Source organism: Burkholderia sp. Bp8992 (assembly GCF_003853705.1).
Lineage (GTDB): Bacteria > Pseudomonadota > Gammaproteobacteria > Burkholderiales > Burkholderiaceae > Burkholderia.
This window is the reverse complement of record NZ_QTQI01000004.1, coordinates 56,180-111,451: the sequence shown is the minus strand read 5'-3', so window position 1 is coordinate 111,451 and position 55,272 is coordinate 56,180. Positions and strand designations below refer to the sequence as shown.

53 protein-coding genes, 5 tRNA genes and 2 pseudogenes (2 of these 60 only partly in view) are annotated in these 55,272 nt (G+C 66.4%); 27 read left to right on the top strand and 33 right to left on the bottom strand.

The window, feature by feature from the left end:
• Both hemL and DIE03_RS07680 read right to left on the bottom strand, forming a co-directional pair.
• On the bottom strand, window positions 1-934 hold the 5' portion of the coding sequence (gene hemL / locus DIE03_RS07685) for a glutamate-1-semialdehyde 2,1-aminomutase (protein WP_124449029.1). The gene continues 350 nt to the left of window position 1, outside the view; 934 of the gene's 1,284 nt are visible here — the first part of the coding sequence; its start codon is at window positions 932-934; its stop codon lies beyond the left edge, outside the window.
• A 194-nt stretch (window positions 935-1,128) separates the two neighbouring features.
• Window positions 1,129-1,581, bottom strand: coding sequence for a hypothetical protein (locus DIE03_RS07680; protein ID WP_124449027.1), 453 nt, complete (start codon window positions 1,579-1,581; stop codon window positions 1,129-1,131).
• A gap of 226 nt (window positions 1,582-1,807) precedes the next feature.
• Between DIE03_RS07680 and DIE03_RS07670 the strand changes: the two genes are divergently transcribed.
• Window positions 1,808-3,025 (top strand): Bcr/CflA family multidrug efflux MFS transporter, encoded by a 1,218-nt coding sequence (locus DIE03_RS07670; RefSeq protein WP_124449025.1) that lies wholly within the window; start codon window positions 1,808-1,810, stop codon window positions 3,023-3,025.
• Between the two features lie 147 nt (window positions 3,026-3,172).
• On the opposite strand, the gene DIE03_RS07665 is transcribed toward DIE03_RS07670, so the two are convergent.
• From DIE03_RS07665 to zwf, 5 genes are all read right to left on the bottom strand, one after another.
• Complete coding sequence (locus tag DIE03_RS07665; RefSeq protein ID WP_124449023.1) at window positions 3,173-3,634, bottom strand: type VI secretion system amidase immunity protein Tai4; 462 nt, start codon at window positions 3,632-3,634, stop codon at window positions 3,173-3,175.
• Window positions 3,631-4,134 carry a type VI secretion system amidase effector protein Tae4 gene (locus DIE03_RS07660; RefSeq protein WP_124449021.1) on the bottom strand — a complete coding sequence of 168 codons (504 nt, stop codon included), beginning with the start codon at window positions 4,132-4,134 and terminating at the stop codon, window positions 3,631-3,633. Before DIE03_RS07660 ends, DIE03_RS07665 begins: the two co-directional genes overlap by 4 nt.
• 330 nt (window positions 4,135-4,464) lie before the next feature.
• Window positions 4,465-6,393, bottom strand: coding sequence for a bifunctional transcriptional regulator/glucokinase (locus DIE03_RS07655; protein ID WP_124449019.1), 1,929 nt, complete (start codon window positions 6,391-6,393; stop codon window positions 4,465-4,467).
• Entirely contained in the window at window positions 6,371-7,051 is a 681-nt protein-coding gene (pgl, locus tag DIE03_RS07650; protein WP_124449017.1) for a 6-phosphogluconolactonase, read from the bottom strand. Before pgl ends, DIE03_RS07655 begins: the two co-directional genes overlap by 23 nt.
• Window positions 7,052-7,139: 88 nt before the next feature.
• A complete protein-coding gene (gene zwf, locus DIE03_RS07645; RefSeq protein WP_124449015.1) occupies window positions 7,140-8,609 on the bottom strand; it encodes a glucose-6-phosphate dehydrogenase in 1,470 nt (489 codons plus the stop codon).
• A gap of 431 nt (window positions 8,610-9,040) precedes the next feature.
• Here zwf and DIE03_RS07640 point away from each other — a divergent pair, with 431 nt between their 5' ends.
• The 4 genes from DIE03_RS07640 to DIE03_RS07625 all read left to right on the top strand — a co-directional run bounded on the left by DIE03_RS07640 (window position 9,041) and on the right by DIE03_RS07625 (window position 13,443).
• Window positions 9,041-10,288, top strand: coding sequence for an ABC transporter substrate-binding protein (locus DIE03_RS07640; RefSeq protein WP_124449013.1), 1,248 nt, complete (start codon window positions 9,041-9,043; stop codon window positions 10,286-10,288).
• A 138-nt stretch (window positions 10,289-10,426) separates the two neighbouring features.
• A complete protein-coding gene (locus DIE03_RS07635; protein WP_042977917.1) occupies window positions 10,427-11,365 on the top strand; it encodes a carbohydrate ABC transporter permease in 939 nt (312 codons plus the stop codon).
• The gene (locus DIE03_RS07630; protein WP_011544828.1) at window positions 11,355-12,212 is read left to right on the top strand and encodes a carbohydrate ABC transporter permease; all 858 of its coding nucleotides are present in this window, start codon (window positions 11,355-11,357) and stop codon (window positions 12,210-12,212) included. The genes DIE03_RS07635 and DIE03_RS07630 overlap by 11 nt, the downstream gene beginning before the upstream one ends.
• 112 nt (window positions 12,213-12,324) lie before the next feature.
• Entirely contained in the window at window positions 12,325-13,443 is a 1,119-nt protein-coding gene (locus tag DIE03_RS07625; protein WP_124449011.1) for an ABC transporter ATP-binding protein, read from the top strand.
• A 93-nt stretch (window positions 13,444-13,536) separates the two neighbouring features.
• Here the strand turns inward: DIE03_RS07625 and DIE03_RS07620 are convergent, their stop codons facing one another.
• From DIE03_RS07620 to trxB, 3 genes are all read right to left on the bottom strand, one after another.
• Entirely contained in the window at window positions 13,537-14,187 is a 651-nt protein-coding gene (locus DIE03_RS07620; RefSeq protein ID WP_124449010.1) for a trimeric intracellular cation channel family protein, read from the bottom strand.
• On the bottom strand, window positions 14,147-14,926 hold the full coding sequence (locus DIE03_RS07615) for a Smr/MutS family protein (protein WP_124449008.1): 780 nt from the start codon (window positions 14,924-14,926) through the stop codon (window positions 14,147-14,149). The genes DIE03_RS07620 and DIE03_RS07615 overlap by 41 nt, the downstream gene beginning before the upstream one ends.
• A 135-nt stretch (window positions 14,927-15,061) precedes the next feature.
• The gene (gene trxB / locus DIE03_RS07610) at window positions 15,062-16,024 is read right to left on the bottom strand and encodes a thioredoxin-disulfide reductase (RefSeq protein WP_124449006.1); all 963 of its coding nucleotides are present in this window, start codon (window positions 16,022-16,024) and stop codon (window positions 15,062-15,064) included.
• 439 nt (window positions 16,025-16,463) lie between these two features.
• On the opposite strand from trxB, the gene DIE03_RS07605 reads away from it, so the two are divergent.
• The 3 genes from DIE03_RS07605 to DIE03_RS07595 all read left to right on the top strand — a co-directional run bounded on the left by DIE03_RS07605 (window position 16,464) and on the right by DIE03_RS07595 (window position 20,996).
• A complete protein-coding gene (locus DIE03_RS07605; protein ID WP_124449004.1) occupies window positions 16,464-18,773 on the top strand; it encodes a DNA translocase FtsK in 2,310 nt (769 codons plus the stop codon).
• A 46-nt stretch (window positions 18,774-18,819) separates the two neighbouring features.
• Window positions 18,820-19,509, top strand: coding sequence for an outer membrane lipoprotein chaperone LolA (gene lolA, locus DIE03_RS07600; RefSeq protein WP_124449002.1), 690 nt, complete (start codon window positions 18,820-18,822; stop codon window positions 19,507-19,509).
• Window positions 19,510-19,685: 176 nt separating this feature from the next.
• Window positions 19,686-20,996, top strand: a complete 1,311-nt coding sequence (locus DIE03_RS07595; protein WP_124449000.1) for a replication-associated recombination protein A — start codon at window positions 19,686-19,688, stop codon at window positions 20,994-20,996.
• Between the two features lie 45 nt (window positions 20,997-21,041).
• Here DIE03_RS07595 and DIE03_RS07590 read toward each other — a convergent pair whose 3' ends face one another.
• Complete coding sequence (locus DIE03_RS07590) at window positions 21,042-21,311, bottom strand: DUF2164 domain-containing protein (protein WP_048243121.1); 270 nt, start codon at window positions 21,309-21,311, stop codon at window positions 21,042-21,044.
• A 250-nt stretch (window positions 21,312-21,561) separates the two neighbouring features.
• On the opposite strand from DIE03_RS07590, the gene serS reads away from it, so the two are divergent.
• The 3 genes from serS to DIE03_RS07575 all read left to right on the top strand — a co-directional run bounded on the left by serS (window position 21,562) and on the right by DIE03_RS07575 (window position 24,909).
• Complete coding sequence (gene serS, locus DIE03_RS07585; protein WP_124448998.1) at window positions 21,562-22,863, top strand: serine--tRNA ligase; 1,302 nt, start codon at window positions 21,562-21,564, stop codon at window positions 22,861-22,863.
• Between the two features lie 116 nt (window positions 22,864-22,979).
• A tRNA-Ser gene (locus tag DIE03_RS07580) sits at window positions 22,980-23,070 on the top strand.
• 303 nt (window positions 23,071-23,373) lie between these two features.
• Complete coding sequence (locus tag DIE03_RS07575; protein WP_124448996.1) at window positions 23,374-24,909, top strand: methyl-accepting chemotaxis protein; 1,536 nt, start codon at window positions 23,374-23,376, stop codon at window positions 24,907-24,909.
• Window positions 24,910-24,963: 54 nt separating this feature from the next.
• Here the strand turns inward: DIE03_RS07575 and DIE03_RS07570 are convergent, their stop codons facing one another.
• On the bottom strand, window positions 24,964-26,124 hold the full coding sequence (locus DIE03_RS07570; protein WP_124448994.1) for an alkane 1-monooxygenase: 1,161 nt from the start codon (window positions 26,122-26,124) through the stop codon (window positions 24,964-24,966).
• Window positions 26,125-26,791: 667 nt separating this feature from the next.
• Between DIE03_RS07570 and DIE03_RS07565 the strand changes: the two genes are divergently transcribed.
• The 5 genes from DIE03_RS07565 to DIE03_RS07545 all read left to right on the top strand — a co-directional run bounded on the left by DIE03_RS07565 (window position 26,792) and on the right by DIE03_RS07545 (window position 29,963).
• The gene (locus DIE03_RS07565) at window positions 26,792-27,304 is read left to right on the top strand and encodes a GNAT family N-acetyltransferase (protein ID WP_185658131.1); all 513 of its coding nucleotides are present in this window, start codon (window positions 26,792-26,794) and stop codon (window positions 27,302-27,304) included.
• A gap of 169 nt (window positions 27,305-27,473) precedes the next feature.
• Window positions 27,474-28,259: a septum site-determining protein MinC gene (gene minC / locus DIE03_RS07560; protein WP_124448992.1), complete on the top strand. Its 786-nt coding sequence runs from the start codon at window positions 27,474-27,476 to the stop codon at window positions 28,257-28,259.
• A 59-nt stretch (window positions 28,260-28,318) separates the two neighbouring features.
• Entirely contained in the window at window positions 28,319-29,134 is an 816-nt protein-coding gene (gene minD / locus DIE03_RS07555) for a septum site-determining protein MinD (protein ID WP_085039699.1), read from the top strand.
• A gap of 12 nt (window positions 29,135-29,146) precedes the next feature.
• A complete protein-coding gene (gene minE, locus DIE03_RS07550; protein WP_006486661.1) occupies window positions 29,147-29,401 on the top strand; it encodes a cell division topological specificity factor MinE in 255 nt (84 codons plus the stop codon).
• 160 nt (window positions 29,402-29,561) lie between these two features.
• A complete protein-coding gene (locus tag DIE03_RS07545; RefSeq protein ID WP_124448990.1) occupies window positions 29,562-29,963 on the top strand; it encodes a YXWGXW repeat-containing protein in 402 nt (133 codons plus the stop codon).
• A gap of 116 nt (window positions 29,964-30,079) precedes the next feature.
• On the opposite strand, the gene DIE03_RS07540 is transcribed toward DIE03_RS07545, so the two are convergent.
• Entirely contained in the window at window positions 30,080-31,633 is a 1,554-nt protein-coding gene (locus DIE03_RS07540; RefSeq protein WP_124448987.1) for a chloride channel protein, read from the bottom strand.
• Window positions 31,634-31,804: 171 nt separating this feature from the next.
• Here DIE03_RS07540 and waaC point away from each other — a divergent pair, with 171 nt between their 5' ends.
• Entirely contained in the window at window positions 31,805-32,803 is a 999-nt protein-coding gene (gene waaC / locus DIE03_RS07535) for a lipopolysaccharide heptosyltransferase I (protein WP_124448985.1), read from the top strand.
• A 19-nt stretch (window positions 32,804-32,822) separates the two neighbouring features.
• Here waaC and DIE03_RS07530 read toward each other — a convergent pair whose 3' ends face one another.
• The 9 genes from DIE03_RS07530 to rph form a co-directional block, all read right to left on the bottom strand.
• A complete protein-coding gene (locus DIE03_RS07530; protein ID WP_021164136.1) occupies window positions 32,823-33,002 on the bottom strand; it encodes a hypothetical protein in 180 nt (59 codons plus the stop codon).
• 104 nt (window positions 33,003-33,106) lie between these two features.
• Window positions 33,107-34,417 carry an MFS transporter gene (locus DIE03_RS07525; protein ID WP_124448983.1) on the bottom strand — a complete coding sequence of 437 codons (1,311 nt, stop codon included), beginning with the start codon at window positions 34,415-34,417 and terminating at the stop codon, window positions 33,107-33,109.
• A 312-nt stretch (window positions 34,418-34,729) separates the two neighbouring features.
• A complete protein-coding gene (locus DIE03_RS07515; protein WP_124448982.1) occupies window positions 34,730-35,221 on the bottom strand; it encodes an energy transducer TonB in 492 nt (163 codons plus the stop codon).
• Window positions 35,222-35,452: 231 nt separating this feature from the next.
• Entirely contained in the window at window positions 35,453-35,746 is a 294-nt protein-coding gene (locus tag DIE03_RS07510) for a hypothetical protein (RefSeq protein WP_124448980.1), read from the bottom strand.
• Window positions 35,747-35,919: 173 nt separating this feature from the next.
• Window positions 35,920-36,315: a hypothetical protein gene (locus tag DIE03_RS07505; protein WP_124448978.1), complete on the bottom strand. Its 396-nt coding sequence runs from the start codon at window positions 36,313-36,315 to the stop codon at window positions 35,920-35,922.
• 149 nt (window positions 36,316-36,464) lie between these two features.
• Window positions 36,465-36,552 (bottom strand) — tRNA-Ser (locus tag DIE03_RS07500).
• Window positions 36,553-36,596: 44 nt separating this feature from the next.
• Window positions 36,597-37,811: a radical SAM family heme chaperone HemW gene (gene hemW / locus DIE03_RS07495; protein ID WP_124448976.1), complete on the bottom strand. Its 1,215-nt coding sequence runs from the start codon at window positions 37,809-37,811 to the stop codon at window positions 36,597-36,599.
• A gap of 37 nt (window positions 37,812-37,848) precedes the next feature.
• Window positions 37,849-38,475, bottom strand: a complete 627-nt coding sequence (rdgB, locus tag DIE03_RS07490; protein ID WP_124448974.1) for an RdgB/HAM1 family non-canonical purine NTP pyrophosphatase — start codon at window positions 38,473-38,475, stop codon at window positions 37,849-37,851.
• A 1-nt stretch (window position 38,476) separates the two neighbouring features.
• A complete protein-coding gene (rph, locus tag DIE03_RS07485; RefSeq protein ID WP_124448972.1) occupies window positions 38,477-39,208 on the bottom strand; it encodes a ribonuclease PH in 732 nt (243 codons plus the stop codon).
• 173 nt (window positions 39,209-39,381) lie between these two features.
• Here rph and DIE03_RS07480 point away from each other — a divergent pair, with 173 nt between their 5' ends.
• The 4 genes from DIE03_RS07480 (at window position 39,382) to DIE03_RS07465 (ending at window position 43,687) form a co-directional block, all read left to right on the top strand.
• On the top strand, window positions 39,382-40,305 hold the full coding sequence (locus tag DIE03_RS07480; RefSeq protein WP_124448970.1) for a YicC/YloC family endoribonuclease: 924 nt from the start codon (window positions 39,382-39,384) through the stop codon (window positions 40,303-40,305).
• A 6-nt stretch (window positions 40,306-40,311) separates the two neighbouring features.
• Window positions 40,312-40,995 carry a guanylate kinase gene (gene gmk / locus DIE03_RS07475; RefSeq protein ID WP_124448968.1) on the top strand — a complete coding sequence of 228 codons (684 nt, stop codon included), beginning with the start codon at window positions 40,312-40,314 and terminating at the stop codon, window positions 40,993-40,995.
• Window positions 40,996-41,053: 58 nt separating this feature from the next.
• Complete coding sequence (rpoZ, locus tag DIE03_RS07470; RefSeq protein WP_006025620.1) at window positions 41,054-41,257, top strand: DNA-directed RNA polymerase subunit omega; 204 nt, start codon at window positions 41,054-41,056, stop codon at window positions 41,255-41,257.
• 63 nt (window positions 41,258-41,320) lie between these two features.
• Entirely contained in the window at window positions 41,321-43,687 is a 2,367-nt protein-coding gene (locus DIE03_RS07465; RefSeq protein ID WP_124448966.1) for a bifunctional (p)ppGpp synthetase/guanosine-3',5'-bis(diphosphate) 3'-pyrophosphohydrolase, read from the top strand.
• A 151-nt stretch (window positions 43,688-43,838) separates the two neighbouring features.
• Here DIE03_RS07465 and DIE03_RS07460 read toward each other — a convergent pair.
• Both DIE03_RS07460 and DIE03_RS07455 read right to left on the bottom strand, forming a co-directional pair.
• Window positions 43,839-43,915 (bottom strand) — tRNA-Arg (locus tag DIE03_RS07460).
• Window positions 43,916-43,982: 67 nt separating this feature from the next.
• Window positions 43,983-44,059, bottom strand: a tRNA-Arg gene (locus DIE03_RS07455).
• A 129-nt stretch (window positions 44,060-44,188) separates the two neighbouring features.
• Between DIE03_RS07455 and greB the strand changes: the two genes are divergently transcribed.
• Window positions 44,189-44,752, top strand: a complete 564-nt coding sequence (gene greB, locus DIE03_RS07450; RefSeq protein WP_124448964.1) for a transcription elongation factor GreB — start codon at window positions 44,189-44,191, stop codon at window positions 44,750-44,752.
• A 95-nt stretch (window positions 44,753-44,847) separates the two neighbouring features.
• On the opposite strand, the gene DIE03_RS07445 is transcribed toward greB, so the two are convergent.
• Window positions 44,848-45,999, bottom strand: a complete 1,152-nt coding sequence (locus tag DIE03_RS07445; RefSeq protein WP_124448962.1) for a porin — start codon at window positions 45,997-45,999, stop codon at window positions 44,848-44,850.
• A 493-nt stretch (window positions 46,000-46,492) separates the two neighbouring features.
• Window positions 46,493-46,759 (bottom strand): hypothetical protein, encoded by a 267-nt coding sequence (locus DIE03_RS07440; RefSeq protein ID WP_124448960.1) that lies wholly within the window; start codon window positions 46,757-46,759, stop codon window positions 46,493-46,495.
• Between the two features lie 393 nt (window positions 46,760-47,152).
• Between DIE03_RS07440 and DIE03_RS07435 the strand changes: the two genes are divergently transcribed.
• Together DIE03_RS07435 and DIE03_RS07430 are read left to right on the top strand one after the other, a co-directional pair.
• Window positions 47,153-47,356 (top strand): cold-shock protein, encoded by a 204-nt coding sequence (locus DIE03_RS07435; protein WP_011351289.1) that lies wholly within the window; start codon window positions 47,153-47,155, stop codon window positions 47,354-47,356.
• 141 nt (window positions 47,357-47,497) lie between these two features.
• A complete protein-coding gene (locus DIE03_RS07430) occupies window positions 47,498-48,625 on the top strand; it encodes an exonuclease domain-containing protein (RefSeq protein WP_124448958.1) in 1,128 nt (375 codons plus the stop codon).
• A gap of 24 nt (window positions 48,626-48,649) precedes the next feature.
• On the opposite strand, the gene DIE03_RS07425 is transcribed toward DIE03_RS07430, so the two are convergent.
• Entirely contained in the window at window positions 48,650-49,243 is a 594-nt protein-coding gene (locus tag DIE03_RS07425) for a chorismate mutase (RefSeq protein ID WP_124448956.1), read from the bottom strand.
• A 223-nt stretch (window positions 49,244-49,466) separates the two neighbouring features.
• The gene (locus tag DIE03_RS38180) at window positions 49,467-49,613 is read right to left on the bottom strand and encodes a hypothetical protein (protein ID WP_009690993.1); all 147 of its coding nucleotides are present in this window, start codon (window positions 49,611-49,613) and stop codon (window positions 49,467-49,469) included.
• Window positions 49,614-49,811: 198 nt separating this feature from the next.
• On the opposite strand from DIE03_RS38180, the gene DIE03_RS07420 reads away from it, so the two are divergent.
• The 3 genes and pseudogenes from DIE03_RS07420 to DIE03_RS07410 form a co-directional block, all read left to right on the top strand.
• Complete coding sequence (locus tag DIE03_RS07420; protein ID WP_124448954.1) at window positions 49,812-50,201, top strand: DUF2946 domain-containing protein; 390 nt, start codon at window positions 49,812-49,814, stop codon at window positions 50,199-50,201.
• A 127-nt stretch (window positions 50,202-50,328) separates the two neighbouring features.
• Window positions 50,329-52,692, top strand: a complete 2,364-nt coding sequence (locus tag DIE03_RS07415; protein ID WP_124448952.1) for a TonB-dependent receptor — start codon at window positions 50,329-50,331, stop codon at window positions 52,690-52,692.
• Window positions 52,693-52,727: 35 nt separating this feature from the next.
• A pseudogene (locus tag DIE03_RS07410) lies at window positions 52,728-52,967 on the top strand (TlpA family protein disulfide reductase); the annotation flags it as partial.
• A 79-nt stretch (window positions 52,968-53,046) separates the two neighbouring features.
• Here the strand turns inward: DIE03_RS07410 and DIE03_RS07405 are convergent.
• From DIE03_RS07405 to DIE03_RS07390, 5 genes and pseudogenes are all read right to left on the bottom strand, one after another.
• Window positions 53,047-53,301 (bottom strand): GlsB/YeaQ/YmgE family stress response membrane protein, encoded by a 255-nt coding sequence (locus tag DIE03_RS07405; RefSeq protein ID WP_034187394.1) that lies wholly within the window; start codon window positions 53,299-53,301, stop codon window positions 53,047-53,049.
• A 255-nt stretch (window positions 53,302-53,556) separates the two neighbouring features.
• A complete protein-coding gene (locus DIE03_RS38175; RefSeq protein WP_185658124.1) occupies window positions 53,557-53,727 on the bottom strand; it encodes a hypothetical protein in 171 nt (56 codons plus the stop codon).
• A 101-nt stretch (window positions 53,728-53,828) separates the two neighbouring features.
• Window positions 53,829-54,114: pseudogene (locus DIE03_RS07400) on the bottom strand (FAD-dependent monooxygenase); the annotation flags it as partial.
• Between the two features lie 184 nt (window positions 54,115-54,298).
• Window positions 54,299-54,374, bottom strand: a tRNA-Thr gene (locus tag DIE03_RS07395).
• A gap of 205 nt (window positions 54,375-54,579) precedes the next feature.
• On the bottom strand, window positions 54,580-55,272 hold the 3' portion of the coding sequence (locus DIE03_RS07390; RefSeq protein ID WP_050011574.1) for a class 1 fructose-bisphosphatase. The gene runs 321 nt beyond the window's last position; 693 of the gene's 1,014 nt are visible here — the last part of the coding sequence; the start codon falls outside the window, past its right edge; it ends in the stop codon at window positions 54,580-54,582.

Genomic DNA, 55,272 nt, shown 5'->3' with positions numbered 1-55,272 from the left:
GCGTCTTCAGCCCTGCGGCGACCGCGATCGGGTTGCCCGACAGCGTGCCGGCCTGGTAGACGCCGCCGAGCGGTGCGAGGTGGGCCATGATGTCGCGGCGGCCGCCGAACGCGGCGGCCGGCATCCCGCCGCCGATCACCTTGCCGAGGCAGGTGAGGTCGGCCGCGATCCCGTAATAGGCCTGCGCGCCGCCGAGCGCGACGCGGAACCCGCACATCACCTCGTCGAAGATCAGCACGGCGCCGTGCTTCGTGCACAGCGCGCGCAGCGCGTTCAGGAATTCGGGCGTGCCGCGCACGAGGTTCATGTTGCCCGCGACGGGCTCGACGATCACCGCAGCGATCTCGTCGCCGAACGCGCCGAAGGCTTCCTCGAGCGCGGCGACGTTGTTGTATTCGAGGACGGTCGTGTGCTTCGCGATGTCGGCGGGCACGCCGGCCGAGGTCGGGTTGCCGAACGTCAGCAGACCTGAGCCGGCCTTGACCAGCAGGCTGTCCGCGTGGCCGTGGTAGCAGCCCTCGAACTTGACGATGCGGCTGCGGCCCGTGAAGCCGCGCGCGAGACGCAGCGCGCTCATCGTGGCCTCGGTGCCGCTCGATACCATCCGCACCTGCTCGATCGACGGCACGAGCTTGCAGATTTCCTCGGCGATCTCGATCTCGGCTTCGGTCGGTGCGCCGAACGAGAAGCCGTCGGCGAGCACGTTCTGCACGGCCGACAGCACTTCCGGATGGACGTGGCCGACGATCATCGGGCCCCACGAGCCGATGTAGTCGATGTACTGCTTGCCGTCGGCATCCCAGAAATACGGGCCTTGCGCGCGTGAGACGAAGCGCGGCGTGCCGCCGACCGAACGGAAGGCGCGCACCGGCGAGTTGACGCCGCCGGGAATGGTCTTCTGGGCGCGTTCGAAGAGGATCTGATTGTTGGACATGAGCGAAACCTGCGAGAGAAGGGCGCGGGGGGCCTGTGCACGGGCCGCGGCGCCTGGGCGGAACGATCGTCTGATTGTACCGGAGACGCGCGCGGCAGGCCCGCCGGCGCTTGTGCGACCGTTCGGCGCGTTGGGGAACGGCCAGGGCCGGAAACGAGGGCCGGATTCCGTCCGGCACCGGGCACCGGGCCCGGCTAGCGCGGCGGCTTGCGCTTGCCGGTCAGTTCGGCCCAGCGCTTCTCCAGCGGGCCCTCGACCATCGGCTTGATCGACGTGCCGGACGTCTGGGCGTCCCAGGTCTGCACCGAATACGGATGGACGCGCAGCGCGTCGCGCGCGATCACGACGTCCTGGTGCGCGTCGACCAGCCAGTCGTAGACGAAGTCGATGCACAGCCGGTAGCCGCGCTTCGTCGACGGATCGGGCACCTCGTACGGCGCGCGCGTCACGTAGCCGGAGCCGAACACGCCCTTGGGCTCCTTCGCGACGCGGTGCAGGAACACGCGGTCGCCCGGCAGGATGCTGCGCGCGAAGCCGCAGCCCCACACGTCGTGCACGGCCTCGCCGGCCTTCACGCGCGCGGCGACGTCGGGCAGCTCGGGCCACGGCCATTTCTTGGGGCTCCAGATCAGCAGGAAAGCGGTCATCGGTTCGGTCGTGCGTTCAAATGATCAGACGAGAGCGGCAAGCTTAGTCGAATCCGCGTGCGATTCCGCGCGCGGGAAGGCTTGCCGGCCCGCCATCGTACGCGGCCGGCGTCACGTAAAAAAGTTGCGCGTACAATCATGGGCCTGAGCGCGCCATCCGTGGCGCGGCCTCCCGTCTTCACCGCCACGCGCGCCCCGATGCGCGCGGGCTCCATTCCGGATACCCATGTCTCACGTCGTCCGGCGCCGGCCCGATGCCCGGCTGATCCTGTTGCTCGGCGCGCTCGCGGCCTGCGGGCCGATCGCCACCGACATGTACCTGCCGAGCCTGCCGTCGATCGCCGCCGGCTTCTCCGTCAGCCCCGGCGCCGCGCAGCGCACGCTCACGAGCTTCATGGCCGGCTTCTCGATCGGCATGCTGCTGTACGGCCCGCTGTCCGACACGTGGGGCCGCCGTCCCGTGCTGCTCGGCGGCATCGCGCTGTTCACGCTCGCGAGCATCGGCTGCTTCGTGTCGGGCTCGATCGACATGCTGATCGTCGTGCGCTTCCTGCAGGCGCTCGGCGCCGGCGCCGCGTCGGTGCTCGCGCGAGCGATCGCGCGCGACGCGCACGAGCCGAGCGACGCGGCGAAGGTGCTGTCGATGGTCGCGATCGTCACCGCGGTCGGGCCGCTGCTCGCGCCGCTGATCGGCGGCCAGATCCTGCGCTTCTCCGGCTGGCGCGGCGTGTTCGTCGTGCTGGCCGTGTTCGGCGCGACATGCGCGGCGACTGCCTACCTGCGCGTGCCCGAAACCTGGCCGAAGGAGCGGCGCAAGAGCACGGCCGTGCTCGCGTCGTTCGCGTCGTACGGGCGCATCCTGTCGGACCCCGTCGCGTGGGGGCACATGCTGTGCGGCGGGATGGCGTTCGCGGCCATGTTCTCGTACATCACCGCTACGCCGTTCGTATACATCGAGTATTTCCACGTGTCGCCGCAGCACTACGGGCTGCTGTTCGGCCTGAACGTCGTCGGGATCATGATCGGCAACTTCGCGAACACGCGCCTCGTCGGCCGCATCGGCTCGCTGCGCATCATCGCGGCCGCGTCGCTCGTGAGCGCCATCGCGTCGCTCGCGGTCGCGTTCGTCGCGCTGACGGGGTGGGGCGGGCTGTGGTCGATCGTCGTGTGCCTGTTCTTCGTCGTCGGTGTGGTCGGGATCCTGTCCGCGAACTGCACGACCGACCTCATGCACCGCTATCCGCACAACGCGGGAGCGTCGGCGGCCGTATTCGGCGCGATGCAGCTCGCGCTCGGCGCGCTGGCGAGCGTCGCGATCGGCGCACTCGCGGACGGTACGCCGTTCGCGATGGGCGTGACGATCGGCGTGTCGGGCGTGCTGTGTTTCGCCGGGCGCTGCCTCGTGCTGCGCTGGCATGGCCGGCCGGTGAAAGCGGGGGCTTGAGCGGCGCGGCGGAACTGGCGGAGGGCGCGGCCGACAGGGCGGGCGTATGTCGACGGTATTCGCCCAAGCGATAACACAAGCGAACAGCACGTCGATGTAACCCCGCCAGCCGGCAATGCGAATCACGCATTGATTTTCACGTCTGCGTCACTTGGAGCGGTCTGACGAGCGATTGTCGAGTCGATAGCTGCGCTTCGGGTTGGTCACGAACCGTTTGACCTGAGCATCGAGTTCCTGACTGTGGTACAGATCAAGGCATTTCAAAAAATCAAACCTGACGCCCTTGATTTCGGATTCGACGATCGGATTGTGATAGTCGCGAGCAAGAAAACGATTGACCAGCGATTTGCTCGCGTCGGGGTTCCGTTCCAGATCGAAATCGGTCCAATCCATTAGTGCACTGGCGCTGCTTCCCGCGTCAATCGCGGCGGACGGTTCATTCCGATAAGCGGTCGCGATGCATTCGGCGAGCACCATGTCCTTGTAGTTCTGCGCGTAGGTTCGGGCGCCGGCTTGCGGCGACGACGTTGTATCCGTTGCATGGCCCGATTGGGCCGCTAACGTCAGTACCCAAAACATCACGCACCGGAGCAGCGGATTTTGTCTCATGGCAGACTCCAGAAGTGCGCACGATCGGTGCGGTAATTGGCTCCCGGCTCGTTGAAATAGCATTGGTCGTAACAGGTGAGACCATTGAAAAGCGTCGCATGTCCCGTGGCATTCGACCAGCCTGAAACCTCGAAGAGGATGATCCCTTGCCTGTCAGCCAGGGTGTTGCCTCCCCGGGAAGGCGGGAATTGGATTACCTCCGCTCTGCCCCATCGCTGCTCGAGAAAGCGGATGAGATGCTTGACACGAAAGAAGTACCAGCGCTTGTCCGCACCAGACACGGTTTGCCCCGGAATATAAGGTATCGGCATGCCGGCCTGGCCGAGAATATAGCTCAGTCGCACGGCGCAGGTATTTTCCCAACGTAGTTTCGGGTCTCTGCTGTTGATATTGATGGCCACGTTGCCACCAATCGTCAGCGCAACTTTCTCCGCGGAATTCATCGGCGCGTAAATGCGCATTGCTGCTGCCCATGCGGCTGAAAAACTTGGTCTAGGCATATCCCTCTCCGCAAACTGGATGAACGTGATGCTGTCGATGCCAATCGGGGTTCCGTGAGAAACGCGTCATTTCTCGCGTCGGACCGGGATGGCGGCACCGCGCGGCGTGAAGGAAGTTACCGAGCCTGGGCAACTGCTGACAATTGGACTTGTTCGAAAATGTGAGTGTGTACGAACGCGTAACGTCACGCGCCGCCTTCGGTAGAAGGCTTGTCGATGATTGCGGAACCGCCGTGGTGCGGGGCGGTGCCGCTCATGCAAAACACCCCGAACGCCGGGCTTGAATCCAGCGTTCGGGGTGTCGTGAATCGACAGTGTTTCGCCGACGCGTCAGTCCCGCGCGACGTCCTTCGCCGCCGGCGAAGCGCCGTGGCTCAGCCAATCGAGCACGTCGGCCGTTTCGTCGTCGCTCGCGCGCGCCTTCGCCTGCGCGACGGCTTCGGGCAGTTCGCCGTTCGTCGACGCGCGACGGATCGCGACGCCGACCGCGAGGATGTCGATCATCAGCAGGTGCAGGACCCGCGAGATCATCGACAACTGCGACTCGCGCATCTCGATGTGGTCGGTCTCGAGCGCGACGGTCGCGCGCTTCGCGAGCGGCGTGTTGCTCGACGTGATCGCGATCACCTTCGCGCCGGCCTGCATCGCGACGTCGAGCACGCGCAGCAGCTCGGGCGCGCGCCCCGACTTCGACACCGCGACGATCACGTCGCCCTTGCCGAGCAGCGCGGCCGACGCGGCCTGCATGTACAGGTCGCCGTACGCGATCGTCGGGATCCCGAAGCGGAAGAACTTGTAGTGCGCGTCCTGCGCGACGATGTTCGAGTTGCCGAGCCCGTAGAACTCGATGCGCCGCGCGCCGTTCAGGATCTCGATCGCGTTCTCGACGTGCTCGAAATTCAGGTGCTCGCGCAACTGCAGGATCGCGGACACCGTGTTGTCGAGCACCTTCGCGCCGAAGTCGGTGGCCGTGTCGCCGAGATGCACCTGGCTGTGGCTCATCGGGATCGTGCCGGTGAGGCCGGTCGCGAGCTTCAGCTTGAAGTCCGACAGCCCCTGGCAGCCGAGCGAGCGGCAGAAGCGGATCACGGTCGGCTGGCTCACGTCGGCCTTGCGCGCGATGTCCACGATCGGATCGTTGATGATCGAGCGCGGATGGTTCAGCGCGAGATCGGCCACGCGGCGCTCGGCCGGCGTCAGCGCGTCGCGCATCTGGCGGATCCGCTCGAACACGGCCGACGATGCACCGCCCGAGCGGTTCGACAACTGCTCGGCGAGAATCGCCGACACGCCGAGGAACGCCGGGTATTCGGCGGTGATCAGGTAGGTCGGGATGTTCTCGAGGTAATGCGTGAAGCGGCCCTTCGCCTCGAAGCGCGCGCGGAACGACGAGCGCGTGAACAGTTCGCCGAGCTTCAGCGCGACGCCGCCGCCGATATACACGCCGCCGAGCGCGCCGAGCGTCAGCGCGACGCTGCCCGCGAACGCACCGAGAATCCCGCAGAAGCATTCGACCGTCTCGAGCGCGAGTGCGTCGCCCGCATGTGCGCGCTCGACGATCTCGACCGTGTCGACGGTCGCGGCGACGCGCTTCTTGTCGCGCGCGGCGAGCGCGCGATAGATGATCTCCATGCCGGGGCCCGCGCACACGCGTTCGAACGACACGTGCGGAAACTTCTTGCGCGCGTACTGCAGCACCAGGTCCTCGCGCTCGTCCTGCGGCGCGAACGACGCGTGGCCGCCCTCGCTGCCGAGCGCGATCCAGCGGTCGTCGGCCGGAATCAGCCCCGACACGCCGAGCCCGGTGCCGGGCCCGAGCAGCCCGATCACGCTGTTCTGGCGGCGCGCGCCGCCGCCGACCTGCACGCGTTGCGCGTCGGTCAGGCCCGGCAGCGCCATCGCGAGCGCGGTGAAATCGTTGACGACGAGCAGCGTGTCGAAGCCGAGCGCGCGGCGCGTCGCCTCGATCGAGAAGCTCCAGTCGTGGTTGGTCATCGTGACCTGGTCGCCGTCGACCGGGTTCGCGATCGCGATCGCCGCGTGGTTCACGCGGCTGATCTTCACGTCCTTCAGGTACTTGCGGATCGCGTCGGTGATCGTCGGATAGTCGGCGCCGGGATAGACGCGGATCTGCGTGATCTCGCCCGGGCCGGTTTCCAGCGCGAAGCGCGCGTTGGTGCCGCCGACGTCCGCGAGCAGGCGCGGGCCGTCGGCATGCTGACCCGCGACGACCGCCTTACTTTGCGCACCAGTAGACATCGAGCTGGGTCCCCTTGTCGTTGGCCAGTTGGGAAATCGCGTTCTTCTGCAGCGACGCGGCCGCGGCGTCGAGCACTTCGCGCTTGGCGGGGCCCGCGATCAGCAGGAACAGCCGGTCGACGTGCTTCAGCGCATCGAGCGAATAGCTCACGCGTGCATGGGGTGCTGCGCCGGGATGCACGGCGACGAAACGATCGGACGTCGTGATCGCGTGGTCCCATTCGGGCGCGTCGGCGAAGATCGACGCGGTGTGGCCGTCCTCGCCCATGCCGAGCACGGCGACGGTCGGCACGCGGTAGTCGGCGTTCGCGTTCAGCGCGGCGACGTGCGCGTCGAGCGTGCTGCGCGTGTCGACGAGCGGCAGGAAGCGGGCAGGGGCCGCCGCGTGCTGCAGCAGCGTGTCGCGCACGAGTTGCGCGTTGCTGGCCGCGTCGTCGTCCGGCACCCAGCGGTCGTCGACCAGCGTCACGTCGACGCCGGCCCAGTCGAGCGCCGTGTGCGACAGCGTATGCAGGAACGGGCGCGGGCTCGTGCCGCCGGACACCGCGAGCGTCGGGCGCGCGGGGCCGGCGAGCGCGGCGCGCAGCGCCTCGCCGACGGCGCGCGCGAGCGCCTCGCTTTGCGCTTCCTGGGTGTCGAAAGCGTGGATCTCGATCACATCTCCTCCGGACTGCTTTGTCTGTTCAAATCGTACGAATCGTGAGGCACGTCGCCGCGCAGGGTGGTGTGCGCGGCGACGGTTTACATCAGTTTTCTTCTTCGAGCCAGCAGGTGTCGTGCTGCGCGAGCATCGCGCTCGCCGCGGCCGGCCCCCACGTGCCCGCCGCGTACGGCTTCGGCGGCTTCAGCGTGCGCGCCCATTCGTTCAGGATAGGCTCGACCCAACGCCATGCGGCCTCCTGTTCGTCACGACGCACGAAGAGGGCGAGCCGGCCGTTGATCACGTCGAGCAGCAGGCGCTGGTACGCCTCCATCTGCCCTTCCTTGAAGAACTGGTCGAACGCGAGGTCGAGGTGCACGCTCGCGAGGTTCATCCCTTCGCCGGGCTGCTTCGCGAGGCAGTACAGGCGGATCGTCTCGTTCGGCTGCAGCCGGATCACGAGGCGGTTCGAACCGGGGCGCAGCGCGGTCGGGCCGAGCGCCGAGTGCGGCACCGGGCGGAAGTTCACGACGATCTCCGCGACGCGGTCGGCGAGACGCTTGCCGGTGCGCAGGAAGAACGGCACGCCGGCCCAGCGCCAGTTCTCGATCTCGACCTTCAGCGCGACGAAGGTTTCGGTCTGGCTGTCGGGCTTCACGCCCGGCTCGGTCGCGTACGCCGGCACCTGCGCGCCCTTGATCACGCCCGCATGATACTGGCCGCGCACGGCCACCTTGCCGATGTCGCGCGGATCGACGGGTTTCAGCGCGCGCAGCACGCGCAGCTTCTCGTCGCGCACCGAGTCGGAATCCATCGAATGCGGCGGCTCCATCGCGACGATCGACAGCAACTGCAGCAGGTGGTTCTGCACCATGTCGCGCAGCGCGCCCGTATTGTCGTAGAAATCGCCGCGCGCCTCGACGCCGAGTTCCTCGGCGATCGTGATCTGGATGCTTTCGACCCATTCGCGGCGCCACAGCGGCTCGAACAGCGCATTGCCGAAGCGCAGCGCGAGCAGGTTCTGCACCGGCTCCTTGCCGAGGTAATGGTCGATCCGGTAGATCTGGCCTTCCGTGAAGATCTCGCCGACCGCGTCGTTGATCGCGTTCGACGATTTCAGGTCGTAGCCGAGCGGCTTCTCGAGCACGATGCGCGCGCCTTCGTTCAGACCGACCGACGCGAGCGCGTTGCAGATCGGCACGAACAGCGACGGGCCCGTCGCCAGGTAGAACACGCGGATGCCCGGCAGCGATGCGATCGCGTCGCGCAGCACGACGTAGTCGTCCGCACGGCCGAGATCGAGCTTCACGTACTCGATGCGATCGAGGAAGGAGGTCCACGCCGCTTCGTCGAAGGCCTTGCCGGCGGCCTTCGCCGCATGCGGTTTCACGTGCGTGTCGACCCATTCCAGATAGGCCGCCCGATCCGATTCGTGTCGCGCCACGGCGACGATCCGGCCGCCCGCCGCCAGCATGTTCGCGCGGTGCGCTTCGAACAGTGCGGGCAGGATCTTGCGCATCGACAGATCGCCGGTGCCGCCGAAAAGTACGAAGGTAAAGCTGGAATCGGTATGCATGTGTCTCCGCCGTGTTGGGGGTGCTCGGAAGCGATCCGTAGTGCGATAAAAATATTTTTGACACTGAATTGTAGTTTAACTACAATCCGCCGCAAGGGGTAGCACCTGGGTGAAGAAAAAAAGATGTGCGGCCGATGAGCTGCGCGAGCTTCGCCTTCGGGAACGCCTTGTGCCGAATGTTATCGGACATTGGCGGCGCGCATCGTTGGCGCGCCGTCGGCCCCGGGCTCGCGTCGCATCATTGCGGCGGGCCAGAAACACAAAGAGGAGACACGCCGTTGAATCTCGATTCACGCTTTCTGTAAGAGCCCGGCCGGTCATCGGCCCCGTACGCTGCATGCGTCCCGCGGCTCGATTTCCGCGTCGTTATCAAGAAGCCGGTTCCCGGTCAGGGAACCTCACGAGTTGATTCAGTCTGGAGGAGATAAGTAATGAAAGTTCGCTCGATCATGGGCGCGCTCTGCGCCGCGGGTCTGATGGCTGGCGCCGTGGCGGCGCAGGCAGCCGAGAATGTAACCGTGCTGCACTGGTGGACCTCGGGCGGCGAGTCGAAGGCCGTCGGCGTGCTGAAGGACGACGTGCAGAAGCAGGGCTACGTGTGGAAGGACTTCGCGGTCGCGGGCGGCGCCGGCGCCGCGGCGATGACCGCACTGAAGACCAAGGTGATCAGCGGCGATTCTCCGTCGGCCGCGCAGATCAAGGGCCCGCTGATCCAGGACTGGGCCGACCAGGGCGTGCTCGTCAACATCGATTCCGCTGCCGGCGACTGGAAGCAGAACCTGCCGCCGGAAATCGACAAGATCATCAAGTACAAGGGCCATACCGTCGCCGCGCCGTTCTCGGTGCACCGCGTGAACTGGCTGTACATCAACAAGGCCGCGCTCGACAAGGTCGGCGCGAAGGTGCCGACCACCTGGCCCGAATTCTTCGCGGTGGCCGACAAGCTGAAGGCCGCGGGCATCCAGCCGGTCGCGATGGGTGGCCAGCCGTGGCAGGACCTGACGCTGTGGGAAGACGTCGTGCTGTCGCAGGGCCCGGCGTTCTACAAGAAGGCGCTGGTCGATCTCGACCAGGCGACGCTGACGTCGCCGCAGATGCTGTCGGTGTTCGACACGGTGCGCAAGATCCAGGGCTACTTCGACACGGGCCGTAACGGCCGCGACTGGAACCTCGCGACCGCGATGGTCATCAACGGCAAGGCCGGCATGCAGTTCATGGGCGACTGGGCGAAGGGCGAGTTCGAGAACGCCGGCAAGAAGGCGGGCAAGGACTACGTCTGCGCGCCGGTGCCGGGCACCGCGAATTCGTACACATTCAACGTCGACTCGTTCGTATTCTTCCAGCAGAAGGGCGAGAAGAACGCGACGCCGGGCCAGCTCGCGCTCGCGAAGACGATCATGACGCCGGACTTCCAGGAGCAGTTCAGCCTGCTGAAGGGCTCGGTGCCGGTGCGTCTCGGCGTGAAGATGGACAAGTTCGACGATTGCGCGAAGAAGTCGTATGCCGACGAGCAGACCGCGATCAAGTCGGGCGGCTTCGTGCCGTCGCTCGCGCACGGGATGGCGCAAGGCGACGCGACCGCCGGCGCGATCACCGACGTCGTGACGAAGTTCATGAACTCGCAGCAGGATTCGAAGAGCGCGGTCGCCGCGCTCGCGAAGGCCGCGAAGGTCAAGTAACGCGCGCCAGGCGCCCGGCCGGAAACGCATCATCGGCCGGGCGTTTTTGCATGTGCAGCAAACGGGCTCGCCCGCGGGCCCGTGCCGTACCCGGCGCCGGCCCGGCCTGCGTCGCCCTCGTTCCAGGAGTCGAATCAAGTGGCTGCCCCTCTTAGCGGAAACGGATCCGGCGCTGCCGCCGCACGGCGTACGTCGCCGATGTCGGCCTTCGCCGACCGCTGGATCCCGAAGCTCGTGCTCGCGCCGAGCGTCGCGATCGCCGTGGTGTTCATCTACGGCTTCATCCTGATTACCGGCTATCTGTCGCTGACTCGCTCGCGGCTGTTGCCCAACTACGAATTCGACGGCTTCGGCCGTTACACGGACCTGTTCCAGAACGACGTGTGGTGGACCTCCGCCGCGAACCTCGGCTGGTTCGGGATTCCGTTCATCGCAATCTGCGTCGGCCTCGGGCTGTTCCTCGCGATCCTGCTCGACCAGCGGATCCGCAACGAAGGCGCGCTGCGCGCGATCTTCCTGTACCCGATGGCGCTGTCGTTCATCGTCACCGGCACCGCGTGGCAGTGGATCCTGAACCCGGGGCTCGGCCTCGAGAAAGTGATGCACGACTGGGGCTGGACGAGCTTCTCGTTCGGCTGGCTCGACGATCCGGACAAGGCGATCTTCTGCGTGGTGATCGCGGCCGTGTGGCAGTCGACCGGCTTCGTGATGGCGCTGTTCCTCGCAGGGCTGCGCGGCGTCGATGCGGAGATCTTCAAGGCCGCGCAGGTCGACGGCGCGACGCTGCCGACCATCTACCGCAAGATCGTGATCCCGAGCATGCGCCCGGTGTTCTTCTCGGTGCTGCTGATCCTGTGCCACATCACGATCAAGACCTTCGACCTCGTCGTCGCGCTGACGGCAGGCGGGCCGGGCACGTCGTCGTCGCTGCCGGCCATGTTCATGTACACGTTTTCGTTCAACCGCGGCCAGCTCGGGCTCGGCGCGGCGTCCTCGGTGATGATGCTCGCGACGGTGGTCGCGGTGCTGGTGCCGCTGATGTATATGGAATCGAGGAGCACCCGCAATGCAGCCTAAGATGACGATCAGCCGGGCAGTGATCTATGCGGCACTGATCCTGTTCGCGCTGTATTTCCTGTTCCCGATCTACGTGATGCTGTCGACGTCGTTCAAGGATCTCGACCAGCTGCGCACCGGCAACCTGCTGACGCCGCCCACCACGTGGACGGTCGACCCGTGGGTGAAGGCATGGAGCGGGGCGTGCACCGGCGTGCGTTGCGACGGGATGAAGCCGTTCTTCCTGAATTCGCTGCAGATGGTGATCCCGGCCGTGCTGATCTCGTCGCTGATCGGCGCGTTCAACGGCTACGTGCTCACGCACTGGCGCTTTCGCGGCGCGGACGCGCTGTTCACGATGATGCTGGTCGGCTGCTTCATCCCGTTCCAGGTGATCCTGCTGCCGATGGCGCGCCTGCAGGGGATGCTCGGCCTCGCCAACACGATTCCGGGCCTCGTGTTCGTGCACGTCGTGTACGGGATCGCGTTCACGACGATGTTCTTCCGCAACTTCTACGTGAGCGTGCCGGCCGAGCTCGTGAAGGCCGCGCGCATCGACGGCGCGGGCTTCTTCACGATCTTCACGAAGATCCTGCTGCCGGTGTCGCTGCCGATCTTCATGGTGTGCCTGATCTGGCAATTCACGCAGATCTGGAACGACTTCCTGTTCGGGATCGTGTTCTCCGGCGTCGATTCGATGCCGATCACGGTGGCGCTGAACAACCTCGTCAACACGTCGACGGGCGTGAAGGAATACAACGTCGACATGGCCGGCGCGATCATCGCCGCGCTGCCGACGCTGCTCGTCTACATCGTCGCCGGCCGCTATTTCGTGCGCGGGCTGACGGCGGGCGCGGTGAAGGGGTAGGCGCGGCTTTATCCGATACGACGAACCGGCCGCGCACGACGCGCGGCGCATCGAAACGAACCCGACGCGGCGCCCGAGTGCGCCGCGCGAGACGAGACAGAGGATTCACAGCATGGCAAGCCTTTCCATCCGTGACGTGTACAAGACCTACCCGAACGGGGTGCCGGTCCTGAAGGGTGTCGACATCGAGATCGAGGACGGACAGTTCCTGATCCTGGTCGGCGGATCGGGCTGCGGGAAGTCGACGCTGCTCAACATGATCGCCGGGCTCGAGACCGTCACGAGCGGCGAGATCTGCATCGACGGCAAGGTCGTCAACGACCTGTCGCCGAAGGATCGCGACATCGCGATGGTGTTCCAGTCGTACGCGCTGTACCCGTCGATGACGGTGCGCGAGAACATCTCGTTCGGCCTGAACATCCGCAAGGTGCCCAAGAGCGAGCAGCAGCAGATCGTCGACCGCGTGTCGCAGATGCTGCAGATCCAGCACCTGCTCGACCGCAAGCCGGGCCAGCTGTCCGGCGGCCAGCGCCAGCGTGTCGCGATGGGCCGGGCGCTCGCGCGCGATCCGTCGCTGTTCCTGTTCGACGAGCCGCTGTCGAACCTCGACGCGAAGCTGCGTATCGAGATGCGTGCGGAAATCAAGCTGCTGCACCAGCGCCTCGGCACGACGATCGTCTACGTGACGCACGACCAGATCGAGGCGATGACGCTCGGCGACCGGATCGCGGTGATGAAGGACGGTGTCGTCCAGCAGTTCGGCGCGCCGCAGGACATTTACGATTCGCCGTCGAACCTGTTCGTCGCGGGCTTCATCGGCGCGCCGCCGATGAACTTCATCAACGGCCGGCTCGTGGAGCAGGGCAGCGGCGTTGCGCTGGAGATCGACACGGGCGTCGCGCGCGGCGCGCTGAACCTGCCGTTCGATGCGGGCAAGCTGAAGGCGCACGTCGGCCGCGAGGTGATCCTCGGCCTGCGCCCGGAGCGCATCACCGACGTGCGCCACGCGCACAACGGCGACGCGTCGCATCTGCAGCCGCTCGACGTGCGCGTAGACGTGACCGAGCCGACCGGGCCGGACACGCACGTGTTCGCGCAGGTGAACGGCAAGCGCATCGTGAGCCGCGTGCACCCGGCCGCGAACCCGCAGCCGGAGCAGACGCTGTCGCTGCTGTTCGACGTGTCGAAGGCCGTGCTGTTCGATCCGGCGACGGAAGAGCGGATCGCGTGAGGCGGCGCTTGCGCTGAATGAAAGAAGGGGCCGTTTTGAACGGCCCCTTTTTTTGTTTCGACGATGCGGGTGATTCGTCCGCGGATGCGCCGGTCAATGCGGCAGCCGCACGTCGAACTTGAACGTCGCGAGCCGCGCGACGAGGATGAAGCCGGTCGCGAGCAGCACGCTGTACACCGAGTCGAACTGCAGCCACACGAGCAGCAGGTAGAACCAGCAGCCGACGAACGCACAGGTCGCGTACGGCCGCGAGTCGCGCAGGATCAGCGGGATGTCGTTGCACAGCACGTCGCGGACGATCCCGCCGACCACGCCGGTGATCACGCCCATCATTACCGCGATGAAGCGCGGCATCTCGGCGTCGAGCGCGATCGACGTGCCCGAGATGCTGAAGATGCCGAGCCCGATCGCGTCGGCGATCAGCAGCAGCCGTTCGGCCGACAGCCGCGACAGCATCCGCAGCACGAACGGCGCGAACAGCGCGAGCACGAAGATCGCGATCACGTAGTCGTCGTGCACGACCCAGTAGAACGGCCGGCGCTCGAGCAGGATGTCGCGCAGCGTGCCGCCGCCGAACGCGGTCGCGAGCGCGACGACGAACGTGCCGACCGAGTCGAGGCGGTTCTTGCGCGCCTCGATGAAGCCCGAAATCGCGAAGGCCAGCGTGGCGATCGCCTCGAGTACCGCGATCGCGAGCGTCAGCCTAGGATGCGGCACGCGGCCCCCGCTCGGCCGGCGCCGCATGCGGCTGCAGCAGCACGAGCACCGCGCCGGCGCCGCCGTCGTTGCCGCGTGCCTCGCAGAACGCGATCACTTCTTCCTTCTGCACGAGCCACGCGCGTACCTTGCCTTTCAGCACGGGTTCCTTGCCGATCGAGCCGAGCCCCTTGCCGTGGATCACGCGCAGGCAGCGCAGCCCCTTCTTGCCGGCTTCGCGGATGAATTCGGCGAGCGCATCGCGTGCCTCGTCGCGCCGCATCCCGTGCAGGTCGATCTGCGCCTGCACGATCCACGCGCCGCTGCGCAGCTTGCGCACGACGTCGCGGCTGATGCCGGGGCGGTGGTAGTACAGCGAGTCGTCGCTGTCGAGCAGCGTCTCGGGATCGAATTCGTCGGACAGCGTCGCGTTCAGGACGGCTTCCTCGTCGCGCTGCGTCTGTTTCGGCACCGGGTCGGGCGGCGTGCGGCCCGACGACGCGCGCGGCGGCGCGTTCAGCGGGCGGATCGAGCCGATTTCGTTGCGGAACAGGTTTGCGTCGGCTTCCGCCTTGCGCTCGGCCTTCGCGGTTTCGACGCGCTCGCGTTCGCGGCGATCGGCTTCGCCCTGCAGCGACTTGCGCAATGCGCCGAGGCCCGCGAGGCCCTGGCCGCGCAAGGCAGCCGGATCGGGCGCGGGCGGCGGGGCGGCCGGCGCGGGGTTCACGGGGCGGGCGGCGATCTTCCGCTTCGCGGGGTCGCTCGGATGGGGCTGGTTCTTCGCCATGATTCGGTAACGGGGCAGGCGCGTCCGGGCGCGCGGGCAAAAAAAAGCCGCTGCGCGGCGGCAGCGGCTTTCCGGTCGAGCCTGCATCGCGGCAGCGGACGCCATTGTAGCGCCCGGCGCGACAAGGCTCGCGGCTTACTTCTTGTCGTGCAGGCTTTCGAGGTAGCGCTGCGCGTCGAGCGCGGCCATGCAGCCCGTGCCGGCGCTCGTGATCGCCTGGCGATACACGTTGTCCTGCACGTCGCCCGCGGCGAACACGCCGGCGACGCTCGTCGACGTCGCGTTGCCATGCAGGCCGCTCTTCGTCAGGATGTAGCCGTCCTTCATCTCGAGCTGGCCCTGGAACAGGTCGGTGTTCGGCTTGTGGCCGATCGCGACGAACACGCCCTGCACGGCGAGATCTTCCGTCGCGCCGGTCTTCACGTTCTTGATGCGCAGGCCCGTGACGCCCGACTCCTCGCCCGTCACTTCGTCGAGCACGTGATCCCACTTGATGTCGACGACGCCTTCCTTTTCCTTCTCCAGCAGGCGGTCGATCAGGATCGGCTCCGCGCGGAACTTGTCGCGGCGGTGGATCACCGTGACCTTCTTCGCGATGCCCGTCAGGTAGAGCGCTTCCTCGACGGCCGTGTTGCCGCCGCCGATCACGGCGACTTCCTGGCCGCGATAGAAGAAGCCGTCGCAGGTCGCGCAGGCCGACACGCCCTTGCCCATGAACAGCTCTTCGGACGGCAGGCCGAGATACTGCGCGGACGCGCCGGTCGCGATGATCAGCGAGTCGCACGTGTATTCGCCCGAGTCGCCGATCAGGCGGATCGGCTGCTCGTGCAGCTTCGCGGTGTGAATGTGGTCGAAGACGATTTCGGTGTTGAAGCGCTCGGCATGCTCCTGGAAGCGCGCCATCAGCTCCGGACCCTGCACGCCTTTCGCGTCGGCCGGCCAGTTTTCGACGTCGGTCGTGGTCATCAGCTGGCCGCCCTGCGCGATGCCGGTGATCAGCACCGGGGACAGGTTGGCGCGTGCCGCGTAGACGGCAGCCGTGTAGCCGGCGGGGCCGGAACCGAGAATCAGGACTTTGGCGTGTTTGGGCGTGGACATGTGCGAATCCGTAAAAGGCGGCCGCGGCGGGCGGGGTAGGGCTCGCCGTACGATCCGGGGTGACCGGGATGCCGTCATAGATGGGTATCAGACGCGCATTATAAAGGCCCCGTTGCTGCGTTGCCGAACGAGAGTTTCAATCGCGGCGATAGTGTCGCGCGGTGCAACGGCCGCGCACGCGGGGCGGGCAGGGCACGCGGCGGCGCGTTGCCGCAGATGCGCGGCGGGGCGTGGTACCGGATCGCGGCGGCGGACCGGCGGCGCCCGACGAGCGGTCGGAGCGGGGCGAAAGGGCGGCCGTGGAACGCATCCGTCGCGTTGGCCTTGCCCCGTCCCTGTTATGTAACCGTCATTTACACTTGGCGGCCCGGTGCAGCGTTTACAATAAGCGCGATCGAACGACAGGCGGGCGCATGGCCCGTCCTCTTTATACGGATTCATGGCAAAAGCTCCTTATTCCGCCCAGGCACAGGCGTTGCCGCACCGGATGTCGAAGCTCCTCACGGAGATCCGCTGGATTCTCCAGGTTGCGCTCTGCGCCTTCCTGGTGATGGCCCTGCTGAGCTACAGCCGGCGCGATCCGAGCTGGACGCACGCCGCCCAGGTCGATCACATCTCGAACTGGGCCGGTCGCGTCGGCGCGTGGACGGCCGACATCATCCTGTTGCTGTTCGGCCTGTCGGCCTACTGGCTGATCGTGCCGCTCGGGCGGCGCATCGCCGTCAACTACCGCCGCATCACGCGCCACGAGGCGATTCCCGACGAACCCGAGCGGCCGATCGGCTGGCTCACCGAAATCTTCGCGTTCGTGCTGGTCGTGCTCGCGTGCGACGGCATCGAGGCGCTGCGCATGTGGTCGCTGAAGGTGCAGTTGCCGCGCGCGCCGGGCGGCGTCGTCGGCGAGGCCGTCGCCGGTGCGATGTCGCATGCATTCGGCTTCACGGGCGGCACGCTGCTGCTGCTGATCGCGCTCGCGATCGGCCTGTCGCTGTATTTCCGCTTCTCGTGGCTGTCGGTCGCCGAGCGCGTCGGCGGCGCGATCCTGTCCGCCGTCAACGTCGCGAAGCTGCGCCGCGAGGCCGAGCGCGACCGCAAGCTCGGCGAGGCCGCGGCCGTGCGCCGCGAAGGCAAGGTCGAAGAGGAGCGCGTGCGCATCGAGGATCACGAGCCCGTGACGATCGTGCCGCCGGTCGTCACGCCGGCGAAGTCCGAGCGCGTCGAGCGCGAGCGCCAGGTGCCGCTGTTCACCGACCTGCCGGGCGATTCGACGCTGCCGCCGGTGTCGCTGCTCGACCCCGCGCCGAAGACGCAGGAAGCGATTTCCGCCGATACGCTCGAATTCACGTCGCGCCTGATCGAGAAGAAGCTGAAGGACTTCGGCGTCGAGGCGAGCGTCGTCGCCGCGTATCCGGGCCCGGTCGTCACGCGCTACGAGATCGAGCCGGCCACCGGCGTGAAGGGCAGCCAGATCGTCAACCTCGCGAAGGATCTCGCGCGCTCGCTGTCGCTCGTGTCGATCCGCGTCGTCGAGACGATCCCCGGCAAGAACTACATGGCGCTCGAGCTGCCGAACCAGCGCCGCCAGACCGTGCACCTGTCCGAGATCATCGGTTCCGAGGTGTACGCGGCCGCGTCGTCGGCGCTGACGCTGAGCCTCGGCAAGGACATCGGCGGCAAGCCGGTGTGCGCGGATCTCGCGAAGATGCCGCACCTGCTGGTGGCCGGCACGACCGGTTCGGGCAAGTCGGTCGGGATCAACGCGATGATCCTGTCGCTGCTGTACAAGGCCACCGCCGAACAGGTGCGCCTGATCCTGATCGATCCGAAGATGCTCGAAATGAGCGTCTACGAAGGCATTCCGCACCTGCTGTGCCCGGTCGTCACCGACATGCGCCAGGCCGGCCATGCGCTGAACTGGACGGTCGCGGAGATGGAGCGCCGCTACAAGCTGATGAGCAAGCTCGGCGTGCGCAACCTCGCCGGCTACAACAACAAGATCGACGATGCGGCGAAGCGCGAGGAGAAGATTCCGAATCCGTTCAGCCTGACGCCCGAGGATCCGGAGCCGCTCGGCCGCCTGCCGAACATCGTCGTCGTGATCGACGAGCTGGCCGACCTGATGATGGTCGTCGGCAAGAAGGTCGAGGAACTGATCGCACGGATCGCGCAGAAGGCGCGCGCGGCCGGCATCCACCTGATCCTCGCGACGCAGCGTCCGTCCGTCGACGTGATCACCGGGCTGATCAAGGCGAACGTGCCGACGCGGATCGCGTTCCAGGTGTCGTCGAAGATCGACTCGCGCACGATTCTCGACCAGATGGGCGCCGAGTCGCTGCTCGGGATGGGCGACATGCTGTACCTGCCGCCCGGCTCGGGGCTGCCCGTGCGCGTGCACGGCGCGTTCGTCGCAGATGACGAAGTGCATCGCGTCGTCGAGAAGCTCAAGGAGCAGGGCGAGCCGAACTACGTCGAGGGGCTGCTCGAAGGCGGCACGGCCGACGGCGACGAGGGCTCGGCCGGCGCGGGAACCGGCGAAGGCGGCGGCGAGTCTGATCCGCTGTACGACCAGGCGGTCGAGATCGTCATCAAGAACCGCCGCGCGTCGATCTCGCTCGTGCAGCGTCATCTGCGGATCGGCTATAACCGCGCGGCGCGGCTGCTCGAGCAGATGGAACAGTCGGGGCTCGTGTCGGCGATGTCGTCGAGCGGCAACCGCGAAATTCTTGTGCCGGCGCGCGACGCGGAATGAGTCCGCGGCGCCCGCAGCGCCGGCCACCCAGGGAGAAAACCGCATCATGCAGCAACTTTCGTTCGCCCCTTCCCTTCGTTCGACGCGGCGCTGGCTCGGCGCGGCGCTCGCCGGCGCATCGCTGATGCTCGCGGCGACGCACGCGTTCGCGGGCGGCACCGAGCAGCTGAAGGCCTTCGTGTCGCAGGTGCGTTCGGCGAAGGGCGATTTCACGCAGCAGATCGTCAAGGCGCCGGCCAAGGGCGCGAGCGCCGCGCAGGCTGCGCCCAAGCCCACCGACAATTCGAGCGGCACGTTCGTGTTCGCGCGTCCCGGCAAGTTCATCTGGACGTACCAGAAGCCGTACCAGCAGGTGCTGCAGGCCGACGGCGACAAGCTGTACGTGTACGACCGCGACCTGAACCAGGTCACCGAGCGCAAGCTGAACGGCGCGCTGGGCGCGAGCCCCGCCGCAATCCTGTTCGGCAGCAACGACCTCGACAAGAACTACACGCTGCGCGATGCCGGCGAGAAGGGCGGCATCGAATGGCTCGAGATGCTGCCGAAGGCGCAGGACACGCAGTTCCAGCGGATCGGCATCGGCTTCCGGAACGGCACGCTCGCGGCGATGGAACTGCACGACGTGTTCGGCAATGTCACGCTGCTGACGTTCACGAACATCCAGACGAACCCGCCGCTGAAGGGCGACACGTTCAAGTTCGTCGTGCCGAAGGGTGCCGACGTGATCAACGGCTGACCGGCGCCGCGCGCCGTTCTCCCGCAACGGGCCTGCCGGCGACGGCAGGCCCGTGTTGTTTGTGGGCACGGGCACCAGGCGCGGGCACCAGGCTCGGCGGCGCCGTCGCGCGGCTGTCATAATGTCGGGTCCGGCGGCCGGTTTGGCCGCCATCGTTTGATGTGGAGCGAGGGTTCATGTCCGACCTGTTTCAAGTCGAGCCGCGCCGCCCGCTCGCCGAGGCGCTGCGGCCGAAGACGCTCGCCGAGGTGATCGGCCAGACGCATTTGCTGGGCGAAGGCAAGCCGCTGCGGCTCGCGTTCGAATCGGGCAAGCCGCATTCGATGATCCTGTGGGGGCCGCCCGGCGTCGGCAAGACGACGCTCGCGCGACTCACCGCGCTCGCGTTCGACTGCGAATTCATCGCGCTGTCCGCGGTGCTCGGCGGCGTGAAGGACATCCGCGAGTCGATGGAGCAGGCGAAGGACACGCTGAACCGCACCGGCCGCCACACGATCCTGTTCGTCGACGAGATCCACCGCTTCAACAAGGGGCAGCAGGATGCGTTGCTGCCGTTCGTCGAGTCGGGCCTCGTCACCTTCATCGGCGCGACGACCGAGAACCCGAGCTTCGAGGTCAACTCGGCACTGCTGTCGCGTGCGCAGGTGTACGTGCTGAAGTCGCTGAACGACGACGAGATGCGCCAGCTGCTGAAGCGTGCGCAGGAAATCGCGCTCGACGGCCTCGCGTTCGACGACAAGGCGATCGACACGCTGGTCGGCTATGCGGACGGCGACGCGCGGCGCTTCCTGAACCTGCTCGAGCAGGCGCAGACGGCGGCGACGTCGGCCGGCGTCGCGACGATCGATGCCGACTTCGTCAGCAGCGCGATGACGCTGAACGCGCGTCGCTTCGACAAGGGCGGCGACAATTTCTACGACCAGATTTCGGCGCTGCACAAGTCGGTGCGCGGGTCGAGCCCGGACGGCGCGCTGTACTGGTTCTGCCGGATGATCGACGGCGGCGCCGATCCGAAGTATCTCGCGCGGCGCATCGTGCGGATGGCGTGGGAAGACATCGGCCTCGCCGATCCGCGTGCGCTGCAGATGGCGAACGACGCGGCCGAAACCTACGAGCGGCTCGGCTCGCCGGAAGGCGAGCTCGCGCTCGGGCAGGCGGTGATCTATCTCGCGTGCGCGGCGAAGAGCAACGCCGGCTACAACGCGTTCAACCAGGCGATGGCGTTCGTGAAGCAGGACAAGTCGCGCGAGGTACCCGTGCACCTGCGCAACGCGCCGACCAAGCTGATGAAGGAACTCGGCTACGGCCACGCATACCGTTACGCGCACGACGAGCCGAATGCCTATGCGGCCGGCGAGACGTACCTGCCGGACGGGATGCGCGAGCCGCGCTGGTACCAGCCGGTGCCGCGCGGGCTCGAATCGAAGATCGCCGACAAGCTCGCGTGGCTGCGCGAACTCGACCGCGAGGCCGGCAAGAAGGACTGACTCGGCAGCGCACGGGCCGGTTCGGCCTGCGCGGATGCCGCTGCGTCAGCGCTTGCGGCCCGGCTGCTGTTTCTTCCAGTATTCGAACGGCTCTTCGTGGCATTCGATGTCGAGTTCGGCGACGCGCGCATGCAGGCGTTCCTGCGCGTCGGCGATCGCGAGGTTGTAGATCGCCGGCGCGATCTCCTCGACGAAGAAGTGCAGCAGCGCGCCGGCCTGGATGTTGCCGATCGGCTCGTCCATGTTTTCTGTGAAATAGCGTTGCAGCGACGCGATTGCGCGGTCGCGGACATCCTTGTCGAGTTCGATGGCCATCGGGTTCCCTGGGGTGCGGTGATGCGAAACGGGGGGCTTCGCCTGATGCGTTGCTGCCCGCCGGCGCGGCTGTTTTGCGATTCGCAACGGTCGGGTGCGCCGCGATTCGCCAGCCGCCGGCGTACGGGCCGGCCAGGCCATGTTGCCACGGCCGCCGCCCGTTTGCGGCATTGTCCGTCCGGCCGGTGCCGTGGCGAGCGCGCGGTGCGTTAGAATTCCCGTCTTACACAACGATTTTCCAAGTCCTCCCATGCTCGACATCCAGTTGCTGCGCAAAGACCTCGACGGCGTCGCGAAGCGCCTCGCCGATCGCGGCTACACCCTCGACGTCGCCGCGTTCTCCGCACTCGAAGCGGAACGCCGCGCGATCCAGACCCACACCGAAGAGCTCCAGGCGCGCCGCAACAGCCTGTCGAAGCAGATCGGCGCGATGAAGGGGAAGGGCGAGGACACGTCGGCCGTGATGGCCGAGGTCGGCGGCATCGGCGACGACATGAAGGCGTCGGAAGCCAAGCTCGGCGACATCCAGGCGCGCCTGTCCGAGCTGATGCTGGGCATGCCGAACGTCGCGCACGAAAGCGTGCCGGTCGGCAAGGACGAAGCCGGCAACGTCGAGGCACGCCGCTGGGGCACGCCGCGCCAGTTCGATTTCGAGGTGAAGGATCACGTCGACGTCGGCACGCCGCTCGGCCTCGATTTCGAGACGGGCGCGAAGCTCGCCGGCGCACGCTTCACGATGCTGCGCGGCCCGATCGCGCGCCTGCACCGCGCACTCGCGCAGTTCATGATCGACACGCACACGCAGCAGCACGGCTATACCGAGACGTACACGCCGTACATCGTGAACCCCGAGATCCTCTACGGCACGGGCCAGTTGCCGAAGTTCGCGGACGACATGTTCCGCGTCGAGAAGGGCGGCGCCGAGAACACGGTCACGCAATACCTGATTTCCACGTCCGAGATTTCGCTGACGAACACCGTGCGCGAGTCGATCGTCGACGCAGCCGCGCTGCCGATCAAGCTGACCGCGCATTCGCCGTGCTTCCGCTCGGAAGCCGGTTCGTACGGCCGCGACACGCGCGGGATGATTCGCCAGCACCAGTTCGACAAGGTCGAGATGGTGCAGGTCGTCGCGCCGGAAACGTCGTACGCGGCGCTCGACGAGATGGTCGGCCATGCGGAAGCGATCCTGCAGAAGCTCGGCCTGCCGTACCGCGTGATCACGCTGTGCACGGGCGACATGGGCTTCTCGGCCGCGAAGACGTTCGACCTCGAAGTGTGGCTGCCCGCGCAGAACACCTACCGCGAGATCTCGAGCTGCTCGAACACCGAGGCGTTCCAGGCGCGCCGGATGCAGGCGCGTTTCCGCAACGCGCAGGGCAAGCCGGAGCTCGTGCATACGCTGAACGGTTCGGGTCTTGCGGTCGGCCGCACGCTCGTCGCGGTGCTGGAGAACTACCAGAACGCGGACGGCTCGGTCACGGTGCCGGAAGCGCTGCGTTCGTACATGGGCGGCATGGAGCGCATCGACGCGCCTGCACAGGCGTCGTAACGCAGGCGTTCGAAGCCCTCGCGAAAAAAATTGCAGAAAGGGCTTGTCAGACGCGAAGCAATCGTCTTATAATCTTTTTCTCGCGGAAACGACCAGCCGCGAGATGCAGTAAGGAAGGAGAGGTGGCAGAGTGGTCGAATGTACCTGACTCGAAATCAGGCGTACGGTTTCCCCGTACCGTGGGTTCGAATCCCACCCTCTCCGCCAAAATACGAAGCCCCTTGATCCGGAAGGATCAAGGGGTTTTTCGTTTTGGGCCTTCGACGCGTGTGCGTCGTGTGTGTCGAATTCGCACACGCCGTCGATCGTGTCGTCCGTCGTTGGATGGCACGGCCGCGCGTGGCAAGGATGCCGCATCTTGCGCAATCCATCCGGCCCGATCAGATCGAGCCGCGCCCCGGTCTTTGCCGCTTTCCTCAGCTTTAAGCCTTCGACACCCGCGCCGTTAACACGGTGCGGCGGCACGGCGCCTGTGCCGCGCCGCATCGTTTCCCGTCGATTCAAGGTCCCATGAAGCTGAGCTACAAGATTCCCCTCGCATTTGCTGTCGCGCTGTTGCTGATGTTCGGCGGCGCGCTGTACGGCATCCATATCCTCAACCGGTCGATCGATACGTTCGCCGAAGACGTACAGACGAATGTCGGCAACGAACGGCTCGTGTCGGCCACGCTCGTGCAATTCAAGCTGCAGGTGCAGGAATGGAAGGACACGCTGCTGCGCGGCAAGCAGGCCGACAAGCTCGACCGGTACTGGCAGGCGTTCCAGACGCGCGAGCGGTCGGTCGATGCGCTCGCCGCGCAACTCGTCCGCCAGTTGCCGGCCGGCGAGAGCCGCTCGCTCGTCGAACAGTTCATGCGTGCGCACACCGCGATGGGCGACGGCTACCGGCGCGGCTTCGACGCGTTCAAGGCGGCCGGCTTCGATCCGTCGGCCGGCGATGCGGCCGTGGCGGGCGTCGACCGTGAGCCTGCCGCGCTGCTGGAGCGGGCCGCGAAGTCGATCGCCGACGAAAGCGCGGCCGTGTCGGCGCAGGCGAGCCGCGACGCGCAGCACGCGACCACCGCGAGCCTTGCGCTGATGCTGGTCGTGCTCGGCGTCGCGATGGTCGGCGCGTTCCTGTTCAGCCGCGCAATCCTGCGTCCGCTCGATCGTGCGGTGGCGTGCGCGCAGGCCGTCGCCGAAGGCGACCTGACGCGCGACGTCGACGCGGCCGGACACGACGAGATCGCCGATCTGCTGCGCGCGTTGCAGACGATGCAGACGAGCCTGTCCGGTGTCGTGCTCGAGGTGCGCACGCATGCGGAAGCCGTCGCGACCGCGAGCGCGCAGATCGCGTCGGGCAACCACGATCTGTCGGCGCGTACCGAGTCGCAGGCCGCATCGCTCGAGGAGACGGCGGCCAGCATGACCCAGCTGACCGGCATCGTGCGCCAGTCGGCCGAGCATGCGCAGCACGCGGCGCAATTGGCGCAAGACGCGTCGCAGATCGCGTCTGCCGGCGGGTGCGTGATGACGGACGCCGTTCACACGATGAACGGTATCGCCGACAGTGCGGCGAAGGTCGGCGAGATCATCGCGGTGATCGACGGCATCGCATTCCAGACCAACATCCTTGCGCTGAACGCGGCCGTCGAAGCGGCGCGCGCCGGCGAGCAGGGGCGCGGCTTCGCGGTTGTCGCCGCGGAAGTGCGCACGCTCGCGCAGCGCAGCGCATCGGCCGCGAAGGAGATCAAGGGACTCATCGAGCAATCGACGCAGCGGGTCGACGAAGGCGCGGTGCTGATCGGCCGCGCGGGCGAATCGATTCACGAGATCGTGGGCGCGGTGCAGCGCGTAACGACGATCGTCGGCGAGATCTCGTCCGCGTCGCAGGAGCAGAGTGGCGGCATCCAGCAGGTGAATGTCGCGGTCACGCAGATGGATGAAGCGACGCAGCGCAACGCGGCGCTCGTCGAGCAGGCCACGGCCGCGACGCAGGCGCTGGCCGAGCAGGCGAGCGCGCTGCGGCACGCGGTGGCCGTGTTCCGGCTGCCTGAAATGGCGTGACGGCTGTCGGTGTGGCGGAGTTCACGCCCGTTCACGCGGGCCCGGCGCCGCCCATTACGCCGCGGCCGGATACTGCGCGAGCACCCTGGCGCGAATCGACGGCTTGATGTTCGATTGCGCCATGTTGCCGCCGTAGTGCGCGACGACGCGCGGATTCATCACGCGATACCAGAGCGGCGGCACGTACGCGAACAGGATCATCGTCGCGTAGCCGGCCGGCAGTTGCGGCGCATCGTCGAAGTGGCGCAGCGCCTGGTACGAGCGCGTCGGATTCGCGTGGTGGTCGGCGTGCCGCTGCAACTGGTACAGGAACAGGTTGGTGACGACGTGATTGCTGTTCCACGAATGCTGCGGCGTACAGCGTTCGTAGCGGCCGCTCGGCAGCTTGCGGCGGCCGAGCCCGTAGTGCTCGACGTAGTTCACGACTTCGAGCAGCGAGGCGCCGTAGACGGCCTGGATCACGAGGAACGGGATCGCGACCTTGCCGGCCATCGCGATCGCGATGCCCCACACGACGACGGTCATCGCCCACGCGTGCAGCACCTCGTTGCGCCAGGTCCACGGCGAATGCCCGAGCCGTTCGAGGCGCGCCTTCTCGAGCCGCCATGCCGAGCGGACGCTGCCGGTCACGGTGCGCGGCAGGAATGCCCAGAACGACTCGCCGAAGCGCGCGCTCGCCGGATCCTCGGCCGTCGCGACGCGCACGTGGTGGCCGCGGTTGTGCTCGACGTAGAAGTGACCGTAAGCGACCGGCGCGAGCGTGATCTTCGCGAGCCAGCGCTCGAAGCGGTCGGTCTTGTGTCCGAGCTCGTGCGCGGTATTGATCGAGATGCCCGTCGAGGCGCCGAGCGACAGCGCGAAGCCGACGTAGTCGTACCACGCGAGCGCGTGCGTGCCGACGATCCGGACGCACATGAAGAACGCGACGTACTCGACGAACGTCGCCAGATAGACGATGTACCGGTAATAGCGCTCGCGCTCGAGGTGCGGCACGACGGCCTCGGGCGGATTGTCGCGATCGTCGCCGATCAGCGTGTCGAGGATCGGGATCACACCGAACGCGAACAGCGGGCCGAACCACCAGAACACGTGAAGGCCCGTCGACAGCGCGAGCTGCGCGGCGAGGATCGGCAGCGTGATCGTCAGCGCGCCGAGCAGCCACAGGTAACGCTTGCCATCCGACCAGCCCGAAGCCGATCCGTCGGTCATTGCCATTGTCTCCCTCCAGTCAGCGGGCCCGGCGGGCGGCCGCATGCATGGTTGTTCGAATCCTCGTGAGCCCGCGCTGCGCGCGGTGGCACCGGATCGTTGCCCGGTTCTGCCTGTTATACGACTCGTGCGCACGCTTGCCAACGCCGGCGCTAGGCGTGCTACTCCAAACGAAGGGGCGTGCGCGAGCCATGCCGGGAAGGGCCGGCACGCGCTGATTGAAACGTGCAACGGGAGCCGGAGCGGCCCGCGCGTGCCGCGCGTTTGTCAGATGAATCGTGCGGTGCGGCCTGCGCGAGTGTCGATCTTGCGTGACCGCAGCAAATGTTGCATCGCAATAATCAAAGCGGGGAAGGCACTGCAGGAGCGCGTTTTTTGTTTGCTTATATTACGCAGCATTACGGCGCCGGAACGACAGGCGACGCGCTTCGAAACGCGACCGCCGCGCATCGCAAGGCGAACGGGGCGAGACGTCGGGCGGCGAGTGCTCGACCGTCGTCCGTCGGCACGCGTCGGCATGCCGATGCTGCACCTGCACACCGGCTGGCTCGTGCCGTTGCGCGTGACACCCGTTGCCTTTCGATCGGCGCCGTCATTTGAAAATAACGATTTGACTCGTGCCCTGCTTTCGGTTGAAGCTAGTAGCTTGCTGTCCGAAGGGGGCTGTGCCTGCATGAGTTCGACCTTGACCGTTCGTCGTATCGTTGCCGACCAGGGCGGCGTGTATCGCGAACTCCGCGCCGCATCGCTGCGTGAGCCCTACGCGCCGGGCGAAGCGCCGGAGGCCGAATTGCTGACCGTCGAAGCGGACGCAGCGTCGGCGATTGCCGCGCTGCGCGCCGTGTCCGACGAATCGACGACTTTCCTGCTGTACACCGAAGGCCATCCGGCCGGCATGATCGGCGCGTATTTCGACAACACGCCCGATCGGCGCGCGTTCGTCAGCGAGCTGTGGGTCGCGCACGCGGTGCGTCATCTGCGCGGCGGCGTGCTGCTGCTGGAGACGGCCACCGCCTGGCTCGCCGAGCGCGGCGCCGGCGAAGTCTACGCATGGATCGCCGATGCGAACCGCAACGCGATCCGCTTCTACGAGCGTGCTGGTTTCGGCAATACCGGCGAACACGCGCCGATCGCGCGGCTGCCCGGCGCGATGAAATCGTTGTTCGTGTCGCAGGTGAAGCACTGACGCGCCGTCGAAACGCAGGCCGCGCGGCGCGATGAAGGCCCGGCCGCCCGCTAGCCTGCCCGCCTGCCGGTTGCGTGCCCGCCCGGGCCGCCGCAACCCCGAGTCCCAAAAATAATGGCCGCACGCGTGGACGCCTGTAAAATACGCAAAAAATTTTTGCAGAGTGTCCATGTCGCTTAAAAAATCGCCATTCTTCGAGCTGCGCAGCGGATCGGTCGATACGTTGCTGTTCACCGTGAAGACGACCGATCTCGATGCGTTGCGTGCCGAACTGGTCAAGCGCTTCGAAGCGACCCCCGAGTTTTTCGCCGACGATGTCGTCGCGATCGACGTCCGCCGCCTGGCTGACGGCGAGCGCGTCGCGCTCGCGGACATCCGGCAGATGCTGAACGACGTGCGGATGCGCCCGGTGGGCGTCGTCGCACTGGCAACGCAGGGCTGGGCGGGGGAAGCCGGCCTGCCGTTGCTCGAGGCGCGCGATCGCCGCGCGCCGGCCGCGAAACACGCGGACGAAGCGGAACCGGCGGCTGTGCCAGCCGTCGAGGCCGTCGCCGCTCCGGCAGCCGCAACGGCGCCCGAACAGTCGTCGGAAGCCGCGCCGACCCTGTTGCAGACCGGCGGCCAGACGCTCGTGATCGACCGGCCGTTGCGTTCGGGGCAGCAGATTTACGCGAAAGGAGACCTCGTGGTGCTCGCGCCGGTCAGTCACGGCGCGGAGATCATCGCGGAAGGCAATATCCACATCTACGCGCCGTTGCGCGGCCGCGCACTCGCGGGCGTGCACGGCAACCACGACGCGCGCATTTTCTGCACGTGTCTCGAACCGGAACTGATTTCGATCGCGGGTATCTATCGAACCACCGAGAACCCATTGCCCGCCGAAGTACTGGGCAAATCGGTGCAGATCCGGCTCGAAGAGGAAAAACTGATGATCGAACCGCTGCGCCTGACGTAAATCACGCGGCACGCTCCGGATCGATCGGCTCTCATTGACGAACACAGGGTATTGGGTAAATGGCAAAAATCATCGTGGTGACCTCGGGCAAGGGCGGCGTGGGCAAGACGACGACGAGCGCGAGCTTTGCGTCCGGTATCGCGCTGCGCGGCCACAAGACGGCCGTGATCGACTTCGACGTCGGCCTGCGCAACCTCGATCTCATCATGGGCTGCGAGCGTCGCGTCGTGTATGACCTCGTGAACGTGATCCAGGGCGAAGCGAACCTGAACCAGGCGCTGATCAAGGACAAGAAGTGCGAGAACCTGTTCATCCTGCCGGCGTCGCAGACGCGCGACAAGGATGCGCTGACGCGCGACGGCGTCGAGAAGGTGCTGAACGACCTCGTCGCGATGGACTTCGAATACATCGTCTGCGATTCGCCCGCCGGTATCGAGGCCGGTGCGCTGCACGCGATGTACTTCGCCGATGAAGCGCTGATCGTCACGAACCCGGAAGTGTCGTCGGTGCGCGATTCCGACCGCATTCTGGGCATCCTGTCGTCGAAGACGAAGCGCGCGACCGAAGGCAAGGAGCCGATCAAGGAACACCTGCTGATCACGCGTTACAGCCCGAAGCGCGTGAGCGAAGGCGAGATGCTGTCGCTCGAGGACATCAGCGAGATCCTGCGCATCAAGCTGATCGGCGTGGTGCCCGAGTCGGAAGCCGTGCTGCACGCATCGAACCAGGGTCTGCCGGCGGTGCATATCGACGGTACCGACGTCGCCGAAGCGTACAAGGACGTCGTCGCCCGCTTCCTCGGCGAGGACAAGCCGCTGCGCTTCACCGATTACCAGAAGCCGGGCCTGCTGCAGCGCCTCTTCGGCAGCAAGTAACGGAGGCCGCCCATGTCCATCCTTTCGTTTCTCCTCGGCGAGAAGAAGAAATCCGCATCGGTCGCGAAGGAGCGCCTGCAGCTCATCATCGCGCACGAGCGGGTCGGCGGCCGGCCGCCGGCCGATTACCTGCCGGCGCTGCAGAAGGAACTCGTCGCGGTCATCTCGAAGTACGTCCATATTTCGAACGATGACATCCGCGTGAGCCTCGAGCGCCAGGACGACCTCGAAGTCCTCGAAGTGAAGATCGAGATCCCGCAGGCCTGACGCTTGCCGGTGTCCCTCCGCACGGCGGCGCCCGCCGCCGTGCGCGTCTTACGCCCTGTTGCACTTTCGGGCACGCCGTAACACGGCGCCTGTCGGCCGTAACCGCCTCTCCCGCATTGAACGAATACGCTCGCGTAACTTGTTCAACCAGGAGGTTGTGATGGCTGTCTCTACCGTTCAACGTCGTATCGTTTCGCTCGCGCTGTTTGCCGCGGGCCTGTCAGCCGTCGTCGCGCCGTTTGCCGCCCATGCGGACGAGATTCTCGTCGGCACACCCGTGATCGCGCCGCAGGGCCGCGTGGTCATCGCCGAGCCGGTTGCCGTGCGCACCGAGGAGATCGTCGTCGTTGCGCCGAACGCGCCGCCGCCCGTGCGCTACGAGGTCGTGCCGACCGCGCGCGTGGGCTACGTGTGGGAACGCGGACATTGGCACTGGGATCATGGCCGCTACGTGTGGATCGGCGGCCACTGGGAAGCCGAGCGCATCGGCATGCAATGGGTGCCGGGCCATTGGGACCAGCGCGGTCCGAACTGGTTTTGGACCCGCGGCCACTGGGCGTGACGGAGGCGCGGGATGAAACGAACTGTCATTGCCATCGCGCTCGTCGCGATCACGCTGGCCGGATGCATCGTCGTGCCGGCGCGGCCCGTCTACTATCGGCCGGCACCGGTCGTGATCTACTGAGCGTCGCGCGGGCCCGGTTGCGTCGGGCCGTTCGCGCCGGATGCAGCCGGTTCGTCGCCATGCGGCGCCGGCGCGTGCGCGGTACTGTCGCCCGGCGTTGCAGCGGCCGGCGCGTCGCCTTCGTCGCGCAGCGTGTCGAGCGGATCGGCGGGCGCGGCAGCTGCGTCCTGCGGCTCGGTCACGCCGGTCGCCGCCGCCGCGCTCGCCGCCGCCGCCGATGCCGCGGCGGGTTCGGTGGCCGCGGCGGGCGGCGCGAGATAGCGCAGCGCGAGCGTTTCATAGAGCGGCGGCGCGAAAAAGCGCGATACGCGGGTCGACACCAGTGCGGTCGCCATCAGCGAAATCACGAGCGCATGACCGTTGATCATTTCCATCACGATCACGAACGACGTGATCGGCGACTGCGTGACGGCCGCCAGATAGCCGACCATCGCGAGGGCGATCAGCATCGGCAGGCTCATGTTGCTGAACACGACGTGCAGCAGGTTGCCGAACCCGGCGCCGATCGACAGCGACGGCGCGAAGATCCCGCCCGGGATGCCCGGCAGGTACGACGCGACCATCGAGATCATCTTCAGGAACGGATAGAACACCGACAGGTGCTGGCTGCCGTCGAGCAGGCCGCGCGCCTCGGCATAGCCGCTGCCGAAGGTCGTGCCGCCCGACACGAGGCCGACGACGGCGATCGCGAACCCGCACGCCGCGGCGAACGTGATCGGCCGTTCGCGATACAGGCCCAGCAGTCGCTCGGGCAGCCAGCGCCCGGTATTGAGCAGCAGCCAGCAGAACAGGCCGCCGGCGATACCCGTGACGATCGCGGTGACCAGCACCGCGACCGCCAGCAGTTTCGGGAAATGGAGGCCGGCATCGATCGTGCCGAAGTACGTGTAGTTGCCGTTCAGGCCCAGTGCGACGACGCCGGCGAGGATGATCGCGGTGATCAGTACGCCGCTGGCGCGCGCGGAGAAGCTGCGCGTCAGTTCCTCGATGGCGAACACGATCCCGGCGAGCGGCGTGTTGAACGCGGCCGACAGCCCGGCCGCCGCGCCGGCCAGCACGAGCTGGCGTTCGATCTGCGCGTTCGAGCGCGGGTAGAAGCGCCGCAGGTTGAACATCAGCGCCGCGCCGACCTGCACGGTCGGCCCCTCGCGACCGATCGTGAAGCCGCCCAGGATGCCCAGGAACGAAATCAGCACCTTGCCGAACAGGATGCGCAGCGTCAGCAGCCGGGCGCCGAACGCGCTCGGGCGCGCATGCAGCGTCGCGATCACCTGCGGGATGCCGCTGCCTTCGGCGCCGCGGAAGAACCGGCGCGTGAGCCATACCGACACGGAGGCGATCGCGGGCGTCAGCAGCAGCGGCAGCCACACCGCGTGCTCGCGCATCGCGCGGAAGGACTCGTAGCCCCAGTCGATCAGACGCGCGTAGAGTACGGCGGCGAGCCCGACGACGATCGCACCGAGCCAGAAGATGCCGTACTGGCGCCAGATGCGCAGCGAGCGGCGGGTGAGGGCGGGAAACAGGGCGGGAATGGCGGGGCGTGGCATCGGCGCGGGCCGCAAGGCAAAGACCGAATTATAAAAAGAACGGGGTACCATTGGGGCGACAAAGAAACACAAAGCAGATGCATTTTGTTGCAAATGTAATGCTGGCGTAATGTCAGCGCACGGCAACCGTCGCTAGCATGACAAATGGCCAGCCAGGAATCTCCACAGAACGTGAAACGCATCCTCATCGTGAAAGTGACGTCGCTCGGCGACGTCGTCCAGACGCTGCCTGTCGTCGCGGACCTGCATCGCGCCTTTCCCGGCGTGACGGTCGACTGGGCCGTGGACGAGTCGTGTGCCGAGGTCGTGCGCTGGCATCCGGGCGTGAGCGCCGTGCTGTGCGCACCGCTGCGCCGCTTCAAGAAGCTCCGGAACGCCGGCGACCTGAAGGCGATTTCGGCGTCGATCGGCGCATTGCGGGCCCATCGCTACGATGCGGTCATCGACCTGCATGGCGTGTACAAGAGCGCGATCATCTCGGCGCTGGCGCGTGCCGCACGACGCTTCGGCTACCAGACGCAGGATCTCGGCGAAACGGGTGCGCGCTTCGCGTATTCGCATCGCTTCGGCCCGCGGCCGGACTGCGATGCGTGGCACGGCATGCGCGTGAGCGCCGGCGAGGCGCTGGGTTACCGGCCTGAAGGCCCCGCCACCTACGGCGTCGTCCCGCCGCAGGGCGTGAACCTGCCGCCCGCCGTGACCGACGACGCGCCTTTCATGCTGCTGTTCCATGCGACGTCCAATCCGGACAAGAAATGGCCGGCCGACCATTGGGCCGCGCTCGCCACGCAGATGATGGCGCGCGGCGTACGCGTGCTGCTGCCGTGGGGCTCGAGCGCGGAGCATGACGATGCGAAGGACATCGCCGCGCGTGCACCGGGCGCAGTCGTGTTACCGGCGATGACGGTGCGCGAACTCGGTGCGGCGCTCGGACGGGCCGCGCTGGTGGTGGGCGTCGATACGGGGTTCGTCCACATGGCGCATGCGCTGCAGCGGCCGACCGTGATGATCTTCGTTGCGACGTCGCGTCACCATTGCGGTATCGGCGGCGCACCGAATGCCCTGTCGATCGGCGAGCCGGGCGCGATGCCGTCCGTCGAAGAGGCGCTGGACGCGATCGATGCGGTCGCCCCTGCCTATGGCGCCGTGCACGCGCGCCTGACCGCCTGACGGCGCGCTGCGGGCCGCTTCAGGCCAGCAGCGCCTCGACCGTGACGACGGCGGCGATCGCCGCCAGATTCGCCAGCAGCGCCTCGAACACGAGGCCGCGCCATGTCTTCGGCCGGAACCGCAGCGCGAGCAGCAGGGCGCCGCCGAGCGCGAGCGCGAGGATCAGGACGAGATCGGCATTGCCGAGGCGGATGTTCATGGCGGCGGCTCCTTTCGGGGCGGGGTCCCTGGGCGCGCAACGGCGCGCCCAGGATCGAGTATAGGCAGCGCCGGCCGCCGCACAACCCGGGTCGCCCCGGAGGCTCAGACGAGCGACGCGTCGCGCGTTTCACGCATCAGCAGCACACCGATCAGGCTGACCGCCGCCGCGACCGACACATAGCCGCCCACCCACGACAGCCCGCCGCGCGCCGCCAGCAGTTGCGCGATATACGGTGCGATCGACGCGCCGAGAATCCCGCCGAGGTTGTATGCGACGCCCGCGCCCGTATAGCGGACGTTGGTCGGGAACAGCTCCGGCAGCAGCGCGCCCATCGGCGCGAACGTCACACCCATCAGGAACAGCTCGATCGTCAGGAACAGGGCGACGAGCGGCATCGAGCCGCTGCCGAGCAACGGCTCCATCGCGAAACCCGACAGCAGCGCGGCGATGGCGCCGGCGATCAGCACCGGTTTGCGGCCGAAGCGGTCCGACGCCCATGCGGAAAGCGGCGTCGCGAGCCCCATGAACACGACGGCGAAACACAGCAGCCCGAGGAAGCTCTGGCGCGGAATATGCAGCGCCGACACGCCGTACGACAGCGAGAACACCGTCGAGATATAGAACAGCGTGTAGCAGACGACCATCGCGAGCGCGCCGAGCAGCGTCGGCTGCCAGTGTTGCGTGACGAGTGTCGCGACCGGCACGCGCACGCGTTCGTTGCGGTCGAGCGCGGCCTGGAACGCGGGCGTTTCGGTGATCTTGAGCCGTACGTACAGGCCGAGCGCGACGAGCACCGCGCTGACGAGGAACGGAATGCGCCAGCCCCAGCTGCGGAACTGTTCGTCGGACAGCGACAGCGCGAGCGCGAAGAACAGGCCGTTCGACATCAGGAAGCCGACCGACGGCCCCAGCTGCGGGAACATCCCGAACCAGCCGCGCTTGCCCTGCGGCGCGTGCTCGGTCGCGAGCAGCGCCGCGCCGCCCCATTCGCCGCCGAGGCCGATCCCCTGGCCGAAGCGCAGCACGCACAGCAGCACCGGTGCAAGCGCGCCGATCGCGTCGTAGCCGGGCACGAAGCCGATCGCGGTGGTCGACACGCCCATCACGAGCAGCGACGCGACGAGCGTCGACTTGCGGCCGATGCGGTCGCCGAAGTGCCCGAACAGGAACGAGCCGATCGGGCGTGCGATGAACGCGATGCCGAACGTGACGAACGCGGACAGCGCCTGCGCGGTTGCGGAACCGTGCGGGAAGAACACGGGGCCGATGACGAGCGCGGCGGCCGTCGCATACACATAGAAATCGTAGAACTCGATCGCGGTGCCGATGAAGCTCGCGAACACGATGCGCCGGTGGCTGACGGCGCCGGCCGAACCGGTTGCGTGAGCAACGGTCGGGGGGGATGCGGACATGGATGTCTCCGTTTTGTCGTTGGGGCGGTCGGCTGGGCGTGCGGTCGGGCAGGCGGATGCCTGCCGGGTGCAGCCGAGCGGATGATGCGGATGATGCGGATGACGCGATGGCGGCGTGGACGCGCGCCGTTGGCGCGGACGTCACCCGCCGGTCGACGATGGAGACGGGTACGTCGCCGCCGCCCGGTGCCGGCGTGGTCGGCTCGCATGCCGGGTGGGGCGCGCGAACGCGCGCGCGGCGTGATGACCGCGCGAGTGCGGAAAATTATAGCCAGCGCTGCCGCACACCGGCAATCGTGCGACGGCGGCGCGTCAGTCGATCGACTGCGCCTGCGCGGACGCCGTGCTTTGCAACTGGAAGTGGCCGTCGTCGTTGAAGAGCCAGCCTTCCATCAGTTCGAGCCGGCCGTTGCCGTCGAGCAGCCGCGACGGCGGCGGCGGCAGCGGCGCCGAGCGGCGCAGCGATGCGAGGGCGAGCGCTTCCGCCTCGCTGTCGCCGTTGCTGCGATAGACGGACGCATTGACGAGCCGGCCGTCCCCATCGACGGTGAAGGACACGACGACGAGCGAGCGGAGCATGGCCTGCGGCGAGCCATGCAGCATGCCCGACGGATTGCGTTCGGCGACACGCTGCGCGACCTCGACGCGATACTGGTCGAGGCTGCCGCTGCGCGTGATCGAAGGAATCGTCAGGATCGAGTGCAGTGAAGGCGGCGGCGTGATCGTGCACGCCGCGAGCAGGGCGGCGACGGCCAGCGCGGCGACACGCAGCCGATCGACGCGCGGACGGAGAAGGGGGCGCATGGGAGGCTGGCCGGAAGTGACGATAAAAAAATGATAGGCGTACGGACGCGAGCCGATATCGGGACAAACGCATAACGCGCGAGGCCGGGTGTTGCGATTGCTGATGGCGATCGCCGCGCGTCACGCCGCCCGTTCGCGACGTGACGTGACATGTGACAGCGCGCTCGGCCGGCGCGTGTGTTGCACGGATGAAAGGTGGCGCACGCGCGTCGCGGACACTGTTCGCGCGCGTCAGAATCCGTGCGTGACGAGCGACAGCACCGACAGGTCGGGGTGCGTGCCGTCGATGATGCTCTTGCCGATGTGTACGGCTTCGTGGACGGCTTCATCGAGGCTCGCGAAGCTTTCCTCGCCGTCCGCGTGGAACGGTACCGCGTGCCCGGGCAGCGCGGGGTTCGCGCCCGGATGGCACACGTAGCCGGTGTAGGTATATCGCGTGTCGCTGCCGGGCACGGCGGCCGGCACGACATGGATCTCGAAGCCTTCGTAATCGACGGGTTCCGTCGCGCTCGACAGTTCGGTCATGGCGATCTCCGTGTGCCGCGCGCAGGGGTGGCGCGTGCGGCATCGAGTACGCGGCGGCGGTCGTGTCGCCGTGTTGAACGAATTCTAGGTGATCGCGGGGCCGGCCGGGAGGCTTCCGGCGCTGGGCCCGGCCACGTTCCGTCCCGATTGATGGACGGGTGCGCGCGGCTGCGTCAGGGCTTGCAGCGCGCGTCCTTGCGCTGCACGACGATGATCACCGGGTATTTCTGGCCGTGGTCGAGCTCCACGCGCGCGACGACGGTGAGCGTCGCCGGATCGGAATCGTCGTACACGCTGACCTGTTCGTTGCGCAGGTAGGTCACGCCGGTGCAGTTCGACGTGCGTCCGTCGTCCGACACCTTGCACTGAAGATCGTTGTCCTTCAGGTAGTTGTAGGGTGACGGGCTCGCGAGGTATTCGCTCAGGCCGCGCGGCGAACCGCCGACGCCGCTGACGGTTGCGATCGCGCACGAGGCCTGGGTGCCGCTGCCGGACGCGGTATCGGCGGCCGCGTGCGTGCTGACGGCGGCCAGCATGACGACGAGCGACGAGACGATGAAGGGCTTCATGAAGTGGGTTTCCCGTTTCGCGAATCGGAGCGCGGGATTGTAGCGGCATCCGGCGCAACGCGTCGGAACGTGCGGGAAGGGCGCGCACGGACAAGCCGATAAGCAAAAACCCCGTCATTCAACGAATGGACGGGGTTGGGCGAACTTCCTGGCGGAAGCGGTGAGATTCGAACTCACGGACAGTTTCCCGTCGCCGGTTTTCAAGACCGGTGCCTTAAACCGCTCGGCCACGCTTCCACACGAGGCGGCATTGTAACCGAAATGCCGCCTCGTTCATTCGTTCAGTCGTCGCGCAGGAACAATTCCTGCAGGTCGTTGAGGAAACGCTGGCCGAGCGGCGTCGGCGCGATCTGCGCGAAATCGCGCGCGATCAGCCCGCGCCGTTCCGCTTCCTGCAGCGCCGGCTCGATCGTGCTCATCGGCAGGCCCGTGCGTTCGGCGAAGCTGTGCACGGGGAAGCCCTCGACGAGCCGCAGCGTGTTCAGCATGAACTCGAACGGCAGGTCGCGCGCACCGACTTCACGCTCTTCCTGCACGGCATTGCCGGCCTTCGCCTGCTCGATGAAGGTTGCCGGATGCTTGTAGCGTGCCTGCCGCAGGATCCGGTTCGGGAACGACAGCTTCGTGTGCGCGCCCGCGCCGATCCCGAGATAGTCGCCGAAGCGCCAGTAGTTCAGGTTGTGCTTGCACTGATGATTCGGCTTCGCATACGCGGACACTTCGTAGCGCCCGTAGCCGGCCTCGGCCGTGCGCGCGTGGATCCACTCCTGCATGTCGGCCGACGCGTCGTCGTCGGGGACGACGGGCGGGAACTTCGCGAACAGCGTATTCGGCTCGAGCGTCAGGTGATACAGCGACAGATGCGGCGGCGCGAACGACAGCGCGGTCTCGATGTCGGTGCGGCATTCGTCGAGCGTCTGGTTCGGCAGCGCGAACATCAGGTCGAGGTTGAAGTTGTCGAAGTTCCTCGCGGCGATCTCGACGGCCGCACGCGCCTGCGCGGTGTCGTGAATCCGGCCGAGCGCCTTCAGGTGCGCCTCGTTGAAGCTCTGGATGCCGACCGACAGGCGGTTCACGCCGCTTGCGCGGAACTGCGCGAACTTCGCGGCCTCGAACGTGCCCGGATTCGCCTCGAGCGTGATCTCGGCATCGGCGTCGAGCGGCAGCAGCGCACGCACGTCGGACAGCATCCGGTCGAGGCCGGCCGCCGACAGCAGGCTCGGCGTGCCGCCGCCAATGAAGACGGTATGCACCTGCCGCCCCCACACGAGCGGCAGCGCCTGCTCGAGATCGGCGCGCAGCGCATCGAGGTACTCGGTTTCCGGAAACCGTTCGCCTTTCCATTCGTGCGAGTTGAAATCGCAGTACGGGCACTTGCGCACGCACCACGGGAAATGCACGTACAGCGCGAGCGGCGGCAGCGACGTGAGCCGCACCTGGCCGGGCGACGTGAAGGTCGCGACGACGCGCGCGCCGGTTTCCGCGGCCTGGCTCATGCAACCCCCTGCAGCAGCGAACGGGTATCGGGCACGCTCATGCTTCCTCCGCGAGCCGCGCCAGCAGCGCCTTCAGCGCCAGCGCGCGATGGCTGTGGGTGTTCTTCACGGCCGGATCGAGCTCGGCGGCCGTCGCGCCGAGCGCCGGCAGGTAGAAATACGGGTCGTAGCCGAATCCGTGCTCGCCGTGCGGCGTGTCGACGATCTCGCCGGCCCAGCGCCCTTCGGCGAACAGCGGCTCGGGATCGTCCGCGTGGCGCACCAGCGCGAGCACGCAGCAATAGTATGCGCGCCGGTCGTCGACGCCGCGCAGTTGCTCGACGAGATACGCGTTGTTCGCCGCGTCGCCCTTGTCGCGGCCCGCGCGCTGCGCGTAGCGCGCCGAGTAGACGCCCGGCGCACCGCGCAGCACGCGCACGCACAGGCCCGAATCGTCGGCGATCGCCGGCAGCCCGGTGAGCCGCGACGCGTGACGCGCCTTCGTCAGCGCGTTCTCGATGAACGTGCCGAACGGCTCTTCCGCTTCGGGCACCGCAAGATCGCCCTGCGGGACGATCTCGATGCCGACCGTCGAGAACAGTGCGGTGAATTCGCGCAGCTTGCCCGGGTTGTTCGACGCGAGGACGATGCGCGACAGCGGCGCGAGGGTGTGGTCGTCCGGCATGTCAGGCGCCCAGCACGTCTTTCTGCAGCTGCACGAGCTCGGCGATGCCGCCCTGCGCGAGGTCGAGCAGCGCATTCATCTCGGCGCGCGAGAACGGCACGCCTTCGGCCGTGCCCTGGACTTCGACGAAGCCGCCGGCGCCCGTCATCACGACGTTCATGTCGGTGTCGCACTGCGAATCTTCCGCGTAGTCGAGGTCGAGCACCGGCGCGCCTTGGTACACGCCGACCGAGATCGCGGCCACGTGGTCGGTGATCGGCGAGCGCGCGAGCTTGCCGGCCGCGATCAGCTTCGACACGGCGTCGTGTGCGGCGACGAAGGCGCCGGTGATGCTCGCGGTGCGCGTGCCGCCGTCGGCCTGGATCACGTCGCAGTCGATGTGGATCGTGCGCGGGCCGAGCGCCTCGAGATCGAACACCGCGCGCAGCGCGCGGCCGATCAGGCGCTGAATTTCCTGCGTGCGGCCCGTCTGCTTGCCGCGCGCGGCTTCGCGGTCGCTGCGCGTGTGCGTCGCGCGCGGCAGCATCCCGTATTCGGCGGTCAGCCAGCCTTGCCCGCGGTCGCGCAGGAAGTCGGGCACGCGTTCGGAGACGCTCGCGGTGCAGAGCACCTTGGTGTCGCCGAATTCGACCAGCACCGAGCCTTCGGCGTGTTTCGTGTAGTGGCGCGTGAGGGCGACCTTGCGCAGTGCGTCGGCGCGGCGGCCGCTCGGGCGGGAAACGGAAGACGTCATGGGGAAATCGCGGAAGGAGAGGAAACCCCGATTTTAGCGCCGAACGGCGGCCGTGCCCGGCGGGGTGGTCCGCAAAAATGGGATAATGCGCGCTTCCCGCCCCGCGCTTTCCGATGCGCCGGGCGCCTCGACATATCCCCGCCCGCGAGGGCACCCAGACGGCGAGACGAACCATGATCTACAGCATGACGGGCTACGCGAGCGCGACGCGCGAACTCGTGACGGCCACCGGCAACGGCGGCACCAGCGTGTCGGTCGAACTGCGCACCGTGAACTCGCGCTTCCTCGACCTCAATTTCCGGATGCCGGACGACGTGCGCGCGTGCGAACCCGCGCTGCGCGAAATGCTGATGAACAAGCTGTCGCGCGGCAAGGTCGACGTGCGCATCAACCTGCAGCGCGGCGAACAGAGCATCGGCGCGGGCGCGCTGAACCAGTCGGCGCTCGGCCAACTGGCCGATCTCGAGCGCGCGGTGCTCGATTCGTTCCCGGGCGTCGGCCGCCTGCGCGCGGGTGAAATCCTGCGCTGGCCGGGCGTGCTCGCCGAGAGCGGCGTGTCGGCGGAAGCGATCCGCGATGCCGTGCTCGCGTGCGGCAAGGAAGCGATCGGCGAGCTCGTCGTCGTGCGTTCGCGCGAAGGCGCGCAACTGGCGACGATGCTGCTGTCGAACGTCACCGAGATGGAAGCGATCGTCGCGCGCATCACGCCGCTCGTGCCGGAGCTGATCGCGAAGCATCAGCAGAAGATCGTCGAACGGCTGCAGGAAGCGCTCGGCATCGCGGCGCCGGAAGGCAGCGCGACGATCGTCACGCGCGAGGAAGCCGCGGAACGCATCCGTCAGGAAGTGACGATGTACGGGATCCGGATCGACATCGCGGAAGAGCTGTCGCGCCTCACCGCGCACCTGAACGAAACGCGTCACGTGATCGAGAAGGGCGGCCGCGTCGGCAAGCGTCTCGACTTCATGATGCAGGAACTGAATCGAGAAGCAAACACGCTCGGCTCGAAGGCGGCGGCGAAGGAACTGGCCGACGCATCGATGGCGCTCAAGCTGTTGATCGAGCAGATGCGCGAGCAAGTGCAAAACCTGGAGTAAAGCAACATGACGGACTCTCATCGCGACGTCCACGCGTCGCATTCGCTGCATGGCGGCGTCTATCCCGGCAACCTGTTCATGGTCGTCGCGCCGTCGGGCGCGGGCAAGTCGACGCTCGTGAATGCGCTGCTGTCGAAGGACAGCGACATCTGCCTGTCGATCTCGTACACGACGCGCAAGCCGCGCCCGGGCGAACAGGACGGCCGGCACTACCACTTCACGACCGTCGAGGATTTCCGCACGCGTCACGCGGCGCACGAATTCCTCGAGAGCGCGGAAGTGCACGGCAATTACTACGGCACGTCGCGCGTCTGGATCGAAGAGCAGATGAAGAACGGCCATGACGTGCTGCTCGAGATCGACTGGCAGGGCGCGCTGCAGGTGAAGAAGCAGTTCCGCAACGCGGTCGGCATCTTCATCCTGCCGCCGTCGCTCGATGCGCTCGAGGAGCGTCTGAAGAAGCGCGGCCAGGATGAACCGAACGTGATCACGCGGCGCCTGCTGGCCGCCGGCAGCGAGATCGCGCACGCGTCGGAAGCGGAATACGTGGTGATCAACGAGAATTTCGAGCGAGCGCTCGCGGAACTCGAATGCATCGTCGCTGCGACGCGCCTGCGCTTTGCTTCGCAGTACGCTCGACACACGGAGTTGTTCATCGAGCTCGGCATCCATCTGCCCCACGCGGAATGACGCGGGGGACGAGGGACATAAGGTAGAATAAGGACTATATTCAGAAGGAATTACCAACATGGCTCGCATTACCGTCGAAGACTGCCTGAAGCAAATCCCGAATCGCTTCGAACTGGCGCTCGCCGCCACCTACCGCGCGCGGCAGCTCGCGCAAGGCCATACGCCGAAGATCGAAAGCCGCGACAAGCCGACCGTCGTCGCGCTGCGCGAAATCGCTGCCGGCCAGGTCGGCGTCGAGATGCTGAAGAAGGTGCCGGTGTAACGCGCATCCGGCCCGTTCCAGCCATGTAATCCACGCGCGCAACGACTCGACCTGGAGGCGAATATGAGCACCACCCCATCGTCCGCCTCCGCGGATTCGACCACCGAAGCCACGGCCCAGTCGCCTGCGCGCCAGTACATCGACGCGGTCCTCGAACAGTCCTTCCGGCATCTGTTCGGGCCGACCGCCACGCCGGAGCAGCCGCGCAAGCACGGCGTCGTTTCGATCGCGAAACTGACGGCCGTGCTTGCCGACTATCTCGCCCCGGACGAAATCAAAGAGGTCAAGGCGGCGTTCCACTTCAGCGACGAAGCCCACCTCGGTCAATATCGCCAGAGCGGCGAGCCCTACATCACCCATCCCGTTGCCGTCGCGGAAATCTGCGCCGGCTGGAAGCTCGACGCGCAGGCCGTGATGGCCGCTTTGCTGCACGACGTGATGGAAGACCAGGGCGTGACCAAGAACGAGTTGGCCGAGCGGTTCGGCCCGAAGGTCGCCGAACTGGTCGACGGCCTGTCGAAGCTCGACAAGATGGAATTCCGCAGCCGCGAGGAAGCGCAGGCGGAAAACTTCCGCAAGATGCTGCTCGCGATGGCACGCGACGTGCGCGTCATTCTCGTCAAGCTCGCCGACCGCCTGCACAACATGCGCACGCTCGGCGCGGTGCCGATGGAAAAGCGCCGCCGCGTCGCGCGCGAAACGCTCGACATCTACGCGCCGATCGCGCACCGGCTCGGGTTGAACAACACGTATCGCGAGCTGCAGGACATGAGCTTCGCGAACTTCAACCCGCATCGCTACGCGACGCTCGAGAAGGCCGTGAAGGCCGCGCGCGGCAACCGCCGCGAAGTGATCAGCAAGATCCTCGAGGCCGCGCAGCGCGCGATGGCCGACGCGAAGATCGACGCCGAGATCACCGGTCGCGAGAAAACCATCTACAGCGTCTACCGCAAGATGCGCGACAAGCAGCTGTCGTTCTCGCAGGTGCTCGACGTGTACGGTTTCCGCGTCGTCGTCGACAGCCCGCTCGACTGCTATACGTGCATCGGCGCATTGCATGCGCTGTACAAGCCCGTGCCTGGCAAGTTCAAGGACTACATCGCGATCCCGAAGATCAACGGCTATCAGTCGCTGCACACGACGCTCGTCGGCCCGTTCGGCGCGCCGATCGAGTTCCAGGTGCGCACGCGCAAGATGCACGAGATCGCCGAGGCAGGGGTCGCCGCGCACTGGCTGTACAAGAACGGCAGCGCCGATCTCAGCGACGTGCAGAAGCGCGCGCACCAATGGCTGAAGTCGCTGCTCGACATCCAGAGCGAAGCCGGCGATTCGAGCGAATTCCTCGAGCACGTGAAGATCGACCTGTTTCCCGACGCGGTCTACGTGTTCACGCCGAAGTCGAAGATCATGGCGCTGCCGCGCGGCGCGACGGCGCTCGATTTCGCGTATTCGATCCACAGCGATCTCGGCAACCAGTGCGTGGCCGTGAAGATCAACAACGAATTGCTGCCGCTGCGCACCGAGTTGAAGAGCGGCGACATCGTCGAGGTGATCACCGCGCCGTATTCGAAGCCGAACCCCGCGTGGCTCGGCTTCGTGCGCACCGGCAAGGCGCGTTCGGCGATCCGCCACTACCTGAAGACGATGCGCCTGAACGAGTCCGTGCAGCTGGGCGAGCGGCTCGTCGACCAGAGCCTGAAGGGCTATGGCCTCGCGCTGGCCGACGTCGAGCCGGAAGTGTGGGAAAAGCTCGTGCAGTGGACGGGCAACAAGAGCCGTCAGGAAATTTTCGCGGACATCGGTCTCGGCCGCCGCGTCGCCGCGGTGATGGCGAAGCGCATCGAGGTGCTGATGAGCGGCCGCGACGCGGACGACGACCTGCCGAAGTCCGAGCGGCACCCCGCGCATCATGCGCCGCCGGTGGTGATCACCGGCACCGAGGGGATGTCCGTGCAGTTGTCGGCGTGCTGCCGGCCGATTCCGGGCGACGCCATCATGGGTTACATCGGCATCGGCCTGGGGATGGCGATTCATACGACCGATTGCCGTGTCGCGCAGCGTATCCATCGGCGCGATCCGGGCCGCTGGATCGATGTCGAATGGGCGCCGCAGCCGGGGCGCCTGTTCGATGTCGCGGTGAAGGTGCTCGTGAAGAATACGAAGGGCATCTTCGCGCGTGTCGCGGCGGACATCACGTCGGCCGACGCGAACATCGTGCATATCGCGATGGACGAGGATCTGACGCATGAATCGACGGTGCTGCGCTTCGTGATCCAGGTCAGCGACCGCGTGCATCTCGCGAACGTGATGCGGCGCGTACGTACCAATCCGGATGTGATGCGGATCATGCGCGAGCGCTCGACCGACGACGGTGTGCATGCGCGCCACGACGGTGGCATGCGTATCGAGCGCGAACGGCAGGATTACTGACGCGCCTGCAGCGCGCGGGCGATCGATCGACAGACGGCGGCCAGCGGCCGCCGTTTTCATTGATGCTGCGGCCAGGCCGGCGATGGCGCACGCGAGAAGAGGGGGATGCGGAAAAGAAAAAGGGCTTTCCCGGAGGAAAGCCCTTTTAAGGTGGCGCGGCTGGCAGGATTCGAACCCACGACCCCTTGGTTCGTAGCCAAGTACTCTATCCAACTGAGCTACAGCCGCACGCAACAACAAGACTTCTACTGCTTTGAACTGAAAGGGCCTTCGGTTGGGAAGGCCCTCGAAAAAGTGGCGCGGCTGGCAGGATTCGAACCCACGACCCCTTGGTTCGTAGCCAAGTACTCTATCCAACTGAGCTACAGCCGCACGCAGAAGCGGAAGTATAGCAGGGTTGTATAAAAAGGGAAGCCTTATTCGCAAATTAGGTGCCATGACCTTGCCGGGGCGCCCTTCGTGTACCCTTGGAGCATCAGTCATCCATGTTGAATCTGCATCATGAACAAGGCGTTTGTCAAAGAGTCGGACGGTGACGACGACGATCTCGACCAGGCTCAACCCGCGATTCCGGCGGGCGCGAAGAACTACATCACGCCGGCCGGCCACAAGCGGCTGAGGGACGAGCTGCTGAGCCTGATCGACGTCGAGCGTCCCGAGGTCGTGCGGCTCGTGTCGTGGGCCGCGTCGAACGGCGACCGGTCGGAGAACGGCGACTACATCTACGGCAAGCGGCGGCTGCGCGAGATCGACCGCCGTATCCGCTTCCTGACGAAGCGGCTCGATCTCGCGGAGGTCGTCGATGCGAGCCGGCAGGAGAATGTCGACCAGGTGTTCTTCGGCGCAACGGTCGATTACGAGACGCCCGACGGCGTCGATCACACGATCACGATCGTCGGGATCGACGAGGTCGATCTCGACCGCGGCTGCGTCAGCTGGATTTCGCCGGTCGCGCGTGCGCTGATCAAGGCGAAGATCGGCGATACCGTCACGCTGATGACGCCGGCCGGCCCGCAGCCGATCGACATACTCGACGTCCGCTATCCGGCGCGCGGCGACGCCTGATCGACGGCCAGCCCCGTGCGGTAAAGAAAAAGCGCCCCGGTGGGGCGCTTTTTTCTTCCTTTTTTCTTCCGGCGTACGGCGGCGTGGCCGGCCGCTCAGAAGCGATGACGCAGGCCGGCCGTGACCGCGATCTGCTTGTTGGTCGACGAAGCGCCGCCGAGGCCGTTGACATAGGCGCCGATGCCGAGGCCGTCCGTGCTGACTCGCTGATACACGCCTTGCACGTACACGTCGGTCCGTTTGGACAGTGCATAGTCGGTCTGCAGGTTGAACTGGTTCCAGCCCGGATGACGGCCGTCCAGGAAGCCGGCGGTGTACGTGTACGAACCGGCCAGCGACAAGGCCGGCGTGAGCGCGTAGCGCGCGTTCACTTCGTAGTTGTTGAAGCGGGCGAACGTGCCGTCGAGGCTCAGGCCGTTCGACACGCCCGAGGCGCCCGCAGAGATGCCGAGCGCCCGGTTCACGCGCGATTGTGTGAACACGAAGCCGGCCGTTGCCGGACCGAAGGTGTAGTTCAGGCCGCCGCCGAACACGCGCTGGCGCTTGCCGACGAACGTATTGTCGCCTGCCACCGCGCCGCCGCTGTTGGTGACCGCAGCCGACGTGAGGCCCGAGATGTCGTTGTTCAACTGCAGGTAGCCGGCGCCGATATTGAAGCCGGCGTAGGTGTACGACACGCCCGCGCTGTATGCGCGATTGTTCGAGAACTGGTTGCTGTTCGAGAAACCGTACAACGCGCCGAACTTCAGGCCGCCGAAATTGACGCTCGTGTACTTGACGGAGTTATTGATCCGGAACGAATTGTTCAGGTTGTCGTTGTCGAACGGGTGGGCAAACTGGGTGCCGCCGAACTGTGTACCGGTCAGCGACAGCGGCCCGATGTAGTCGACGACGCTATCGTATTGGCGACCGAGGGTGACGGAGCCGAACTGGTCTTGCGACAGGCCGACGAACGCCTGGCGGCCGAATTCGCGGCCATTCTGGCCGAGCGTGCCGTTGGCGATGTTGAAGCCGTTTTCCAGCACGAAGATCGCTTTCAGGCCGCCGCCGAGATCTTCCGTGCCACGCAGGCCCCAGCGGCTGCCATTGATCTGGCCGCTGCGTTCGGACCATGAGCTGTGGCCACCCTGGTTGTTCGTATAGGTGATGCCTGCGTCGATCAGGCCGTATAGCGTCACGCTGCTTTGCGCGTGTGCGGCGGTAACGAATACACCCGACAACGCGGTGACGATCAGGGTTTTTTTCATGGATCTGTCTCCAAACAGGATGATGTCGATCGAACCTGCTGCCGGGCCGGGCTGTTTTGCATGCGCCGTGATCGGCAGAGCGGCGGTGCGCTTGTCAGAAAGCCATCTGCAGTGTACGGAGTGTGCGAAGCGGGCGAGGGCGGCGCTTTAAGCAATAATGTATTTTGGAATCCGCAAAGATCGGCGAATGCGCGCAAACGAACGCCCATCAAGGGTTTGCGGCGGTGCAGCGAAGAAAAATGGTGCTCAGGACTACGTAACGGGCGTTGCGCAATCGCGACAGGTAATCAACGGTCGGCGGGAGACGTCATGCGCGATTATTGACACATCGGCAATAGAGGTTTGTGTGGAGCATGACTAATGAAAGGTAGTTCTCTCGTTATACTGCGATCTCTGCTTTCCGAAGCAGACTTTTTCGTTGACGGAAAAGATCTCCAAACCTTTGTCGGCGCGACTTCCCAGTCGCGCTTTTTTTTGCCCTGCCGGTCCGTGGCTACTGCGCGTACGAGCGCCGCTTGCGCTTGGCCGCAGGCGCGGCTTCCTCGGTATCGGTCGGTGGCGGCGTGTAGGTCCAGTCTTCCATCACGTAGTGACGGGCATCCAGCGGCGATGCCAGCAGGTTCTGCCAGTGGTCGCCGTGCCAGGTCGTATCGAATTCGGTATCGCAAGGCGCTTCGCGCGCAGACTCGGCCAGGGCGCGGGACTTGCGACGTACGCGTCCGAGCCGGCTCGCGAAGCGCTTGATTCCGTCCAGCCACATGACCTTCTCCTTCCTTTCGGCGTTACGTCAGCATCTCAACGTCCCCGGATTTCTGCAACCCGGAAAAAACCCGAGGAATTTACCGGGCTGATTTGTCCCCGGTAGGAATTTCATCGTCGCGATTATATTTGATCCGATCCCGGTAATATTGACAGGTTTTTGATGCGAATCAATTAATCAAAGGCGATGGTGTACCGATTCCAGTGGTATTAGCGCTTTTTTGATAAAACAACTGCCAAAAATTTTCTTGACGCACCCGGATTGTCCAATTTATAAAGTCAGCACTCCGTCCTCGGGCGGCGTGCTGGTGTGGGTGCTGGCGCAATGTTTCGGGATTTCGGGAAACGGCTATAAAAATAGCTTTTTTGATCTAATTGAGTGGGGAACGAAGACATGGATACCGGTATCGTGAAATGGTTTAACGATGCTAAAGGTTTCGGCTTTATTACGTCGGACAATGGTGGTGAAGATTTGTTTGCGCACTTTTCCGAAATCAAGATGGACGGCTTCAAGACGCTGAAGGAAAACCAGCGTGTTTCGTTCGACGTCAAAGTCGGGCCGAAAGGCAAGCAGGCAGCGAATATCCAGGCGGTCTGACGCGCCACGCATTGCCGATCACGTCCGGCCCCCGCATCGCGGGGGCTTTTTGTTTTACGGGGGCGGAACGCACCGGTCCGCGCTGGCCGCGACCATGCTTGCCGGTGCATACTCACGGAAGCATCGTTTTCCTGTCTTTTCATGTCCGATTCCCGCTCGTCCGATCCCGCCGGCGAACAACCGCTCGTCTTCGTCGACCTTGAAACCACCGGCGGCTCGCCCGCCGAGCACCGCATCACCGAAGTCGGCGTGGTCGAAATCGGCCCGCTCGGCGTGTCGACATGGACGAGCCTCGTCAATCCGGGGCAGGCGATTCCGCCGTTCATCCAGCAACTGACGGGCATTTCGGACGCCATGGTGCGCGACGCGCCGTCGTTCGCATCGCTCGCGCCGGCGCTGTTCGAGCGGCTCGACGGCAAGTTGTTCGTCGCGCACAACGCGAGCTTCGATCGCGGTTTCCTGCGTGCCGAATTCGAGCGCGCCGGCCTGGCGTTCAATCCCGATGTGCTGTGTACGGTCCGGCTGTCACGCGCGCTGTTTCCGCGCGAATCGCGGCACGGGCTCGACGCGTTGATCGAGCGGCACGGGCTCGTTCCGGCTGCGCGCCACCGCGCGCTGGCCGATGCCGATCTCCTGTGGCAGTTCTGGCGCCAGTTGCACGACATCGTCCCGCTCGAGCGGTTGCGCGACCAGATCGCGCACACGACGCGCCACTATCGCCTGGGCGGCGATCTGACCGAGGCGTGGCTCGACACCGCGCCTGCCGGGTGCGGCGCCTATGCGTTGTTCGGGGAAGCGGACGCTCCGCTGTACGTGGGCCGCAGCGTGCGGGTGCGGCAGCGGTTGCGCGCGCTGCTGACCGGCGAGCGCCGTTCGTCGAAGGAGATGCGGCTGGCGCAGCAGGTGCGGCGCGTCGAATGGCGCGAGACCGGTAATGAACTGGGTGCGATGTTGGCGGAAGGGCAATGGATTGCGCAACTGCGGCCGTCGTACAACCGGCGCCCCGCGGCCGATAACGTCCGTGGCGGCAGTGCGCCCTGGCCGTTCGACGGCGCCGTTGCGTTCGAGGCGAGCGGCGGCCGCCGCCTGTTTCATGTGATCGACGGCTGGCGTTACCTCGGCGCGGCCGAATCGCTCGATGCGGCCGCGCGGCTCGTCGCCGAGGCGGCGGACGGCACGTTCGAACCCTTCACCCATCGCCTGCTGCAGACGCATCTCGCGCGCGGGCTGCAACTGATTCCGCTCGTCGCGCTCACGCCGGCAGGTTGAGGCGGCCGCGCGGCGCCCGCGGCGTCAGCTGATTGCGCTTGCGCCGCCGGCCGAGCAGACGTGCGACAGCGCGGTGTCGAGTGCCTGCGTCTGCTTCGAGTCGTAGCGCGTCAGCGTTTTCCAGTTCGCGATGCTGCGCGCGAGGCGCGCCTGGCAATCGGGCGCATTGCGCAGCGGTTCGACCTGTGCGAGGCCCGCGAGCATTTTCTGCGTCAGCCGGTCGAGTGCCGGGCGCGTGCTGGTCGCGAGGTCGGGCGGCGTGCCCTCGGGCGGCTGCGTCGCGCGCCAGGTCGCGAACAGTGCGTTCTGCACGTCCTTGCTCGCGACGATCTGATCTTCGAAGAACGTCCGTGCGAACGCAGGATCGACGCCGGCCTGTGCCGCGCGCTTTTCGACCGAGGCGAGCAGGGCCGCTTCGCGCGGCTGGTCCTCGATCGCCTTGTGATTCGCCCATTTCCAGCGCGCGACCGGTTCGGCGAGCGCGAGGCGCTGCGATGCGAGCGCGACGATGTTGGTGAGCGCGGTGTCGTCGCCGTCGGCACGCGCGATGCGGGGAGGCGCAAAAAGGGCGACACCGAGCGCGGCGACTGCAACGCTGGCACGAATGGCTTGCTTCATCGGAATGATCGGGAGAGCCGGGCGGGCCGGACGTGGAAAACCAGAAGGATAGACGAAGACAGTCGCGCGGCGCAGCGCCGCGACAGGAGAATCAGCAGGCGAGCCGATCCGGCACCGTCAGGCTGTTGCGGCCCGGGTGCGAGGCGAATTGCGCGCGATGCGCAGCGATGAACCGCACGATGGCGATGATCGACACGTGGCGGTTACAGAACCGGACAGGCGTTCACTTCGGCGAGTACAGCTTGTGCTGCTCGTCGAAGAATGCCCGCACGTGCTCGGGCAATTCGGCGAGGAATTCCACGCCGACGGGTTCCGGATCCGGGCTCATCACTTGCTCGGGCGGTGGCATGCGAGTGGGTCTTTCGTCCATGGTCATTTCTCCAGCAGGTTCGATGATTATCAACCTCGTGCTTCGATTTATGCCAGCGGCGAATCGTTAGATTTTGTCTCTGTTGTATTAACGGCACATGCGCTGCGACGCGAGGTGTGATGGCCGCTATTGCATCCTGCGCAATCGGCAACGATCGGGCCGCTTGTTATACTTGCGCGCACTTTTTCCTGGACCGCGATGAGACGAACGACGCGATGGATCGGCCTCGCATGGCTGGCGTTGGTACTGAACGTACTGTCGCCCGTCGTCGGCTATGCGCGTCTTGCGTCGAGCGGGTCCGGCGCGCTCACGCTCGAATTGTGCAGTGCAGCGGGCGCGCGCCAGGTCGTGCTCGCCGAAGCGGGCGACAGTCGCGACACATCGTCGTTCGACCATGCCGGCGTGCCCCACTGCGTGTACTGCCCGGGCTTTGCGGCGAACCTCGCGCTCGGCACGCGCCTGCCCGACATGCCGGGCTTCGTGCGGACGTTCGCGTATCGCGTGGCCGTGCCGGCCGTTCCCGATTTTCCCCGCAAGGGCATCCGTCTCGCGCAGCCGCGCGCCCCGCCTGAAAACCTCCCGATCTGATTGATGTCGTTCGCGCGCCCCGGTGGCGCGCGTGCCGCCCGCGGCCCGGTCCGCGTGCCGCGCCATGCGTGCGCGGTACGCGTGCGCGTGCCCGGCGGCGTCCGATCGCGTTTTCAGGAATTCACTCATGGCTTCTATCCACGTCGCGCGGCTGCCGCGCGGCCGGCTCGCGCTCGCATGCGCGGCCGCTTTTGCATGGCCCGCCGCGCACGCCGCATCGACGAACGATGCGCACGCCGATTCCGTCCGCGGCGGCGTCGAACACCCAGCCAGTTCCGCCGTGCCGGCTTCGTCGGTCGCCGCCGTGCCGCAGCAACGGGCCGGCGACACGCTGGCGACCGTCAGCGTGACCGCCCAGCGGCAACCGGTCGATCCGGATACGCCGGCCGTCGTCACGTCGATCACGCGCGAGCAGATCGAGTCGCACACCAACGTCACCACCGAGGACGCGCTGAAGTACGTGCCGAACCTGATGGTCCGCAAGCGCTACATCGGCGACCGCAACAGCGTGTTCGCGGGCCGCGACTTCAACGAGCTGCAGAGCGCGCGCGGGCTCGTCTATGCCGACGGCGTGCTGCTGTCGAACCTGCTCGGGTCGAGCTATGCGTATCCGCCGCGCTGGTCGCTGATTCCGCCCGACGACATCGCGCGCGTCGACGTGCTTTATGGCCCCTTTTCCGCGCTGTATCCCGGCAACTCGATCGGCTCGACGGTGCTGCTCACGACGCGTCGCCCGGACAAGCTCGAGGCATCACTGTCGACGCAATTCTTCACGCAGCGCTACCACGACGGCTACGGGTTCGCGGACAGCTTCGGCGGCAATCACCAGACCGCGCGGATCGCCAACCGCGTCGGCCGGTTCTGGTTCGCGCTGTCGCTCGACCGGCTGGAGAACGACAGCCAGCCGATGCAGTATGCGAGCCCCAATTCGGCCTACAACCCGAAGCTGGGCGCCGCCGTGCCCGTGACGGGCGCCGCGACCGACATCGGGCCCAACGGCAAGCCGCGGACGATCGTCGGCGCGCAGACGATCGAGCGGACCGAGCAGCTGAACGAGACGGTGCGGATGGGCTACGCGTTCACCGATCGCGTCGACGCGACGCTCACGCTCGGGCATTGGGAGAACCATTACCGGCAGCACGGCGAAACCTTCCTGCGCGACGCGACGGGCAACGCGGTCTACGGCGGCAACGTGTCGATCGGCGGCCGGAACCTGACCGTCGCGCCGAACGCGTTCGCGCCGCAGCGTGGCGACCAGGAAAACTGGCTGTACGCGCTCGGCCTGAACGGCCGGCTCGATTCGGGCTGGCGGCTGTCGGGCGTCGTGTCCGCGTACGACGTGTCGCGGGACGTGCTGCGCGCGGCATCGACCGTGCAGGGCGGCGCGGGCACGCTGTTCCAGGGCGACGGCACCGGCTGGCGCACGCTCGACCTGAAGGCCGAGGCGCCGGAAGTGAAAGGCCACACGTTCACGTTCGGCTATCACTACGACAACTACTTCCTGCGCAACGTCACGTACAACACGGCCGACTGGCTGGCCGGGCCGATCACGTCGCTCGCGAGCCGCTATCGCGGCGACACGCGCACGCAGGCGCTGTTCGGGCAGGACGCGTGGCGCTTCGCGCCGGGCTGGCTCGCGACGCTCGGATTGCGCTACGAGCGCTGGGATGCATACGGCGGCGCGCTCGGCAACGCGAGCGGCACGCTCGGCTATGCGGACCGCAGCGCGAACGCGCTGTCGCCGAAGGTCGCGCTGCAATGGGACGCGACGGACGTGTGGCGCTTCCGGCTGTCGTTCGCGACCGGCACGCGGTTTCCGACGGTTGGCGAGCTGTTCCAGGGCACGATCTCGAACAATGCGATCGTCAACAACAACCCGAACCTGCGGCCGGAAAAGGCGATCGATTGGGACTTCACGGCCGAGCGCGACGTCGGCGCCGGCGTCGTGCGCGCGAGCGTGTTCCAGAGCGACCTGCGCGATTCGATCTATAGCCAGACAACGGTGTCGGGTGCGACGACCGTCACCAATGTCTCGAACGTCGATCGCGTGCGCGTCCGGGGCGTCGAACTCGCGTTCAGCGGCGAGAACGTCGGGCTGAGGGGGCTCGCGATCGACGCGAACGTGTCGGCCAGCAACGCGCAGATCCTTGCCGATGCCGCGAATTCGGCCTACGTCGGCTCGCGCTTCCCTCGGATTCCGCGCGTGCGCGCGAACCTGCTCGCGTCGTATCGCTTCGACGAGCACTGGCTCGCGAGTGTCGGCGTGCGCTACTCGGGCCGGCAGTTCAACACGCTCGACAACAGCGACGTGAATCCGGACGTATACGGCGGCACGAGCTCGTTCACGGTCGTCGACCTGAAGGCGCGCTATCGCGTCGATCGTCACTGGACCGCATCGCTCGGCATCGACAACCTGACCGACCGCCGCTACTACGTGTTCCACCCGTATCCGGGCCGTACTTTCTATGGGGAACTGAAATGGTCGCTGTGAAGTCGTTCGCGGCAGGCGGTGCGCCCTGGCTCGCGGCGTCGTTGGCGGCCGATGCGCATGACACGCACGACGCGGCGAGCGCCGCTGATCAGCAGGTCGCGCAGGTCGCGAACGCGGAGCCGGTGCCCGGACGTTTGCGTGCGCCGCTGGAAGCGGGACGGAGAGGGGGAATGCCGCGCGCCGTGTGGATCGGGCGCGATGGCGCACGCGAGGCGCGCAGCGGGTTGCTGGCGAACGACGTGCTCGAGGGCTGCTTGCAGCACGCGAAGCGTTGAACGAGCGAGTGGCGCGCGGCGAACGGGCCGCGCGCCGGCCTGATGCGAAAACGCGCCCGAAGGCGCGTGGAGAGAAGCGTCAGGCCGCTCGCTTGAATAGCCGGATCACGAACAGCAGGATCACCGCACCGACGACGGCGACGATCACCGAACCGATGAAGCCGCTGCCGACGCTGATGCCGAGTACCCCGGCGAGCCAGCCGCCGATCACCGCGCCGACGATCCCGACGATGATGTCGACGATCAGCCCGAAGCCGCCGCCTTTCACGAGCAGGCCGGCAAGCCAGCCGGCAATCGCGCCGATGATGAGCCACATAATCAAGCCATGAGTCATGGTGGTCCTCTCCTTGGGTTGAGTCGAAATGACCGGACGCCGGCTGTCGTGCGCCGCAAGCTGGGTGAAAGCGGCATGCGACCCGCCGCGCCGCCCACGCAATGTAACGCGATAGGCGGGTCAGGATCGTTAAGTAATGTTATGCACCCTCATGCGGTTTTTCCAGGGAATTCGTCTGCCTACGGCGCGGTTCGTGCGCGGACGATGTGTGTCGAAATGAATATGTAAGGGTGAGGTGGAGGTGGGCCCGGCCGGTCAGTCGTCTTGCCGTTCGCGCGTCGCCGCAGGCACATTCGTATTGGGCAACCCTTCGCCTGCCTCGGCGATCAGCCTCGCGACGGTCGCGGATTGGCCGATCGCCTCGATCGACAGGAGTACGAAGCGGGCGAGAAAGAGCGACGCATCGGCTTCGCCTATCCCGGTCATCGCGCGGCACGGGGCGGTGTAGAGCAGGTCGCGTTCGGGTCCGTCGTCATGCGGGTTCCTGAAGATCGGTTTCGGTTGACGTGCGTATCCTGCAGGCGTTGGGTGAGCACGGCCTTGCGCATCAGTTCGAATGCAAACGACGACGGCGCCGTGAACTCGGTGCTCTTCGTGCCATGGCGCAGGTTCTCGTGCGTCGCGAACACGCGTTCGTCCGAGGCGCTGTCGAGCAGGGCGTCCGACGCGATGCCGCGGATCACGTACGCGAGTTTCCACGCGATGTTGTCGGCATCGTCGATGCCCGAATTCGGCCGCGCACGCCGACGATCGGCACGGGGGTGCGTAGCGTTCGAGCGTCAGTGCGTAGGCCTTGTGGATCGTGATCCAGATCGCCAGGTGCGCATGATGCGAGGAAGAGGGCGGAGTGGTCCGGCGATCGTAATCGGCGGCACGTGGCACATAAGTCCGGGGAGGCCCGCAAGCGGAGGCGAAGCGGCGAAGGGATGTGCGCGCGATTTCGGCGCCGGAAAAGAGAAAAGGTCTGACAAGCGATGCTTGTCAGACCTTTATGTCTTGGTGCCGGAGATAGGAGTCGAACCTACGACCTTCGCATTACGAATGCGCTGCTCTACCAACTGAGCTACACCGGCAGCAGAGAAATGAAATTATATGGTGAAATCCGAGATCTTGGCAATAGGTTTTGCGAACTTTTTTCAGCTTGCTGCTGCTGCTTCGCGAAACCCTCGATCCGGCGGACTTCCCGCTTTCACTTCACTGTGATGCGACCGGTCAGGGCCACATCAAGAGGCGCGATTGTACTTGCGCATCGCACCTCCGTCTAGTGCTGCAGTGCAATTATTTTGCTTCGTCGTGATAGCCGGTGACGCGCTCGACTTCGTTCTTCGAGCCAAGGAACACAGGCACGCGCTGGTGCAGGCCCGTCGGCTGCACTTCCATGATGCGCTGCGTGCCCGTCGTCGCGGCACCGCCTGCCTGTTCGACGATGAACGACATCGGATTCGCTTCGTACATCAGGCGCAGCTTGCCCGGACGATCGGGCGTGCGCTTGTCGGCCGGGTACATGAAGATGCCGCCGCGGTTCAGGATCCGGTGCACGTCGGCGACCATCGATGCGATCCAGCGCATGTTGAAGTTGTCGCCGCGCGGGCCGTCCTTGCCGGCATTCAGTTCGTCGACGTAGCGCTTGACCGGGTCGTACCAGTGGCGCGCGTTCGATGCGTTGATCGCGTATTCGCGCGTGTCGGCCGGGATCTGCATGTTGCTCTGCGTGAGCACCCACGAGCCGACTTCGCGGTCGAGCGTGAAGCAGTTCACGCCGTTGCCGGTCGTCAGCACGAACACCGTCTGCGGGCCGTACACGGCATAACCCGCGGCGACCTGCTCCGTGCCGGGCTGCAGGAACGATTCTTCGGTGGCCTGCTTGCCGTCCGGGCAGCGCAGCACCGAGAAGATCGTGCCGATCGACACGTTCACGTCGATGTTTGACGAGCCGTCGAGCGGATCGAACACGAGCAGGTATTCGCCGCG

Excerpts from the sequence above, each read along its gene's own strand:
- DIE03_RS07680 (WP_124449027.1), bottom strand. The coding sequence starts at position 1,581 with ATGACCGCTTTCCTGCTGATCTGGAGCCCCAAGAAATGGCCGTGGCCC.
- DIE03_RS07670 (WP_124449025.1), top strand. The coding sequence starts at position 1,808 with ATGTCTCACGTCGTCCGGCGCCGGCCCGATGCCCGGCTGATCCTGTTG.
- DIE03_RS07665 (WP_124449023.1), bottom strand. The coding sequence starts at position 3,634 with ATGAGACAAAATCCGCTGCTCCGGTGCGTGATGTTTTGGGTACTGACG.
- DIE03_RS07660 (WP_124449021.1), bottom strand. The coding sequence starts at position 4,134 with ATGCCTAGACCAAGTTTTTCAGCCGCATGGGCAGCAGCAATGCGCATT.
- DIE03_RS07655 (WP_124449019.1), bottom strand. The coding sequence starts at position 6,393 with ATGTCTACTGGTGCGCAAAGTAAGGCGGTCGTCGCGGGTCAGCATGCC.
- zwf (WP_124449015.1), bottom strand. The coding sequence starts at position 8,609 with ATGCATACCGATTCCAGCTTTACCTTCGTACTTTTCGGCGGCACCGGC.
- DIE03_RS07640 (WP_124449013.1), top strand. The coding sequence starts at position 9,041 with ATGAAAGTTCGCTCGATCATGGGCGCGCTCTGCGCCGCGGGTCTGATG.
- DIE03_RS07630 (WP_011544828.1), top strand. The coding sequence starts at position 11,355 with ATGCAGCCTAAGATGACGATCAGCCGGGCAGTGATCTATGCGGCACTG.
- DIE03_RS07625 (WP_124449011.1), top strand. The coding sequence starts at position 12,325 with ATGGCAAGCCTTTCCATCCGTGACGTGTACAAGACCTACCCGAACGGG.
- DIE03_RS07620 (WP_124449010.1), bottom strand. The coding sequence starts at position 14,187 with ATGCGGCGCCGGCCGAGCGGGGGCCGCGTGCCGCATCCTAGGCTGACG.
- DIE03_RS07615 (WP_124449008.1), bottom strand. The coding sequence starts at position 14,926 with ATGGCGAAGAACCAGCCCCATCCGAGCGACCCCGCGAAGCGGAAGATC.
- trxB (WP_124449006.1), bottom strand. The coding sequence starts at position 16,024 with ATGTCCACGCCCAAACACGCCAAAGTCCTGATTCTCGGTTCCGGCCCC.
- DIE03_RS07605 (WP_124449004.1), top strand. The coding sequence starts at position 16,464 with ATGGCAAAAGCTCCTTATTCCGCCCAGGCACAGGCGTTGCCGCACCGG.
- lolA (WP_124449002.1), top strand. The coding sequence starts at position 18,820 with ATGCAGCAACTTTCGTTCGCCCCTTCCCTTCGTTCGACGCGGCGCTGG.
- DIE03_RS07595 (WP_124449000.1), top strand. The coding sequence starts at position 19,686 with ATGTCCGACCTGTTTCAAGTCGAGCCGCGCCGCCCGCTCGCCGAGGCG.
- DIE03_RS07590 (WP_048243121.1), bottom strand. The coding sequence starts at position 21,311 with ATGGCCATCGAACTCGACAAGGATGTCCGCGACCGCGCAATCGCGTCG.
- serS (WP_124448998.1), top strand. The coding sequence starts at position 21,562 with ATGCTCGACATCCAGTTGCTGCGCAAAGACCTCGACGGCGTCGCGAAG.
- DIE03_RS07575 (WP_124448996.1), top strand. The coding sequence starts at position 23,374 with ATGAAGCTGAGCTACAAGATTCCCCTCGCATTTGCTGTCGCGCTGTTG.
- DIE03_RS07570 (WP_124448994.1), bottom strand. The coding sequence starts at position 26,124 with ATGGCAATGACCGACGGATCGGCTTCGGGCTGGTCGGATGGCAAGCGT.
- DIE03_RS07565 (WP_185658131.1), top strand. The coding sequence starts at position 26,792 with ATGAGTTCGACCTTGACCGTTCGTCGTATCGTTGCCGACCAGGGCGGC.
- minC (WP_124448992.1), top strand. The coding sequence starts at position 27,474 with ATGTCGCTTAAAAAATCGCCATTCTTCGAGCTGCGCAGCGGATCGGTC.
- minD (WP_085039699.1), top strand. The coding sequence starts at position 28,319 with ATGGCAAAAATCATCGTGGTGACCTCGGGCAAGGGCGGCGTGGGCAAG.
- minE (WP_006486661.1), top strand. The coding sequence starts at position 29,147 with ATGTCCATCCTTTCGTTTCTCCTCGGCGAGAAGAAGAAATCCGCATCG.
- DIE03_RS07545 (WP_124448990.1), top strand. The coding sequence starts at position 29,562 with ATGGCTGTCTCTACCGTTCAACGTCGTATCGTTTCGCTCGCGCTGTTT.
- DIE03_RS07540 (WP_124448987.1), bottom strand. The coding sequence starts at position 31,633 with ATGCCACGCCCCGCCATTCCCGCCCTGTTTCCCGCCCTCACCCGCCGC.
- DIE03_RS07530 (WP_021164136.1), bottom strand. The coding sequence starts at position 33,002 with ATGAACATCCGCCTCGGCAATGCCGATCTCGTCCTGATCCTCGCGCTC.
- DIE03_RS07525 (WP_124448983.1), bottom strand. The coding sequence starts at position 34,417 with ATGTCCGCATCCCCCCCGACCGTTGCTCACGCAACCGGTTCGGCCGGC.
- DIE03_RS07515 (WP_124448982.1), bottom strand. The coding sequence starts at position 35,221 with ATGCGCCCCCTTCTCCGTCCGCGCGTCGATCGGCTGCGTGTCGCCGCG.
- DIE03_RS07510 (WP_124448980.1), bottom strand. The coding sequence starts at position 35,746 with ATGACCGAACTGTCGAGCGCGACGGAACCCGTCGATTACGAAGGCTTC.
- DIE03_RS07505 (WP_124448978.1), bottom strand. The coding sequence starts at position 36,315 with ATGAAGCCCTTCATCGTCTCGTCGCTCGTCGTCATGCTGGCCGCCGTC.
- hemW (WP_124448976.1), bottom strand. The coding sequence starts at position 37,811 with ATGAGCCAGGCCGCGGAAACCGGCGCGCGCGTCGTCGCGACCTTCACG.
- rdgB (WP_124448974.1), bottom strand. The coding sequence starts at position 38,475 with ATGCCGGACGACCACACCCTCGCGCCGCTGTCGCGCATCGTCCTCGCG.
- rph (WP_124448972.1), bottom strand. The coding sequence starts at position 39,208 with ATGACGTCTTCCGTTTCCCGCCCGAGCGGCCGCCGCGCCGACGCACTG.
- DIE03_RS07480 (WP_124448970.1), top strand. The coding sequence starts at position 39,382 with ATGATCTACAGCATGACGGGCTACGCGAGCGCGACGCGCGAACTCGTG.
- gmk (WP_124448968.1), top strand. The coding sequence starts at position 40,312 with ATGACGGACTCTCATCGCGACGTCCACGCGTCGCATTCGCTGCATGGC.
- rpoZ (WP_006025620.1), top strand. The coding sequence starts at position 41,054 with ATGGCTCGCATTACCGTCGAAGACTGCCTGAAGCAAATCCCGAATCGC.
- DIE03_RS07465 (WP_124448966.1), top strand. The coding sequence starts at position 41,321 with ATGAGCACCACCCCATCGTCCGCCTCCGCGGATTCGACCACCGAAGCC.
- greB (WP_124448964.1), top strand. The coding sequence starts at position 44,189 with ATGAACAAGGCGTTTGTCAAAGAGTCGGACGGTGACGACGACGATCTC.
- DIE03_RS07445 (WP_124448962.1), bottom strand. The coding sequence starts at position 45,999 with ATGAAAAAAACCCTGATCGTCACCGCGTTGTCGGGTGTATTCGTTACC.
- DIE03_RS07440 (WP_124448960.1), bottom strand. The coding sequence starts at position 46,759 with ATGTGGCTGGACGGAATCAAGCGCTTCGCGAGCCGGCTCGGACGCGTA.
- DIE03_RS07435 (WP_011351289.1), top strand. The coding sequence starts at position 47,153 with ATGGATACCGGTATCGTGAAATGGTTTAACGATGCTAAAGGTTTCGGC.
- DIE03_RS07430 (WP_124448958.1), top strand. The coding sequence starts at position 47,498 with ATGTCCGATTCCCGCTCGTCCGATCCCGCCGGCGAACAACCGCTCGTC.
- DIE03_RS07425 (WP_124448956.1), bottom strand. The coding sequence starts at position 49,243 with ATGAAGCAAGCCATTCGTGCCAGCGTTGCAGTCGCCGCGCTCGGTGTC.
- DIE03_RS38180 (WP_009690993.1), bottom strand. The coding sequence starts at position 49,613 with ATGGACGAAAGACCCACTCGCATGCCACCGCCCGAGCAAGTGATGAGC.
- DIE03_RS07420 (WP_124448954.1), top strand. The coding sequence starts at position 49,812 with ATGAGACGAACGACGCGATGGATCGGCCTCGCATGGCTGGCGTTGGTA.
- DIE03_RS07415 (WP_124448952.1), top strand. The coding sequence starts at position 50,329 with ATGGCTTCTATCCACGTCGCGCGGCTGCCGCGCGGCCGGCTCGCGCTC.
- DIE03_RS07405 (WP_034187394.1), bottom strand. The coding sequence starts at position 53,301 with ATGACTCATGGCTTGATTATGTGGCTCATCATCGGCGCGATTGCCGGC.
- DIE03_RS38175 (WP_185658124.1), bottom strand. The coding sequence starts at position 53,727 with ATGACCGGGATAGGCGAAGCCGATGCGTCGCTCTTTCTCGCCCGCTTC.